Consider the following 57,123-nt stretch of genomic DNA (forward strand, 5'->3'; position numbering starts at 1 on the left):
GATGGTCAGCCACAGCCCGGCCGGGCTACGTCCGATTCGCCCGATCGGGCGGGGTCGCCCTAGGCTGTCGAGCAGGACCGCGCCGACCAGCAATGCCACGAACGTCAGCCCGTTTCCCGTCACCGTCACCTGCGTCAAACCAGTCCCCAGCGCCGCGGCTGATAGCGGGGCGCGGGCGGACTGTCACCCGATGCGGCCGATCGTGCTGCAAGTGCGTACACGCGGGGTTGCTGGGCGGCATCGGGCGAGCTACCGCTTTGCGCGGCTGACGAGGCGGATCGGGAGCCAATCGCCGGAGCAAGTTTTCCCGAATGCAGGTATCACCTTCTGTCGCCCCGGATTTTTCCGACACTAATACCGGGGCGGGACGACGCACCATTCTGCTGCTCCAGGGGCTGATGGGGCCCCTTTTTCGCCGGCTTGGGCAGGAGCTGATTCGCGCCGGGCACCAGGTCCATAAGGTCAATTTCAACGGCGGCGACCGGCTGTTCTGGCGCTTGCCGAACGGGATCGACTATCGCGGGTCGCTGGGGGCATGGCCCGAGGCGCTCGGCCGCCTGATCGAGACGCATGGCATCACCGATGTCGTCTTGTTCGGGGATTGCCGCGATCATCATATCGCCGCGATCCGCGTCTGCCGCCAGCTCGACGTGCCGGTCCATGTCTTCGAGGAAGGCTATATCCGGCCCGATTGGGTGACGCTGGAGCTGGGGGGCGTCAACGGCCATTCCTCGCTGCCGCGCGATCCGGCGTGGTATCGCGAGACCGCTGCCGCCTTGCCGCCGGTTCCGCCGCACGATCAGGTCCCGTCCTCGTTCCGGCGCCGCGCCGCGGAGGGGTTGCTCTACAATATCGGCGACGTCTTCACCCGCTGGTATTATCCGCATTGGACCAACCACCGGCCGTGGCATCCGCTGGTCGAAGGCATGGGCTGGATGCGCAAGCTGCGCCGACGCAAGGAGCGCGAGGCTTCCGCCGCGCAGCTCATGGCGCGGCTGGAAGCGTCGGCCGAGCCCTATTTCCTGTTCCCGCTTCAGCTCGATTCCGATGCGCAGATCCGGCTGCATTCGCCGTTCGCGGGGATCGCGCACGCCTTGCGGCGGGTGATCGGGTCGTTCGCCGAGCATGCCCCGAAGGACGTGCGGCTGGTGGTCAAGGAACACCCGCTCGATAATGGCGTCCGCGACTGGCGGCAGGAAACCGCCGATATGGCGGCGTTGTTCGGCGTGGCGGATCGGGTCGATTATCTTGCCTGGGGCGATATCGTCCCGGTCACGCGGCGCGCACGCGGCGTGGTGACGATCAACAGCACCAGCGGCACCTTCGCGCTGGCCGAAGGACTGCCCGTCGTCGCGCTGGGGCAGGCGGTCTACGATATCCCCGACATCACCTTCCAGGGCGGGCTCGATGCCTTTTGGCAGAATCCGGTCGCGCCCGATGCCGCGACTTTCGCCGCCTTCCGGCGCGTGCTGATCGAGCGTTGCCTGATTCCCGGCGGCTTTTTCTCGGAACAGGCACTCGACAAGGTGGTGCGCCACGCGATCGCGCGGTTCGAGGGCAAGTCGATCGCGCCGGAATAGGCTACAGACGATCCATTCTCAGCCAGCGCCGGTCGCCCAGCCACGCGCGTTGCAGCGCGCGCCCCGCCGCCGTCGCTTCGAGCCCGTGTCCGCGCGCGCTTTCGCTTTCGGCGAGGCCGTAGAGCGCCCAGCCGTTGCCGGGGGTCTGCGCCAGCGCGGCGCGAAACGCCTGCGCCGCCTCGTCATAGCGCCGCGCCTGATAGAGCGCCGCGCCGAGCGACTGATTGACCGGATAATACCAATAGGCCGGCTCCTGATACGGAATCCGCGCCTCGATCGCGATCGCCTGCCGGTAAAAGCCGGCTGCGGCATCATAATGTTTCTGCGCATAAGCCAGCCGCCCGCGCGCCACGGCCTCGGCGAGCGCCAGCAGATCGGGGGCGGGGACGCCCTGCGCGATCATCCCGGCGAACGCATCCGATCCTCTCAGCTTCGCCAGAGCCGCAAGTTCGGTCTCGGTCCCTCGTGCGTCGCGCTGCCGCGCCCGCGCCACGGCGCGCGCATAGCGCCGCATCGCGGCGGCATAGGGCAGCCGCGCGTCAGGGGCGGGCATGGCGAGGATCGCGCGCGGCTCAGCGAATTGCGCCATTGCGAGATAGGGCGCCGCGTCGATCGCCTGGATCCACGCGATGCGCGCGGAGGTCGCCGGATCGAGGATCGTCCGCAGCCGCCGCGCCTCGGCCAGCGCGGTCGGCATATCCCCCGCGAGCTGCGCCGAGGTGACGATGAAATGCACATTGTGCGGGTAATAGCCGTAGCGGACGAGGCTGCGATCGCCGGTGTCGCGGATGAACGCCTCGTCCGATCGCGCGGCGGCGATGTTGACGCGGATCGCATCGCGATAGCGGCCGACGAGCTGATAGATATGCCCCGGCATATGGACGAGATGCCCCGCGCTCGGCGCCTGCGCGCGTGCGAGCCGGTCGGCCGCGGCCTCGGCGCGGTGCGGATCGGCGCTGTTTTCCATCAGGTGGATGTAAAGGTGCGCGGCCTGGAGGTGATCGGGGTTGCGCGCGATCACCGTTTCAAGCAGCCGCGCCGCCTCGCCGCTGCGCCCCACCGGGGTGCGCTTGTCGGCCTGCCAATAGTTCCACGGCGTCGTGTCCATCACCGCCTCGGCGGCGAGCACCGCGATATCGTCGTCGGCGGGGAAGCGGCGTGCCGCGTCGAGCATCGCATCGGCATAGGCCGCGTCGAGCGCCGCGCGATCGGCCCGCGCATCGCGCGCATAGCGGCGCGACATCGCCTCGATCAGCGCTTGTTCGAGCGGGGTGGCGCGCGCGCGCAACGCCAGCGCGCGATCGATTGCGGCAAGCGCCGCGTCGCGATCGCGATCGTCCATCGGCGCGTTGATGTTCGGGCCGAGCGCGAGCGCCTCGCCCCACCAGCACATCGCGCAATCGGGGTCGAGCCGCTGCGCGACGCGGAACGAGCGCACCGCGCCGGCGTGGTTGAAGCCATAGGCCAGCACCAGCCCCTGCCCGAAATAGCGTCGCGCGTCCGCGCTGACCGTCGTGATCGGCAGCCGCGTGGTGAGATCGGGGTAGAGCGGGATCGGGCGCGACGCGCTGCCGGCCGGCCCGGCGACCGCGGCCGCCAGCGTCAGCGTGCGGGTCAGCGCCGCCGCGCCGCCCTTTCCGCCGCAGAGCGAGGCCGCCAGTCGCGTCGGATCGAGCATGTCGAGCGCGGCGGGTGAAACGGGCTGGCCGGGCGCGAAGCTCGACGCGGCGATGCCGAGGCCGGCGAGCGCGATGCAGTGCACTATCTTGTACATCAGGGCGCCCTTCGAGAGAGACAAACGCTGACGAACGAGGACGCTACAATACCATCGAAGCGCGAGCCTAGGCCAAAGTGATCCTGTTGTTAAACGCGCGTTACGACGCCATTCCCGCCGCGCGGCGCAACGCCGTCGGGGTTGCGTTGGTCAGCCCGCGGACCGCGCGGCTCATATGCGCCTGGTCGGCGAAGCCGCAATCATAAGCGATCGCGCTCAGCGGGGCGGCGGATATCTGCAACGCGCCGAGCGCCTGCCGCGTGCGCTGGACCAGCCGGAAGGCGACCGGGGTTACCCCGAACACCTGGCGGAAGCCGCGGCTGATGCTCCCGGGGTGCAGCCCGAGGCGATCCGCCCATAAAGCGAGCGACAGATCGGGATCGTCGCGCAACGCCCGCGCCAGCATGTCAGGCCAGTCGGCGGGGGGCGCCGGTCGCGGGGCCAGTTCGGCGAGCAGTCGCCGGGCGGCCTCGGTGCGGTCGCGTTCGGCGAGCCGCGCGATCGCATCGGGATCGGCGACGCGCCCGATCAGCGGCGCGGTATCGCGATCGGCGATCGGCAGGACGAGCACCTCCGCGCCGCGCGCGTCGAAACGGTCGAGATGGCTTTCCCACGCGCGGTGGAGCAGGACGTCGCCCGCCTCCACCGCATGCCGGCCGGTATCGCCCGCCTCGACATAGCCGCCCGACAGCACCACCGCCGCGAAGGCATGATCGTGGGGGTGGCGGGGCAGGTCCTCGCGTGGGCCGTGGCGGGTGCGGCCGGGATCGGCGGACCGGGTGCCCCGATGTGAAGTGCATTCAAGACCGCCCATCCGGAAAGGGCTAAGCAACCCACTCGAATTTCGCAATATGAGGGTCGTGATGAGGCCGTTTGCCGCCGCCGTGCTTACCTTTTCGCTCGCCGCGAGCGCCCATGCCGAGCCGGCGACGACGGTCGATGCGGTGCTCGCCGCCAATCGTGCCGCGGTGAAGATGCCCGCGGCGGGGACGGTGGAGTTGCGCTACACCAACACCGCTTCCGGGCTGACCGGGCCGCTCACCCTCCGCTACGACATCGCCACCGGCGCTTATGCCGAGGAACAGGAGGCGCAGGGCATCCGCAGCAGCGACGGCTTCGACGGAAAGACGCCGTGGCAGCAGGATATCTCGCTCGCCTATACGCCGCAGCTCGGCGGTGACCGCCCGCTCACCGCGGCCAGCGCCGCCTATCGCAACGCCAATCTGTGGTGGCGCGCCGATCGCGGCGGCGCGAAAATCACCTTGGCCGGACGCGACACGATCGACGGACGCGCGCAGGATCATCTCGTCGTCACGCTCAAACAGGGGCATCGCTTCGATGCGTGGTTCGACGCCGAGACGCATTTCCTGACGCGCATCGCGGAGATGCGGCAATTCTTCCACGTCACCGAAAATTATTCGGACTATCGCCCCGAAAGCGGCGCGATGCTGGCGCACAAAATGGTGACCGATCAGGGGCTGGGGCCGGAATCGCTGTCGACCTCGCTGCTGCAGGCTGCGACCTTCGGCGCGAGGCGCCCGCTCGGCGCCTATGCGATGCCCAAGGTGGCGCTGACCGGGGCGGAGATCGTCGGCGGCACGTCGCATGCCAGCGTGCCGTTCCGCTTCCTCAACAACCACATCTACGTCGAGGCGATGGTCAACGGCAAAGGGCCGTATACGTTCATCGTCGATACCGGCGGGCATACCTTGCTCTCGCCCAAATTGGTCAGGGAAGTGGGGCTGCAGGCGGTCGGCGCGGCGGTGACCAGCGGCGCGGGCGAGGGCCATGAGACGACCGGCTTCGTCCATTTCGACGAGATCGCGATCGGCGACGTGCGGCTGAAGGACCAGACCGGCTTCGCGACCAATATCTACGATCCGTCGATCGAGGGGATCGCGGTCGACGGGATGGTCGGGTTCGAGCTGTTCCGCCGGCTGGTGACGACGATCGATTACGGCGGCAAGACGCTGAGCTTCACCCGGCCGGCGGATTTCAGGGCGAGCGCGGCGCTGGGCAGCGCGGTGCCGTTCGTGTTCTACGATCATCTGCCCTTCGTCACCGGATCGGTGATGGGGATGCCCGCGCGGTTCGATATCGATACCGGTTCACGCTCGGAGATCGATTTCACCAGCCCGTTCGTGAAAGCCAACGATCTGCGCGCCAAATTCGCCAAGGGCACCAGCGCGGTGACCGGCTGGGGCGTCGGCGGGCCAGCGCGCAGCTATGTCGTGCGGCTGCCGGCGCTCAAATTGGGCGAGGTGCCGGTGAGCAATATCGCCGCCGGGCTGTCGGAGGCGAAGGGCGGGTCGATCAGCGACCCGGCCTATGACGGCAATATCGGCAGCGGGCTGCTCAAGCGCTTCGTGGTGACCTTCGATTATGCCAATCAGATCATGTATCTGAAGCGGATCGTGCCCGAGCCCGAGGATGTCGGCACGTTCGATCGCTCGGGGCTGTGGATCAACGCCAAGAACGGCGGCTATGAAGTGACCGATGTGGCGAAGGACAGTGCGGGCGCCGCGGCGGGCCTCGCGGTGGGCGATGTGATCGTTGCGATCGACGGCACGCCGGTCGTGGCGGAGCAGCTTGCCGATGCGCGCCGCCTGTTCCGCTCGCGGCCGGCGGGGTCGACGATCGCGCTGCAGGTGCGCCGCGGCGGGGAGACGCGCGCGGTGGCGCTGACGCTCAGGGATCAGATTTAGAAGGCAGAGCGCGATCTCTCTCCGTTCGGGCGAACGGGGCGAGGTGATCCCGAATCAGCAACGAACGGAGGTTACCGCCGCTTCGCCTTCGCCCCCGCCAGCGCCGAGAGCACCCCGCGCAACGTGCGCACCTCCTGGCTCGACCAGCCGGGCTTGGTCAGCAAGGTGCGCAGGGTGCGTTTGGTCGCGGGGGTGCGATCGGGCGGGAAGAAGAAATTGGCCTGTTCGAGCATCTGGTCGAGCTGGCCGATCATCCCTTCCAGCTCGGCCTGCGGCGCGGGCGGGGCGAGATCGGTTTCGGGCGGGCTCGCCAGCGTCTCGCCCTTCGACCATTCGTAAGCGACGAGGATCACCGCCTGCGCCAGGTTGAGGCTGCCGAATTCGGGGTTGATCGGCACGGTGAGGATCGTGCGCGCCAGCGCGACATCGTCGGTTTCGAGCCCCGACCGCTCGGGGCCGAACAGGATCGCCGAGCGCTCGGCCGCGCCGCGCATCTCGCGCGCGGCGGCCTCGGGGGTCACCACCGGCTTGGTCACCCCGCGCTTGCGCACCGTCGTCGCATAGACATGCGCGCAATCGGCCACCGCCTCGGCGACGCTCTCGAACACCCGCGCGCCCTCGAGCACCAGATCGGCGCCCGACGCCGCCGGGCCGGCGAGCGGATTGGGCCAGCCGTCGCGCGGGGTGACGAGCCGCATCTCGGTCAGCCCGAAATTGAGCATCGCGCGCGCCGCCTTGCCGATATTTTCGGCGAGTTGCGGGCGGACGAGGACGATGACGGGGGGCGGCGCAGCGCTCATCCGCGGCCGGCTTCCTCGACCGTGCCGGCGAATTCCTCGAAATCCTTCGCCTCGTTGAAATCGCGATAGACCGAGGCGAAGCGGATATAGGCGACCGAATCGAGCCCCTTGAGCCCGTCCATCACCATCTCGCCGATCCGCTTCGAGGTCACTTCGCCCTCGCCCGAGGTTTCGAGCTGGCGCTGGATGCCCGAGACGAGCCGCTCGATCGCGATCCCGTCGAGCTGGCGCTTGCGCGCGGCGATGCCGATCGAGCGGATCAGCTTCTCGCGGTCGAAGGGCTCGCGGCGGTCGTTGCTCTTGACCACCACCAATTCGCGCAGCTGGATCCGCTCGAAGGTGGTGAAACGCGCCGCGCACCCCTCGCACTGGCGACGCCGACGGATCGCCGCGCCGTCGTCGGTCGGGCGGCTATCCTTTACCTGGCTCGCATCATGGCCGCAGAACGGGCAGCGCATTCAGTTCGCGCCCTCGAAGGAAGAAGCAGCACCCTCTCCCGTTCGCCCTGAGCCTGTCGAAGGGCTGCCCTTCCTCATCGGAAGAAAGTGCAGGGCTTCGACAAGCTCAGCCCGAACGGAGGATGGGAGAGGCATAGCTCAGTTCTTATCGCGGCGCGCGTAGGCGACGCCGGCGCCGACCACCGCGCCGATGACCGGGCCGACGAAGGGCAAGGGGATCGCCAATACCGCGCCGATCGCGCCGTATTTCGCCATTTTCCGGCCGAGGCCGGGGGTGTTGCGGACGGTTTCCTGCACTTCGTCGATCTTCGACATCTTTACGCCCTCACTGATAGATCGGGAAACGAGCGCACAAGGCGCGTACTCGTTCCCGAACATGCGCCTCGACCTGCGCATCGCCAGCTTCGCCGTTCTTGGCGAGGCCGTCCAGTACGTCCGCAACCATATTGCCGATCTCGCGGAATTCGGCGGCGCCGAAGCCGCGCGTGGTGCCCGCGGGGGAGCCGACCCGGATCCCGCTGGTCTTCATCGGGGGGAGCGGATCGTTGGGGATGCCGTTCTTGTTGCAGGTGATCCCGGCGCGCTCGAGCGCCTCGTCGGCGTCCTTGCCGGTCACCCCGAGCGGGGTCAGGTCGACCAGCGCGAGATGCGTGTCGGTGCCGCCCGAGACGAGGTTGCAGCCGCGCTCCTTGAGCGTCGCGGCCAGCACCTTGGCGTTTTCCACCACCGCGGCGATATAGCTCTTATAGTCGGGGCGCAGCGCCTCGCCGAACGCCACCGCCTTGGCAGCGATGACGTGCATCAGCGGGCCGCCCTGCAGCCCCGGGAACACCGCCGAGTTGATCTTCTTGGCGATCGCCTCGTCATTGGTCATCACCATCCCGCCGCGCGGGCCGCGCAGCGTCTTGTGCGTGGTGGTGGTGACGACATCGGCATGCTCGAACGGCGAGGGATGCAGCCCGCCCGCGACGATCCCCGCGAAATGCGCCATATCGACCATGAACTTGGCGCCGACCTTGTCGGCGATCGCGCGGAAGCGGGCGAAATCGATCACGCGCGGATAGGCCGAGCCGCCGGTGATGATCAGCGTCGGCTTATGTTCGAGCGCGAGCGCCTCGACCTGATCGTAATCGATCAGATGCGTGTCCGGCGTCACGCCATATTGCACCGCGTTGAACCATTTGCCCGACATCGCCGCCTTGGCGCCGTGGGTCAAATGGCCGCCGGCATCGAGGCTCAGCCCCATGATCGTGTCGCCGGGCTTGGTCAGCGCCAGCATCACCGCGCCATTGGCCTGCGCGCCCGAATGCGGCTGGACGTTGGCGAAGTTGCAGCCGAACAATTGCTTGGCGCGGTCGATCGCGAGCTGCTCGACCTCGTCCGACGGGTGGCAGCCCTGATAGTAGCGCTTGCCGGGATAACCCTCGGCATATTTGTTGGTGAAGACGCTGCCCTGCGCTTCGAGCACCGCCTTGGAAACGATATTCTCGGAGGCGATCAGCTCGATCTGGGTCTGCTCGCGCTCCAGCTCGTGGGCGACGCCCTTGAACACCGCCGGATCGGCGTCGGCAAGGCCGCGGGTGAAGAAGCCGTCCGGCTGCACATCATTGAGATTGGCGGGGTTCGTGCTCATCGCGAGACTCCTTGGTTATGCAGCCGTGAGGCGGACGGAAAGCTTATCGATGCGGTGCTGGTGGCGCCCGCCCTCGAAATCGGTCGAGAGGAACGCCTCGAGGCAGGCCTTGGCCATTTCCGGGCCGATCAGCCGCGCGCCCATCGCGATCGCATTGGCGTCGTTATGCTGGCGCGCGAGACGCGCGGAGAGCGGCTCGCTGACCAGCGCGCAGCGGCATGCCGGGTTGCGGTTCGCCGCGATCGAGATGCCGACCCCGGAGCCGCACAATACCACGCCGCGCTCGACGCGGCCGTCGGCCAGCGCCGCGCCCACCGCATGGCCGAAATCGGGATAGTCGACGCTCGCGCTGCCGTTGGTGCCGAGATCGAGCACGTCATGCCCGGCCTCGCGCAGCCAGTCGGCGAGCATGGACTTGAGCTCGACGGCGGCGTGATCGGACGCGATAGCGATGCGCATCGGGGGCGCTTTCCATAAAGGCGTGGACGGATGCCCGCGCCTTTAGACGCGTGATGCGGCGAATGCCACCGCTGATAACGTGGCGCGGCATGGGATTAGGAAATTTGAAGCGACGGTCACGCTGCATATGGCTCACTGCGACCCGGCGCAGGCCGGGGTCCAGCATCGGAGCGGTCGTAACTGGACCCCGGCCTGCGCCGGGGTGGTGGATAGGACCGCGCTTGATCGCGATCGCACGGATCGGCTAGGGGCCGCTCATCGACCGAATGGCAACTAGGGTTCCGGGCGCTTTGCCGCCGCTGGACCGAGCGTTGCAGAAACCGCGGGTGCTCCGCGGCTGCACCCGAGGGATAAAAACCCAGAGGCGGAGACGTCGAGATCGACCAATCAGGAGGTCTCGATGACATTTGCCTCATTGCTGCTCGTCGTGCTCGCGTCGCTCGTCCATGCGACGTGGAACCTGCTCGCCAAGCGCGCCGCGGCGGTCGGCCCGGTGTTCGTCTTCGCCTATAATCTGGTCGCCTGCGTCGCTTATGCGCCGTGGGTGGCCTATCTGGTGATCGCGGGCCGCGGGACGGCGTGGACCGGCGTGGGCGCCGCCTTCGTCCTGCTCAGCGCGCTGATCCACCTCGGCTACAGCCTGTGCCTGCAGCGCGGCTATCAGGTCGCCGATCTCTCGGTGGTCTATCCCGTCGCGCGGGGGACGGGGCCGATGCTGTCGACGATCGGCGCGTTCCTGATCCTCGGCGAGCGGCCGTCGGGGTTGGGGGTGCTCGGGTTGATCCTCGTCGTGGCGGGGATCGGGCTGATCGCCACCCAAGGCGATCTCTCCGCCTTTCGCCGGCCCGGCGGGCAGGCGGGGGTGCGCTGGGGCAGCGCGACCGGCGGGCTGATCGCAACCTATACGGTGGTCGATGCTTATGCGGTCAAGACGCTCGGCATCGTCCCGGTGATGCTCGACTGGTTCTCGAACCTGCTGCGCTTCTTTCTGCTCTCGCCGCTGGTGATCGCCGATCCGCGCCGCGCGCTGGCGGCGATGCGCGGCTATTGGCGGTTCGCGATCGGGGTCGGGCTGCTGTCGCCCTTGTCCTATATCCTCGTGCTCGCCGCGCTCGGCTCGGGCGCGCCGCTCAGCCTCGTTGCGCCGATGCGCGAGATGTCGATGATGGTCGGCGCGCTGATGGGGATGGTGATCCTGCACGAGAGGGTCGGGCCGTGGCGGCTGGTGGGATGCAGCGTGCTGATCGGCGGGGTGGTCTTCCTGTCGGCGGGGTAGGCCGGGGCGTCATACGCACAGCGCGAGCGGTGGAGAGGCGATCTTAGCTTCGCCGCCAGACCATCATCTCGCCGCCCGCCACCACCTCGCCCTTCGTGCCGACCGGTTCGGCGGTACCGTCGGTGAGAAAGGCGATCGTCGCCGCATCCCCGCCGGGCACATGCGCCAGGGTGCGATTGCCGTCGGGGAGCCGCGCGACGATCACTCCCGATCGGGGCTGCCCGTCGCGTGCATAGAAGACGGTATAGGTTTCGATCTCGGCCGGGCCGGCATAGTCCTTGATCAGCTCGGGAACGCGGCCGCGCGCGGCATCGGCTTCCGCCTGACAATCGAAATCATGCGCTTCGCCGGCACCGGGGAGCGGCGTGGTGGCGAGCACGATCGCGTGATTGTGGGTGGCATAGCCGCCGTTGGCGAACAGCAGGCCCTTCTCCCCCTCGCCGCCACGCAGCGCGTCGACCATCTCGGCGACCGCGTGGCTCATATAATTGCCGATCGGGCCGCCGCCGAAGGTGAGCCCGCCGAACACCGTCGCGGGCCTGTCGAGCGGCCAGCCGATCACGCGGCGCGCCATTTTCGGGACGCAGGGGAAGCAGGAATAGAGTTCGGCGAGATCGAGGTCGTCGGCGCCCACTTGGTTCCATTCGAGGACGCGGTTGAGGCATATTTCCATGCTCGGCGATTTGTCATAGCGGTCGCGCGCCAGAAAATCGTCCGCCTCATGCGCCGCGGCGCCGCGCCCGACATAGATGATCCGCGCCTCGGGCACCCCGCGCCGCCGCGCTTCGGCGAGGCTGGTGACGATGAACCCGGCGCCCTGGTTGACGCTCGAATTGGCGACCATCAGCTTGGTGTAAGGGAAAGCGATCGGGCGATTGTCGGCGGTCGGGGTGACGATCTCGGCGGCGGTCTTCGGAGCGTGGATCCACGCCGCCGGGGTCGCCGCGGCGATCGCGCTGAACCGCGACCAGATTTCGCCCGATTCGGCCTGCCCCTCGGCGAGCGTCTGTCCATAGGCGGCACGCCCGGCGTTTTCGTAGAGCGGATAGACGTCGACGGGCGCGGTGAGCCCGTGGATCTGGCGGTATCCCGGCGCGCGGCCCTTGGCGAGATTGCGGATCGGATTCTGGTCCGACACGTCGGTCCTGGCGGCGAGCGCGGCGCGCTGGCTGGCGGTGCGCAGTGCCTCGCCCCCGGCCACCGCGGCAATCCCGATCTCGCCGCGCGCGATGCGGTTGGCCGCCTCGTTGAGCAACAGGATCGGGCTGTCGCCATTGGGGCCGACGGTGTCGTGGACGATCGTCGCGCGCGATCCGATCCGCTCGGCGACCTTTTGCGCCAGCGGATTATCCTGGCGGAAGCTGATTTGCTGCACCACCGCGACCGACTCGACGTCGCCGAGCCAACCGCCCCCGGCATCGCGATCCGCTGCCTGCAGCGCGGCGACCATCAGCCCGAGCGAATCGAGCCCCTGCAGCGGATCGGCCGGGCGGTCGTTGACCTGCCCGACCCCGACGATCACCGCGATGCGCTCGGCGTCGGCGGCCACGGTCAGCGCGCCTTCCACACCGGCGCGCGCTTTTCGGCGAATGCCTTGGGCCCCTCGCGCGAATCCTCGCTGGTGAAGACGATCTTCGCCTCGGCGCGGTTCTGTGCCCAGGCGGCGTCGTCGCGCGCGACATGGCCGTCGACGATGCCCTGCGCCATCCTCTTCGATGCCTGCACCGACAGCGGCGCGTTGACCGCGATCCGTTCGGCGAGCGCGAAGGCGGTGTCGAGAAGCTGTTCGCGCGGCGCGATCGCGTTGACCAGCCCGAGCGCGAGCGCGCGCTCGGCGGTGATCGGATCGCCGGTGAGGATCATCTCCATCGCGATCTTCTTCGGCAATTGCTCGGGCAGCCGGAACACCCCGCCCGCCGCCGCGAACAGCCCGCGCTTGGGCTCGGGCAGCCCGAACAAGGCGCTGTCGACCGCCACCGCCAGATCGCACGCCAATGTGATCTCGAGCCCGCCGCCCAGCGCCGTGCCGTTGACGCAGGCGATCACCGGCTTGGAGATCGGGTGGCTGGCGATGCCGGCGAAGCCCCACGCCTGTTTGGCCTTGTCGTCGGGGGTCAGGCTTTCGCCGCGCGAGAGCGCGACCAGATCGGCCCCCGCGCAGAAGGACTTGTCGCCCGCGCCGGTGATGATGACGCAGCGGATCTCGGGGTCCTTGTCGGCCGCTTCGAGCGCATCGCCGACGCCTTCGTGGACCTGCGCGTTGACCGCGTTGCGCGCCGCCGGGCGGTTGATCGTGATCAGCATCACATTGCCGCGCGTCTCCACCGCCACCGCGTCATTGCCCAAAGCGCTCATGCCCTCATCCTCTCGCTATCGAGGGTGAGATAACATAAGTTATGGCGAGCGGAACAGGGTATTTGATGGAGCGAACGGCTGCGCCACGCAGGCCGTCGCCCCGGCTCAACGGCGGGGTGACGGGCGGGGATTCCGCTTCACGCTTTCGCTTCCGCCCCCGTCACGCTAAATGCCAGCGCATGGCCGGCCCTTGCGGCGACTGTCTTATTGAAGTAATACGCTGATGGCCGACCATCCGAACGATCCTATGCACCTCGATCCGCACGAAAATGGCCGTCTGCGCTACAATCACGCGCCGGCGGAATCGCGTCAGCCGCTGCCCGCCTTCGATGCGTGGCACGATCCGGTGCCCGATCCCGCGCCGCTGCCGCCGCGCATGCGCCCGGCGGATCGCGCCAAGCGTATCTGGCGCTGGGTGGTGCGCGGCGCGGCGGCGTTGGTCGTATTGCTGGTGATCGCGATCGGCTGGCTCGCCTTTACCGCGCCGCTGTCGCAATCACTGAAGCCGCCGACCCCGCCGTCGATCACGCTCACCGCGGCGGACGGCACCCCGATCGCGCGGCGCGGGGCGATCATCGGCGCGCCGGTCGATGCCGCCAAGCTGCCGCCGCACGTGCGCGAGGCGTTCATCGCGATCGAGGACCGGCGCTTCTATTCGCATTGGGGGGTCGATCCGCGCGGCATCCTGCGCGCCGCCTGGGCCAATATGGGATCGCGCGGGGTGCGTCAGGGCGGCAGCACGATCACCCAGCAGCTCGCCAAGAACGCCTTCCTCGACGCGGATCGCACGATGGGGCGCAAGCTGCGCGAGGTGATGATCGCCTTCTGGCTCGAAGCGTGGCTGACCAAGGACGAGATCCTCTCGCGCTACCTCTCCAACGTCTATTTCGGCGATAACGTCTACGGGCTCACCGCCGCCTCGAAACATTATTTCGGGCGCGCGCCGGACAAGCTCAACATCGGGCAGGCGGCGATGCTCGCCGGGCTGGTCAAGGCGCCGTCGCGGCTCGCGCCGACCGGCAATCTCGAAGGCGCGCAGGCGCGCGAGATGGTGGTCGTCGGCGCGATGGCCGAGGCGGGTTTCATCACCAAGGCGCAGGCCGCCGAGGTGCAGCCGCAGCGCGTGCTCGCCAAACAGCCCGAAGCGCTGCCCACCGGCACCTATTTCGCCGATTGGGTGCTCCCCGAGGCGCGCGATCAGGCGGGCGAGATCCGCAACGAGGCGACGATCCGCACCACGCTCGACCGCAATCTCCAGCGCACCGCCGAACGCGTCATCCGTCAGGCCGGGCTGCGGCAGGCGCAGGGCGCGCTGGTGGCGATGAAGCGCAACGGCGAGGTCGTCGCGATGGTCGGCGGGCGCGATTATGCCAAAAGCCCGTTCAACCGCGCGACCCAGGCGCGGCGCCAGCCGGGGTCGACCTTCAAATTGTTCGTCTATCTCGCCGCGATGCGCGCCGGGCTGACGCCCGAGACGATCGCCGACGATTCGCCGGTCGAGATCGCGGGGTGGAAGCCCAAGAACGACGACAATCGCTATCTCGGCAAGATTCCGCTGCGCCGCGCCTTCCAGCGGTCGTCGAACGTCGTCGCGGCACGGCTGACGCAGGAAGTGGGGGTGAAGAACGTGATCCGCGCCGCGCGCGATCTCGGCATCTCCACCCCGATCGCCAATGAGGCGACGATCTCGCTTGGCACCTCCGAAGTATCGCTGCTCGAAATGACCGCGGCCTTCGCCGGGGTCGCCGACGGGCGCTATCCGGTCGAGGCGCGCGGGCTGCCCGCGACGGGCGACAAGCCGTGGTATACCGCGCTGACCAGCGGCCCCAAGACGATGCCGTCGGACATCCACGACGAGATGCTCGAACTGCTCGGCGCGTCGATCCGCGGCACCGGCCGCGCGGCGGCGCTGTCGGTCCCGGCTTATGGCAAGACCGGGACGTCGCAGAGCGGGCGCGACGCGTGGTTCATCGGCTTCGCGGGCGATCTGGTGGTCGGGGTGTGGGTCGGCAATGACGACAATACCCCCAATCCGGGGCTCCACGGCGGCGGGGTGCCGGCGCAGATCTGGCGCAACTTCATGGTTTCCGCGCTTCACCTCGCCCCGGTGGTCAAGGTGCCCGAGCCCGAGGAGATCGATCCCGAGGCGCTGTTCGGCGACGTGGCGGGGAATGTGATCGGCCCGATCGCCGAACAGATCCACAGCCAGCTGCAGGGCGCGGGGATCGATCTCAAGGTCGGGCCCGACGGCGCGGTATCGGTCAACCGAGCGCCGTCCCCCGACGCGCCGCCCCCGCCGCCGCGCCGCGACGAGCGCGGGCCGCCCCCCGGCGACGGGCCGCCGCGCGACTGGTTCTGATCAATCAGCCCAGCTTGTGATTTGAGCGCCAGATTCGGATCGACAGCGGCGCGCGGGCCGTTACAGCGTGCCCGTATAGGAAGGGGGATCGCTTCTCCACCGTTCGTCCCGAGCGTGTCGACGGGCTGCACTTCTTCGGGAGGAAGGGCAGGGCTTCGACGAGCTCGGCCCGAACGGGAACGAGCGACTTACCCGCCGGCGCAATGAAAGCAACCAGATGAGCGACGCGACCCGCCCCAATTCGACCCGCGCCGCCGTCCTGATCCCGTTCGCGATCGTCACCTTGATCTGGGGATCGACCTGGCTGGTGATCCGCGATCAGCTGAGCGTCGTCCCGGCGAGCTGGTCGGTCAGCTATCGCTTCCTCGTCGCGGGCGTCGCGATGCTCGTCTGGGGGCTGGCGACGCGCGAGCGTTTCACCTTCGACGCGCGCGGCTGGGCCTTCGCGGCGGCGCTGGGGCTCGCGCAATTCGTGCTCAACTTCAATTTCGTCTATCGCGCCGAGCAGCATATCACATCGGGGCTGGTGGCGGTGGTGTTCGCGCTGCTGCTTGTGCCCAATGCCGTGTTCGCGCGCATCTTCCTCGGGCAGAAGCTCGGGCGGCAGCTCGTGATCGGCTCGGGGATCGCGATGGCGGGGGTGGTGCTCCTGTTCATCAACGAGGCGCGCAGCGATCCGCACGGGCCGGGTGCGGCGCTGATCGGAATCGCGCTTACCTGCTGCGCGATCCTCTCCGCCTCGACCGCCAATGTGATGCAGGCGACCTCGGTCGCGACGCGCTATCCGATGGTGCCGACCTTGGCGGTGGCGATGCTGATCGGCTCCGGGCTCGACGCAGCCTGGGCGTGGATCACCACGGGGCCGCCGGTGTTCGAATGGCGGCTGGGCTATGTCGCGGGGACGCTTTATCTCGGGCTCGCGGCCTCGGCCTTGTGCTTCCCGCTCTATTTCCGCGTGATCCGCGCGATCGGCCCGGCCAAGGCGGCCTATTCGAGCGTGATCGTGCCCGTCATCGCGATGCTGCTGTCGACGGTGTTCGAGGGCTATCGCTGGTCGACACTGGCGATCGGCGGCGGGGTGCTCGCCGGGATCGGGCTGGTCATCGCGCTCACCGCGCGCAGGCCGACGCGGTAATCCGGGTAGAGCGGCGCCCAGCCGAGCACGCGCTTCGCCTTGCCGTTGGCGACGCGGCGGTTCTCGCCATAGAAACCGCGCGCGGCGGGGCCGAGCGTGTCGAGCGGCACGACCGGCGGTGGCGCCAGGCCGATCAGCGCCGCGGCATAGGCCAGCACCTCGTCCTGCCCGGCCGGCAGATCGTCGGCGAGATTATACGCCCCCGCCGGTGCCGCGAATCCCGCGATCACCCCGCGCGCGATATCGGCGACATGCACGCGGCTGAACACCTGCCCCGGCAGGTCGACGCGATGCGCCGTGCCGGCACGCAGCCGGTCGAGCGGTGATCGTCCCGGCCCGTAAATGCCGGGGAGGCGGAACACCCGCGCGCCGATCGCCAGCCACGCGGCATCCGCCACCGCGCGCGCCGCGCGCCGCCCGCCGCCGACCGGCGCGGTCTCGTCGACCCATGCGCCGCGGGTGTCGCCATAGACCCCGGTCGAGGAGAGATAGCCGAGCCAGCGCCCGCCGAGCAGCTCGCGATATCGCGCCAGCACCGGGTCGGCACCGCTCTCGTGGGGCGGGACCGAGGACAGCACATGCGTCGCCGCCGTCACCCCGACGCGCACCGCATCCGCATCGTCGAAACGGATCGTCCCGTCGCGCCCGTCGCGTGTCGTCCCCAGCACCGGCCAGCCGCTCGCCATGACGATCGCGCGCGCGGCATAGCCGAGACCGAAGACGAACAGCCGCGTCATCTCATGGCGCCATCGGCCCGTCGAACAGCCCGGCGAAATAATCGCCCCGGTTCCACAGCGGGCGCGTGTCGGCGTCGGCGATCTCGCGCGCGATGCGGTAATTGGCGTCGACGAAGCGCACCGCCTGATCCCACAGGATCGGCTGGGTCAGATCGTCCGACGGGCGGTGATAATGCTTGTTCATGAAGTCGTCGGTCGCCGCCTTGCCCGGCCCCTTCGGCCCCGGCCACAGGAACACCGCCGGAATGCCGCGGCGGACGAAATTGAAATGGTCCGACCGCACGAAGATCGCCTCGCCCGGCATCGGATCGGGCGACAGCGTCACCCCGATCCCGGCCAGCGCACGCCCGATCACCGGGCCGAGCGTCGAACGATCGCCGCCGAACGCGACCATATCCTCGAAGCGATAGGTGAGGATCGGCATATCGAGATTGACGTCGGCGACGATTGTGCCCGTCGCGGGCAGATGCGCGGTGAAATAGTCGCTGCCGATCAGTCCCTTCTCCTCGGCGGTAAAGGCGACGAACATCACGGTGCGGCGTGGCGCGCGTTCGTGGAAACGCTTCGCCTCCTCGATCAGGCTGGCGATGCCGATCGCATCGTCGAGCGCGCCATTGTTGATCGTATCGCCGCGCGCGTCGGGCGCGGTGACCCCGATATGGTCAAGATGCGCGGAGAGCACGACGACCTCTTTCGCCAGCGCCGCGTCGCTGCCGGGCAGCACGCCGATGACATTGGACGAACGCGCCGCCTCGAAGGCGCTCGCGGTGTCGATCGTCAGCCGTGCGGGGAGCGGCTGCGCGGCGTAGCGCGGCACCGGACGCTTGGCTTCCTTGACCAGCGCCGCCCAGGAAATGCGCGTGCCCGCGAACAATTTCGCGGCGCCGGCCTCGCTGAACGTCGCGACGACCGGGATCGGCGCATCGGCGTGGCCGCTGCCGTCCGCCTCGGCCCAGGTCATCCGCGGGCGGGCGCTGCGCTCGGCGACCCGGGCGAAGGGGGTGGTGCGCTCACTCCCCGGCGTGACGAGCTGGATCACGGCGACCGCGCCGCGCGCCGCCGCCGCTTCGGCCTTGGTATCGATGCTGCCGAGATAGGCGCGCTGCTCGGCATTGAGATCGTGCGGCGCGCCCGGCAGCAACGCGACGATCTTGCCCTTGACGTCGAGCCGCGCAAGATCGTCGGGCACGCCATAGCCGGCGAACACCAAAGGCGCGTCGAGCGACACCTTGGCGCGGCGCGGATCGGCCAACGGGACATAATCGGTCCCGGCGACGAGCGTGCGGCCGCCAAGCGCGGCGCGGCTCTCCCCGCTGGTGCGGTAGCGCACCAAAGGCACCGCCTGCAGATAGCCCCCGGCGCCTCCCCCCGGGCGTAACCCGGCGGCGTAGAAGCGCGACGCGACATATTGCGCGGCAATGTCATATTCGCCGCTGCCCGCCTCGCGCCCCTTCATCGCGTCCGAGGCGAGGAACATGACATGCGCCTTGATCGCCGCCTGATCGGCCGGCAGCGGCGCATTGATCGCGGCGTTGACCGTCGCCGGATCGGGGACGGTGTCTTGGGCGGCGAGCGGGGCGGAGAGGGCGAGGAGCGCGATCAGGCTCGCGCGGGCCGGCGGGAGAAGCGTCTTCATGAGTGCCGTCGGCGTAACACACGTTGCCACGGGCGCAAGGTTTCGATGGAACCCGCGCGGGCGCCGGCTATATTTCCCTTATGATCGACGCCCAGACCGCCCTCGCCCAGCCTCACGTCACCCGACGCGAGGATTATAGCCCGCCCGAGTGGCTGGTGCCCGAGGTCGCGCTCGATTTCGATCTCGACCCCGAGCGGACCCGCGTGAAAGCGCGGCTCGAGGTGACGCGGCGCGGCGCGCACGATGCGCCGCTGCTGCTCAACGGCGCGGGGCAGGCGCCGCTGGCGGTGCTGGTCGACGGCGTCGCGGTCAACGACTGGCGGCTCGACGGCGAGGACCTGATCGTCCCGCTCGCCGGCGGCAGGCATGTCGTCGAGACCGAGGTGGAGATCGCGCCCGAGCGCAACACCCAGCTGATGGGGCTCTATGCCTCGGGGGGGAACCTCTGCACGCAATGCGAGGCCGAAGGCTTCCGCCGCATCACTTACTTCCCCGATCGCCCCGATGTGCTCGCGCGCTATCGCGTGCGGATGACCGCGGACAAGGCACGCTTCCCGGTGCTGCTGGCGAACGGCGATCCGGTCGCGTCGGGCGACCTGCCCGGCGGACGGCATTGGTCCGAGTGGCACGATCCGTTCCCGAAACCGACTTACCTGTTCGCGCTGGTCGCGGGCGATCTGGCGGTCAACCGCGGCACCTTCGTCACGCAATCGGGGCGCGAGGTGGCGCTGGGCATCTGGGTGCGACGCGCCGATCTGCCGCGCACCGATCACGCGCTCGATGCCTTGAAGGCGGCGATGGCGTGGGACGAGCGCGTCTATGGCCGCGAATATGATCTCGACGTGTTCAACATCGTCGCGGTCGACGATTTCAATTTCGGCGCGATGGAGAACAAGGGGCTGAACATCTTCAACAGCCGCTACATCCTCGCCGACCCCGATACTGCGACCGATTACGATTATGACGCGATCGCCGCGGTGGTGGCGCACGAATATTTCCACAATTGGTCGGGCAATCGCGTCACCTGCCGCGACTGGTTCCAGCTCTCGTTGAAGGAGGGCTTCACCGTCTATCGCGACCAGAGCTTCTCGGCCGACCAGGGATCGGCGGCGGTGAAAAGGATCGAGGATGTGCGCGGGCTTCGCGCGAGCCAGTTCCCCGAGGATTCGGGGCCGCTGGCGCATCCGGTGCGCCCTGAAAGCTATATCGAAATCTCCAATTTCTACACCGCGACGATCTACAACAAGGGCGCCGAGCTGATCCGCATGATGGCGACGATCCTCGGCCCGGCGAAATTCCGCGCCGCGACCGATCTCTATTTTTCGCGCTTCGACGGCACCGCCGCGACCTGCGAGGATTTCGTCGCGTGCATGGAGGAGGCGGGCGAGGTCGATCTGTCGCGTTTCCGCTTATGGTATTCGCAGGCCGGCACCCCGCGCGTCTCGGCGAGCATCAGCGACAATGGCGGCCGCGCGACCCTGCGGCTCGCGCAGCATGTCCCGCCGACCCCCGGCCAGCCCGACAAGCAGCCGATGGTGCTGCCGCTCAAGGTCAAATTGTTCGGCGCGGAGACCGGGCGGCCGCTGACCCCCGAACGGCTCGTGCTGTTCGACACATTGTCGGAATCGATCACCTTCGAAGGGCTGGCCGAGCGCCCGGTGCTGTCGATCAACCGCGGTTTCTCAGCGCCGGTGATCATCGAGAGCGATCGCCCGGCGACCGATCTTGCCTTCCTTTCGGCGCACGACGACGATCCCTTCGCGCGCTATGAGGCGATGCAGCAATTGATGCTCGACACGCTCGTCGCCGCGACGGTGGAGGGGCGCGCGGATCATCGCGCGGTGATCGATGCGGTGGCCAATACGCTCGGCGACGCAACGCTCGACCGCGCCTTCGTCGCGGAGGCGGTGCTGCTGCCGTCGGAAAGCTTCATCGGCGATCAGCTCGTCACGGTCGATCCCGACGCGATCTTCGCCGCGCGCGAGGCGCTGCGCCGCGATCTCGGCACCGCGCTCGCCGCGCAATGGCGCGCCGCCTATGACGAGGGCGACGGGCGGCCCTATGCCTATAATCCGGCGGCGAAGGGATTGCGCCGGCTGCGCAATGTCGCGCTCGGCTATATCGCCGCGAGCGGCGCGGCGGATATCGCGCCGCTCGCGTTCCGCCAGTTCGAGCGCGCCGACAATATGACCGACCGGCAAGCCGCGCTGACCACCCTGGTCAACGGCGACTGGGACGAGCGCGCCGCGGCGCTCGACATCTTCTACAATCGCTATGCCGACAATCCGCTGGTGCTCGACAAATGGTTCCAGACCCAAGCGCTGTCGACCCGCGACGATACCCCGAGTGCGGTGGCGGCGCTCGCCGCGCATCCCGATTTCACGCTCGCCAACCCCAATCGCGCGCGCAGCCTGATCGGGGCGTTCGGCGCCAACCAGCGCGCGTTCAACGCGATCGACGGGCGCGGCTATCGCTTCCTTGCCGATCAGCTGATCGCGCTCGACCGGATCAACCCGCAGACCGCGGCGAAACTGCTCCCGCCGCTCGGCCGCTGGCGGCGGTTTGATACGCGGCGCGCGGGGCTGATGCGCGCCGAGCTGGAGCGGATCGTCGCGGTGCCGGAATTGTCGAAGGATCTGTTCGAACAGGCGTCGAAGAGTCTGGAGGGGTAGCGCTCCCTCCGTCACCCCGGCCTTGAGCCGGGGTCCATTGTGCCGCAAGCACAGCGATCAGAACCTCTTGCTCCGCGCCTGCCTCCCGATGGACCCCGGCTCAAGGCCGGGGTGACGGTGTGGATCAGAACAACCGCCCGCCATTCGGCACCGCTTCGCTTGGCGCGAGCAGCACCACCTTGCCGTCCGCATCGGGCAGCCCGAGCGTCAGCACCTCGCTCATCATCTTGCCGATCTGGCGCGGCGGGAAGTTGACCACCGCCACCACCTGCCGCCCGACCAGCGTCTCCAGCGCATAATGTTCGGTGATCTGCGCCGAGGATTTCTTCACCCCGATCGTCGGACCGAAATCGATCGTCAGCTTGAACGCGGGTTTGCGCGCCTCGGGGAAGGGCTCGGCGGCGATGATCGTGCCGACGCGGATATCGACCTTGAGGAAATCGTCGAAGGAGATCGTCGCGGCGGCCTCGGCCGCCGGGTCATGCGTGACGTGCATCAGAAATCCGGGTTCTCGTAATAAGACGGCGGCTCGATCCCGCGCATCCGCTCGGCGAGCAGGGGACGGAAGCTGCGGCGGCTCTTGAAGGCGGAATACCAGGCCTTGGCGTGGGTATGCCCGCTCCAGTCGATCCCGCCGAGATAATCGGCGACCGAAATCTGCGCCGCGGCGGCGAGATCGGCGAGGCTGATCGTCGCGCCCGCCATCCATTTGCGGTGATCGAGCAGGAAATCGATATAATCGAGATGCCCGATCGCCGATTTCATCGCCTCGCGCAGCCGCGACGCATCGGGCGACGCGCGGTGGACGAGGCGCTTGATCATCCGCTCCTGGAGCAAGGGGCCGGTGACGTCGCGGTAGAAATGCGCGTCGAACCAGGTGACCAGCCGGCGGATCTCGGCGCGGTTCGCCGCGGTGCCGTTGATCATCTGCGCCTTGTCGACCGTCTCCTCGAAATATTCTGCGATCGCCATCGAATCGATCAGCAGGATATTGCGCGTCGGATCGGCCATCACCGGGGTCTGCCCGGCGGGGTTCATGTCGAAGAATTCGTCGCGCCGCGCCCAGGGCTCCTCGGGCACCAGCTCATAGCCGACGTCCTTCTCGTTGAGCAGCGCGCGGACCTTCCGCGTGAACGGGCACAAGGTGAAGTGATAGAGCTGCCACATGCCGCCACCCATAAGCCGGGTGGCGGCGATGCGGCAACGGCGGTTGCGCCGGAAAGCTCAATAAGCGCCGATCGCATCTGGAATATCATGTGTTTCCGCGAAAGCGGGAACCCAGCGGACGAGAACACCAACCCCGCCGCTCTTGGCCTCTGGGTCCCCGCCTTCGCGGGGACACAAGCAATGTCCACCCCGGCGAAGGCCGGGGTCCAGCAACGAGCGGCCCGATACTGGACCCCGGCCTGCGCCGGGGTGGACGCTATTTCCTACTCCGCCGCCTCCAGCGCCTCGCTGTCGTCGAGCGGGTGGGAGAGGCGGGTGAGCATCTCCTTCGGCACGACCTGCCAGAAATGCCCGGCCTCGCGCTCCCAATCCTCGAGGATCGCGCGCGACCATTTGCTGTCGGTCACCTCGGCATGTTCGCGGATCAGATTCTGCAGCACGCTTTCCCAATGCAGCGCCGAGAGCCGCTGCCAGGTGATGCTTTCCGGGTTGGCGCGGCGCGCGAAGCTGCCGTTGGGATCGTAGACGAACGCCATCCCGCCGGTCATGCCCGCGCCGAAATTGGCGCCGACCTCGCCCAGCACCACCGCGGTGCCGCCGGTCATATATTCGCAGCCGTTGGCGCCGCAGCCTTCGACCACCACGGTCGCGCCCGAATTGCGCACCGCGAAACGCTCCCCGGCCTGCCCCGCGGCATAGAGCCGCCCGGCGGTCGCGCCGTAGAGCACGGTATTGCCGATGATCGTGTTGTTCTGGCTGGCGAGCGGCGACGACACCGCTGGACGCACCACGATCACCCCGCCGGACAGGCCCTTGCCGACATAATCATTGGCATCGCCGAACACCTCGAGCTTGACGCCCTTGACGAGGAACGCGCCGAGGCTCTGCCCGGCCGAGCCGCGCAGCCGGATCGTGACGTGGCCGTCGGCGAGCGTGTCCATCCCGAAGCGCGCGGTGATCTCGCTCGACAGGCGGGTGCCCACCGCGCGATGCGTGTTGCGCACCGAATAGGTCAGCTGCATCTTCTCGCCGCGCGAGAAGACCGCCGCCGCATCCTTGATGATCTGCGCATCGAGGCTGTCGGGCACTTCGTTGCGGAAGGTCTTGAGGCTGAAACGACGCTGGTCGTCGTCGGCGTCGACCTTGGCGAGGATCGGATTGAGATCGAGATCGTCGAGATGCTCGGCGCCACGGCTCACCTGGCGGAGCAATTCGGTGCGCCCGATCACCTCGTCGAGGCTGCGCACGCCGAGCCGGGCGAGGATGTCGCGCACCTCCTCGGCGATGAAGGTCATCAGGTTGATGACCTTTTCCGGCGTGCCCACGAACTTCTGCCGCAGCTTGTCGTCCTGCGTGCAGACGCCGACGGGGCAGGTGTTCGAATGGCATTGCCGCACCATGATGCAGCCCATCGCGACCAGCGAGAGCGTGCCGATGCCGAATTCCTCCGCACCGAGGATCGCGGCGATCACGATGTCGCGCCCGGTCTTGAGCCCGCCGTCGGTGCGCAGCTTGACGCGGCCGCGCAGCCCGTTGAGCGTCAGCACCTGATTGACCTCGCTCAGCCCCATTTCCCACGGGGTGCCGGCATATTTGATGCTGGTCTGCGGGGAGGCGCCGGTGCCGCCGACATGCCCCGAGACGAGGATCACGTCGGCGTGGGCCTTGGCGACGCCCGCCGCCACCGTGCCGATCCCGGCCGACGAGACGAGCTTGACGCAGACCCGCGCGCGCGGGTTGATCTGCTTCAGATCGTAGATCAGCTGCGCCAGATCCTCGATCGAATAGATGTCGTGATGCGGCGGCGGCGAGATCAGCGTGACGCCGGGCGTTGCGTGGCGCAACTTGGCGATGAATTCGGTGACCTTGAAGCCGGGGAGCTGGCCGCCCTCGCCGGGCTTGGCGCCCTGCGCGACCTTGATCTCGATCTCTTCGCAGGCGTTGAGATATTCTGCCGTGACGCCGAACCGCCCGCTGGCGATCTGCTTGATTACCGAATTGGCGTTGTCGCCGTTGGCATAAGGCGTGTAGCGCGCCTTGTCCTCGCCGCCCTCGCCCGACACCGCCTTGGCGCCGATGCGGTTCATCGCGATCGCCAGCGTCTCGTGCGCCTCGGGGCTGAGCGCGCCCAGCGACATCCCCGGGGTGACGAAGCGCTTGCGAATCTCGGTGATCGGCTCGACCTGATCGACCGGGATGCCCTCGCCGGGGAAGTTGAACTGTAGCAGATCGCGCAGATAGATCGGCGGCAGATCGGCCACCCCGCGCGCGAATTGCAGATAGGTGGTGTAGCTGTCGGTCGCGACCGAGGTCTGCAGCAGATGCATCAGCTGCGCCGAATAGGCATGCGCCTCGCCGGTGTGGCGCTGGCGATAGAAGCCGCCGATCGGCAGGTTGACCACCGCGGGGTCGAACGCCGCCTCGTGCCGCTCGGTCGCGTTGATATGGAGCGAGGCATAACCCTCGCCCGAGATCTTCGCCGGCATGCCGGGGAACAGATCGTTGACCAGCGCGCGGCTGAGGCCCACCGCCTCGAAATTATAGCCGCCGCGATAGCTGGAGATCACCGCGATCCCCATCTTCGACATGATCTTGAGCAGCCCTTCCTCGATCGCGGTGCGATGCCGCTCGAGGCATTGCTCGATCGTGAGGTCGCCGAACAGCCCGCGCGCGTGGCGATCGGCGATCGCCGCCTCCGCCAGATAGGCGTTCACCGTCGTCGCGCCGACCCCGATCAGCACCGCATAATAATGCGTGTCGAGGCATTCCGCCGCGCGGACGTTGATCGAGGCATAGGAACGAAGCCCGCGCCGCACGAGATGCGTATGCACCGCCGCCGCCGCGAGCACGCCGGGGATCGCGACGCGATCGGGGCCGATATGCTCGTCGGTGAGGAACAATTCGCTCTTGCCCTCGCGCACCGCCTGCTCGGCCTGGTTGCGGATGCGCTGGATCGCGGCGCGCAGCCGCTCGGCATCGCCCGCCGCCTCGAAGGTGCAGTCGATCTCCGCCGCCGAATTGCCGAAATGTGCCTTGAGCCCGCCCCACATCGCCGAGGTGAGCACCGGCGAATCCATCACCAGCACGCGCTCGCGCCGATCCTCGGTATCGAGGATGTTGGCGAGATTGCCGAAGCGCGTCTTGAGCGACATCACATAACGTTCGCGCAAGCTGTCGATCGGCGGGTTGGTGACCTGCGAGAAATTCTGCCGGAAGAAATGGCTGAGCAATCGCGGCTTGTCCGAGATCACCGCAAGCGGCGTATCGTCGCCCATCGAGCCGATCGCTTCCTTGCCGGTCTCGACCATCGGCGCGAGGATCAGTTCCATATCCTCGAGCGTCTGCCCTGCCGCGACCTGCCGCCGCGCCAGCTCGGCGCGATCGTAGCGCGGCACGGTCCCCGCCGGCGCCGGCGGAAGATCGTCGAGCGTCGCGAAATTGCCGATCATCGCGGCATAATCCTGCTCGCCGGCGATGCGGTCCTTGATCTCGCGATCGTGGAACACGCGCCCCTCGGCGAGATCGACCGCGATCATCTGCCCCGGCCCGAGCCGGCCCTTGGCGATGATCGTCGATTCGGGCACGACGACCATCCCGCTTTCCGATCCGACGATCAGCAGCCCGTCGGCGGTCTCGGTATAACGCAGCGGACGCAGCGCGTTGCGGTCCATCCCGGCGACCGCCCAGCGGCCGTCGGTCATCGCCAGCGCCGCCGGGCCGTCCCACGGCTCCATCACGCTGGCGAGATATTGGTACATCGCGGCATGTGCAGGCGGCACATCCTCGTCGCCGCTGTTGCGCCACGCCTCGGGTACCAGCATCAGCTTCGCGGTTGGCGCATCGCGGCCCGAGCGGCAGATCGCCTCGAAGGTCGCATCGAGCGCGGCGGTGTCGCTCGCGCCCGCCGGGATCACCGGCTTGATATCCTCCGAATGTTCGCCGAACGCGATCGAGGCCATGCGGATCTCGTGGCTCAGCATCCAGTTCTTGTTGCCGCGGATCGTGTTGATCTCGCCGTTATGCGCGAGGCAGCGGAACGGCTGCGCCAGCCACCATTGCGGGAAGGTGTTGGTCGAATAACGCTGGTGGAAGATCGCGACGCGGCTCTCGAAGCGCTTGTCGGTCAGATCGGGGTAGAACACCGACAGGCTCTCGGCGAGGAACAGCCCCTTGTAGACGATCGAGCGGCACGAGAGCGAGCAGATGTAGAAGCCCTGGATCTGCGCCGCGATCACCCGCTTCTCGATCCGCCGGCGGACGAGATAGAGGTTCTTCTCGAATTCGGCTGCGTCGACCTCTTCGGGCAGCGGCCCGGCGATCATGATCTGTTCGATCTCGGGGCGGGTTTCCTGCGCCTTGCGCCCGATCACGCTGACGTCGACCGGCACCTGGCGCCAGCCGTAGATCGTATAGCCCGCCTCGATGATCGCGCTCTCGACGATCGTGCGGCAGGTTTCCTGCGCGCCGAGATCGGTGCGCGGCAGGAATATCATGCCGACCGCCAGCCGGTTGTGGAGCACCTTATGCCCGCTCGCCGCGATCGCATCGTCGAAGAAGCGGATCGGCAGATCGACGTGGATGCCCGCGCCGTCGCCGGTCTTGCCGTCGGCATCGACCGCGCCGCGATGCCACACCGCCTTCAATGCATCGATCGCCGACTGGACGACGCGGCGCGACGGCCGCCCATCGGTCGCGGCGACGAGGCCGACGCCGCAGGCATCGGATTCGAGCTCGGGGCGGTACATGCCGTGCGTGGTAAGGTGGGTGCGCTGTTCTTCGAGCGTGCGGGCCATGACGGGGGCCTCCGTGCGATCCTGGGTCACTTCGCGTCCTTTCCGGTCGCGGCGTCGGTTGACGTCTTTTTCGGCGGTGGCGGGAGATGTTTGGTCGCATCGGCGACATGCGCCATGATCTTCGGCATCGCCTGCATCATCTTCGGTACGAATGCCTGCATCGCGTTGACCATATCCGGCCCCATCATCAGCAGCATCGAATCCGAGGCATAAGCCTTGCCGGTGGGCGTCGCGAAGAAACGCTGGAGGTCACCGAGTTCAGCCACCGAGAAGCGCCGGGCATAGGACGCGGTGAGGGCATCGCGTACGCCTGGCTCGATCTCGGTCATCAACGTGGCCATCTCGTCGCCCATCACCTTCATCGTGATGCGCATCCGCTCGCGGAAATAGGGATCGGCGCGATCCGCCGCCTGCCCAAGCGTTTCGTCCGGGTGGACGTCCTTCGCCTTGGTCGCGTCGGCCGGAAGCCCCATGTTCTTGGCGAATTCGTGCGGCTTCATGTCGAACATCCGCATCATCGTGCCCTGCACGACCTGATCCATCGTGGCATGCATGACGCGGGCATAGGTGCCGAGCGGCCACAGCGCGTCGATAACCGGCCGGGCCGCGACAAGGCGCGCGGGATCGGGTGCCGGAAGCGCGGCCGGTGCCTCGGTCACCGGCTCGGCGAGCAACGGCGTGGGGGCGGCGAGCAGCGCGGCTGCGCACAGCGCATGACGCAGCATCATGCCGCCACCCGTTCGCTCGCGGCCTTGGCCTTGAGCCACTTATGCATCTGCTCGGCGACATCGCGCCCGTCGCGGATCGCCCACACCACGAGGCTCGCGCCGCGCACGATATCGCCCGCGGCGAACACGCCGTCGAGGCTGGTCATCAGCGTCTTGCCGTCGACGAGCAAGGTGCCCCAGCGCGTCACCCCCAGTTCGGGCGCATCCCACAGCCGCGGCAGTTCCTCGGCGTCGAAGCCCAGCGCCTTGATCACCAGATCGGCGGGGAAGGACAGTTCATTGCCCGGATCGATCTCCGGCGCGCGGCGGCCGCTGGAATCGGCGGCACCGAGGCGCATCCGGCTGGCGCGGACGCTCGATACCTTCTCGCCGTCGAACGCGAGCGGGGCGGAGAGCCAGACGAATTCGACGCCCTCTTCCTCGGCATTGGCCACCTCGCGCTGGCTCCCCGGCATATTGGCGCGGTCGCGGCGGTAGAGGCATTTGACGCTCTTCGCGCCCTGGCGGATCGCGGTGCGCACGCAGTCCATCGCGGTATCGCCCCCGCCGACCACCACGACATGCTTGCCCGCGGCATCGAGGCTGCCGTCGTCGAATGCCGGGACGGCATCGCCGAAGCCCTTGCGGTTCGACGCGGTAAGATAATCGAGCGCCTCGACCACGCCGTCGGCGGCGTTGCCCGGCACGTCGATCGCGCGGGCGCGATAGACGCCGGTGGCGATGACGAGCGCGTCGTGGCGCTGGCGCAGCTCATCGAGCGTCGCGTCGCGGCCGACCTCGAACCCTTCGTGGAACACGATCCCGCCTTCGCGCAGCCGCTCGACGCGGCGCATCACCACCGGTTTCTCGAGCTTGAACCCGGGGATGCCATAGGTCAGCAGCCCGCCGGCGCGGTCGTGCCGGTCATAGACATGCACCTCATAGCCGCGGACGCGGAGATATTCCGCCGCCGACAGCCCCGCCGGCCCCGCGCCGATCACCCCGACCGACTGGCCGCGCGGCGCGCCGGGCTTGAGCGGCTCGACCCAGCCTTCTTCCCAGGCGGTATCGGTGATGAATTTCTCGACCGAGCCGATCGTCACCGCGCCGTGGCCGGAGAATTCGATCACGCAATTGCCCTCGCACAATCGGTCCTGCGGGCAGATCCGGCCGCAGATCTCGGGCATGGTCGAGGTGCTGTTGCTCAGCTCATAGGCTTCGCGCAGTCGCCCTTCGGCGGTCAGCCGCAGCCAATCGGGGATATGGTTGTGGAGCGGGCAATGCACCGAGCAATAAGGCACCCCGCATTGCGAGCAGCGCGACGCCTGATCCTCGGCCGCCGTCTCCGCATAGCGATCGGCGATCTCGCGAAAGTCCGCCGCACGCGCCGCCGCCCCGCGCTTGTCCGGATAGGACTGCGCCTTCGCGACGAATCGAAGCATCTTTTCAACAGCCATAAGCCCTCCGCCGGCTGCGTTCTCACAGCCGGGTCGGGACAACAAGTCAGCATTGCTGACCTATATGGCGGTTTGGCCCTTTTATCGGGTCGAAAAGAGCGAATAACGCTCCAATAAAGCGTCCGTATCGGTCTTAATGGAGGAAAATTGCGATGAGCGCAACGGCGCCGGCAACGATTCGATACCAGGCGAAGGGCTGGAAGCCATGTTTCGCCACGATCGACATGAACCAGCGGATCACCACCATCGCGACGAGGAACGACACGACGAACCCGATCGCGATCGACCCGACATGTGCGCCGCTCAATTCGTGACGGCTCTTCCACAAGGTGAGCGCGGTCGCGCCGAGCATCGTCGGGATGGCGAGGAAGAAGCTGTATTCGGCCGCGGTCTCACGCGAGACCCCCATTGCGCGCGCGCCCATGATCGTTGCGCCCGAGCGGCTGACCCCGGGGATCATCGCCAGGCATTGCAGCACCCCGACGCCGAGCGCGGTGCGCCACGACATATCCTCGACCATCCCGCCCTTCGACGGCGGGGCGAAGCGTTCGATGACGAGGATCGCGATGCCGCCGACGATCAATGCGATCGCCACCACGGTCGGGGCGATCACCGGCGCCTCGAGCACCGCCTTGATCGCCTTATAGGCGACCGCGCCGACCAAAGCCGCGGGAAGGAAGCCGAGCAGCACGTTGCGGGTGAAGGCGATCGCTTGCGGCTCGCGGCGCAGCAGCCCGCGCGCGACGATCATGAAGCGCCCCCAGAACAGCACCACCACGGCGAGGATCGCGCCGAGCTGGATGACGATATCGAAGGTCGCATCGGCCTCGGGCAGCCCGAGCAACGCGCCGGCGAGGATCAGATGCCCGGTGGAGGAGACGGGCAGGAATTCGGTCACGCCCTCGACGATCCCGAGCAGGATCACGATCAGCAGGTCGGTCATGTGGGGATGGTCCTCGCGTCGGCGCCCCGCGCGAGCGAGGCGCGCGGGATGAAATCAGGCCTTGGCGGTGACCGCGAAACGACCGGCGCGGCGATAACGCACCAGCCAGTCGGGCGCGACCGCGGCGAGCGGGGTCGGGGTGACGCCGAGTGCGGCGAGCCCCGCCGCGTCGGGCGCGACGACGGTGTCGCGCTGGAGCAACTTCCACTGGTCGGCGGTGAGCGGCGCGCCGGGCAGGAAGCCGAACATCGCGATCGCCTGCCCGGCGATATCGGGCAGCGCAGGGAAAGCGGGATCGCGGTCGATCGTCCGTGCGATCCATTGGTGGAGCCCGAGCATCGTCAGCACATCGGGGCCGCCGAGCTCGTAGACCTGCCCACCGAACCGCGCCGGATCGGCAAGCGCGGTCGCTGCCGCCGCCGCGACGTCACCCACGAACACCGGCTGGAAGCGCGTTTCGGCGCGCAGCACCGGCACCACGGGGAGCCGCGCGATCATCGCGGCGAAACGATTGGTGAACTGGTCCTCGCGGCCGAATACGGTGGCGGGGCGCAGGATCGTCGCCTTGGGGAACGCGGCACGGACCGCGGCCTCGCCCTCGGCCTTGGTGCGCGCATAGGAAGAGGGCGATTCGGCATCGGCGCCGATCGCGGAGAAATGGACGAGCGATTCGGCACCGCTATGCGCGGCGGCCTCCGCCACCGCGCGCGCGCCGTCGACATGGACGCGCCCGAGATCGCCGGCGAAGCTGCCGACGAGGTTGACGACATGATCGGCGCCCGAGATGGCGCGCGCGATCGTATCGGGGCGGGTGACGTCGGCGGCGACGAATTGCGTCTGGCCGAGCCCGCCGAGCGGCTTGAGGAACCACGCGTCGCGCGGATCGCGCTGCGCGACGCGGACCCGCGCCCCCGCCGCGAGCAGCGCCTGGGCGACATAGCGGCCGATAAAGCCTCCGCCACCGACGAGCGTGACCAACCTGTCCTTCATGCGCGAGCCGTCCAAAAAAGATTTTCGATGCTTGAGCGCCTAGCCCTGAGCGAGCCCGGTTGACAAGGCCGGGCTGCCTCCCCTAGAGGCGCCGGCCTACCCCGTGCCCAGATGGCGGAATTGGTAGACGCACCAGCTTCAGGTGCTGGCGCTCGCAAGGGCGTGGAGGTTCGAGTCCTCTTCTGGGCACCAATACTGGCTCTGGATACGTCCAGCAGCGTCCAGTAAGCGGCTGGTTTCACAGCATTTTTAGACCGAGAATCGCCAGACACCGTCCGGCGAAATCCGGCTGCGACCACCAAAAAACACCCCGCTTTGGTGCTTCATTTGGTGGCCACGGATCGACCCGGCTTTGCTGGGAAAACGACCATGCTGACCTACATCCAGATCAACACCGCCAAGCCAAGGGCGAAAGAGTACGCCCTCTCCGATTCCCAAGGGCTCTATCTCACCATCCGGCCCAACGGCTCGAAGCTATGGCGCTTCAAGTACCGATTCCTCGACAAGCAGAAGACGCTTCACCTCGGCGGATGGCCGACGATTAGCCTCGCCGATGCCCGCGTGCGGCGTGACGAGGCCAAGAAGCTGGTCGTCAACGGAATCGACCCCGCACTCGAGAAGAAGCGCTCGCGGATCGCCGCCAAATATGCCGCGGCCAACACCTTCGAAGCCGTGGCCAAGGAATGGCTTGTCAAATGCGAGCGGGACGGCCTCGCGCCGGTGACGATCGAGAAGATCGGCTGGCTGCTCGCCAAGGCTTATCCCGTTATCGGCAGCATTCCGATCGCGCAGATCACCCCGCACGAGGCGCTGGCGGTCCTGCGCAAGGTCGAGGCCACGGGCGCGTACGAAAGCGCCCGGCGCATGCGCAGCGTGCTTAGCCGCGTGTTCCGCTACGGTGTCGCGACCGTGCGATGCGACAAGGATGTGGCCGCCGACCTTCGCGGCGCCATCGCAGCGCCCAAGGTCAAGCATTTCGCAGCCATCACGCGGCCGTCGGAGGTCGGCGCCCTGCTTCGGGCCATTGACGGCTACAGCGGCCACAAGGTCACCGTCATGGCGATGCGGCTCTCCCCGCATGTACTGCTCCGGCCAGGCGAGCTGAGGCAGGCCGAATGGGCCGACATCGATTTCGACGAGGAGATCTGGTACGTCCCGGCGGAGCGCATGAAGATGCGACGGCCGCACCGGGTGCCGCTGTCACGGCAGGTGATCGCGATGCTCAAGGAGCTTCACGAGCACACGCACTGGTGGAAATACCTGTTCCCGTGCCTCGGCAAGCCTCGCAAGGCGATGTCGGAGAACGCCGTGAACCAGGGCCTGCGCAAGCTCGGCTACACGACCGACCAGATGACCGCGCATGGGTTCCGGGCGATGGCGGCGACGCTGCTCAACGAGCTGGGCGAGTGGAATCCCGATGCGATCGAACGCCAGCTTGCGCACGTCGATACCAATCAGGTCCGTCGTGCCTATGCGCGCGGCGAATATTGGGACGAACGCGTCGCGATGATGCAGCGCTGGTCTGACTACCTCGACGAGTTGCGGGACGGAGGGAAAATTCTCCGCCCGGATTTTGGGGCCAAGCGATCGAGGGGCTGACGCCCATACCCCGCGGGGGATGGCGGCGGATCATCCCCTGCGGGGTATATCATGAGGCTCATCGCTCGGACGAGCGAATGGGTTGAGGGTCGGCCACGGAGCGACTGGCCGTGAGCGCCTTGAGACTCGCGTATTGCACCAGAGTCGCCCTCCCGACCTTCACCGTGTCGAGATCGCCCGACTGGATCAGCTCATAGATGCGCGACCGGCTCAGGCCCGTGATCCGCACCGCCGTCGAAATGCGAACCGTCAGCGGCTCAATCTTCTTTTCCCATGCCCGCTCGATCATTTTTGCCCTCGCAACGCAGCCTCGCGTGCTTTGACAAATCCGCGGTCGCTTTCGAGGAACGCCGTGAGCATCGCCGGAACGAGATCGGCGACCGGTTCCTCGACACCATAGGTCGCGGCATAGATGGCTGCGTAGCTCTGGAGGGCGGCTTGGAGGTCGGGCGTGATCGTGATCGCCAGCTTGACCGGCGTGCGGTCGGGCAACTTGCCCAGCTTCAGCTCTGCCATGTCAGCCGGCCTTTCCGCGCCACGGCGCGAGGATCAGATCGCGGGTCACCAGCACGCGGACCGGCGCGCCGGGGCGGATGGTGATCGTCGGCTGGATATCGAGGTTGCGCTGGGTGATCTGGTCGCCCGCGCGCGCCGTGTTCGACTGCGCGGACTCGCGGATTGCCTGCACGAGATCGCTTTCGCCAGAGATCGACAGCTCCGAACCGACCCCGAGCAATGTCGCGATCCCGACGCCCTTGAGCAGCGTCCAGGTGTGAAAGTCGACCTTGTCGGCGAGCCCGGCATAGCCCGACGGATCGGCCGCCGGCATATTGTCGAGGCGGACCGAACTGCCGTCAGGCAGGATCAGCCGCTGCCATATGACGAGCGCCCGCCGCTGACCGAAAGCGACCACGGAGTCATATTTGCCGATGAGCCGCGCGCCCTGTGGCACGAGCAGAATGCGGCCGGTGACCGTGTCGAACACATTTTGCGTCACCTGCGCCGTGACCATGCCGGGGAGATCGGAACTGAGACCGGTGATGAGGCTGGCGGCAATGACGCTTCCGGCGAGCACGCTGTTGGGCGAGACCGGGGGCACCAGTCCTCCCGAATTGAGATCGCCGCCTGTATCGCGCGCGGCGGCGAATTGCTCCTTGCGCGTGCCCGGCGTGGCGGGCGTCGAAACCGCGCCAGCGGCTGTCGCCGACGCCGACGCATCCAGTGCCGGCGGAGGGGCGGCATTTCTCGCGGTCGTCACCTGCGCCATAAGCCCGGACTCTCGCGCCGCCTTGAGATCGGCGAGGCGCTGCTGCCGGGCGGCTTCCGCCGTGTCGACGCCGGACGGCGCAACCGTGGCGTCTGCTCGTTCCTGGGCGCGGAGGATCGGTCGGCCGAGATCGCCCGGTAGCGGCGGCCCGAGCTTGGGCGCGTCGCCATAGCTCGCCGGCAGCCCCGACAGCGGGTCGGATGCAGGCTTCGCCATCGGCTGCGACAGTTCGCTCTCCTGTGCGACCTGCCGAAACACCTGCGGCTTGAGCGCCGTCCAGGCGATGCCCATCAGGCTGACCGATCCGAGCGCAGCGATCCTGATGATCGCACCGCGGCGAAAGCGGATGGCACGGGCCGGCCGTGAGCGGATGCTGAGCGTCTCCGGATCGAGCTTCGGTTGAGGCGCGGCCGGCGCCGGTGCAGCGGCCTCGGTCATGCGCCCCTCCGCTTCGCCCCGGACGACACTCGGTCGATGCGCACGACCTGCTGCCTCTTGAGACCGAGCCGCAGCTCGGCGGCGTCGAAGATCCGGTCGACGACATAGAAGCGGCCGCTCACCCGATAGTTGACCAGCTCGGCCTTGCCATCGGACCCGACGAGGAACAGCGGCGGCGCCTCGCCGCTCGCCAGCGTGGCCGGGAACTCGACATAGGTCTTCTGCCCATCGTCGAACGCGCGCAACGGCCGCCAGGCGGGCTTGTCGCCGCTGATCGCATAGTTGAAATGAAGCGTCTCGACCGACAGGCCGGCGGCGACCGGCGCGGCCCCGCGCTCGGTTTCGGCCTTGCGGCGGAGCGCGAGCAGCTCGTCCTGCGGATAGGTCCAGCGCATTGAGGACAGCGCCGTGGCCGTCGTGCTGACTAGCCGGACATGGTAGGCGCGGCGGTCGGTAGTGATGACGAGATTGGTGACCAGTCCGGCCGAGAAGGGCTTCACCAGGACATGCGTCTGCCTGGTCTCTCCCGATCCGCTGGTCGTGTCGCCGATGACCCAGCGCGCGGTATCGCCACTGGCGACGGCGATCAGTGCTTCGCCGGGCTGGAGGACGATGTCCGTGACGAGGCCCGGCGCGGCATAGGCGAGGAAGATCGTGCCTTCGCTGAAAGGATAGACCTGGGCGCCGCTGACGAACCCGGCCGGCGCCGGCTCGATCGTCGCCGCCCGGTTGGCGGTCGCGACATGCTGGACCGCCTGCCGCGCAGGTCGCGTCTGGGCGCCCGCTGAAGAGGCGATGAGGATGCCGGCAAGCGCCGGCAGGAGGGCGAGTTTCATCACTGGGTCTCCTGGGAATTGGCGGTCGGTGCGCCGAGGGTCGGATCGAGCGGGGAGCCGAGCGGCAGGTTGGGTGTCGCGGGCGATGCCTGTGCGGCAGGTTGGGCGGACCCAGCGGGCGCGGTATCGAGCTCGCGGCTCCAGTCGATCGCGTCGACGTAGATGCCGAGCGGATTCCTGCGCAGCACGTCGGCCGAAGCGGGTGGCCGCGATACGATGGTGAGAATGGCGGTCCAGCGCGAGACGCCGGCCTGGCTGCCACGCTCGAACGCGGTCTCGGTCCACTTCACTTGAAACGACTTGTCCGAGGCGCGCACGACGCTGGTCACTTCGACCGACACGGTGCGCTCGCCGACATTGGCGAACGGCGATGCCGCGCGCGCATATTCGCCGAGGAACTGCGCGCCGCGCTTCGTCGCAAAGTCATAGGCTTCGAGCCAGTCGCGCCGCATCAGCACCGGATCGAGCGAGACCGACCGCACGCTGCGGATGAACCGGGCAAGGTGCCATGCGATTTGCCGGTCGGTCGGCTGATATTCGACATCGGCCGGCTGCACGGCGCGCGCCTCGCCGAGCCGGTCGACCTCGACGACATAGGGCGTGATCCGGCTCTGCAGCGACTGCCAGGCAAGCCCGGCGGACGTGCCCGCTGTCAGGAACAGACAGCCGAACGCCATCAGTCGCCAGTTTCGCGCCTGAACCCGTGCCGAACCGATCCGCTCGTCCCACAGCTGTCCGGCACGCTGATAGGGCGTTTCGGGCGGCGGTGTGCGGCCGTAGCGCTGCATGCTTCGCTTGAAGAACATGGCTCAGTCGTTCCTTTCCTTGATGTCTGGCGTGGCGGACCCGCCGCCGCGGTCGCCTTGCTGGAGCGTGTGGACCGCGAGCTGGCGGTGATGGCGGGCGGTCTGCTGCGCGCGCATCGATCGCGCCCAGGCCGGCGCGCCCTCGGACCCTTCACCACCGCCGGCGGCGGTCGACGAGCGCGGTGTGCGGTTGAGGGCGGCCCAGGCGGCGGTGCGCCCGCGCTCGGCGGCGGCGCCGAGGCCGAACGTGCTTTCCATCTTCCGCGCGGCGGCGCCCCTGGCGGCAGCGGCCATGCCGCCGATGCTCGAGCCGCCGGTCTCGCGGCCGAGCTGCGCAGCGGTCGAGGCAGCCGTGCCCATCGTGGTTCCGGCGCGGATCGCCCCCAGCGCGGTTCCGCCGATCGCGCGCGCCGCGCCCAACGTGGCGCCGCCGGCAATCATCGGCACCGCGGCCGCGCCAACCGTCGTTCCGAGCGCGGCACCGGCACCCAGCTGCGGCGCGCCGGAAACCAGGCCCGACGCGATGCCGGGACCGAAGATGCCGAGGCCGAACAGCGACAGCGCACCCAGCGTCAGGCTGAGCGCGGCGCCGAGATCGGGTTCCTGCCCCTGCATCGAGCTGGTGAACTCGGCGAAGAAGTTGGAGCCGATGCCGACGATAACCGCGAGCACCATCACCTTGATGCCCGATGAGACGACATTGCCGAGCACGCGTTCGGCGAGAAAGCTGGTGCGATTCCACAGCGCGAACGGCACGAGGATGAAGCCGGCCAGGCTGGTCAGCTTGAACTCGATGATCGTCACGAACATCTGCACGGCGAGAATGAAGAAGGCGAGGATGACGATCGCCCAAGAGAACAGCAGCACGGCGATCGTCAGGAAGTTCTCGAAGAAGCTGACGAATCCCATCATGCTCGACGCCTGGTCGAGCAGCGGCCACGCGGCTGAAAAGCCCGTCGAGGCGACCTGTCCCGGCCGCAGGAGATCGTCGGCGGTCAGCGCCCCGCCGCCTGCGGTGAGCCCGGCCTGCGCGAACGACCTGAAGATGATGTCGGCGAGGGTCGAGAAGCTGTTCAGGATGAACGCAAACGCGCCGATATAGAGGATCTTCCTGAGGAAGCGGCCGATGATGTTGTCCTCGCCGCCCATCGCCCAGAACAGGCCGGCGAGCGTGATGTCGATCCCGATCAGCGTCGTCGTCAGAAAGCCGACGTCGCCTCCGAGCAGCCCGAACCCGCTGTCGATGTAGCGGATGAACGCCTGCATGAAGCGGTCGATGACGGAGAGGTCGTTCACGTGCGCGGCGGCTTTCTTCTAAGGGTCGACGGTGTCGCGGGGCCCGGCGGCCATTGGGGGCGATAGCCCAACGGACCCCGCGACGAGGCAGCGCGCTCGGGGAGCGGGTGCGCGCCGCCTCAGCTCATTCAGGCGGCTATTGCGGCGTGTAGGCCCGGCCGGTGCCGAGGAACTTCCTGGTCGCCGCACGACCTTCGATCTCGGCCTGCGCACGACGCGACTGCTCGAGCGCTTCTGTGCGGAACTGCGCCGCCATGATCTGCTGAAGCTGGAACTGCTGCTTGGCGGTCAGCGCCAAGAGCTGGTTGGTCGCTTGTTGCGCCTGCAGGCTGCCTTCCGCACCTTGGCTCCGGGCGACGATCGCGTTCAGCGCTTCGGCATCGTCGCGGACGTTTTCGACGACCTGCGCCTGCACGGTCATGGTCTGGCGGAAGCCATCCATGCTCGCATCGAGCCGCGCGCGGGCATCGCGCACGCGCGCATCCATGCGCAGCGCCTGGTCGAGATCGCGCGGAAACAGCTGACGGATGCGCGCGTCGAGCTGGTCGACCCGGAAGTCGACACCCTGCGCCTGGCCCATCAGCCGGTCGATCTGCTGGAGCTTCTGCCGCAGCTGGTCGAGCTGCGGGAAGTCGATCTTCGACAGGTTCTTCGCCTGGTTGATCAGCATGGTCGCTTCGTTCTGCAGCGACTGGACCTGGTTGTTGATCTGCGTGAGCGCGCGCGCCGCGGTCAGGATGTTCTGGCTGTAATTGCTGGGGTCGAACACGACCCCGCCGAACTGCGCGTGCGCCGGCGTGCTCGCGGTAATCAGGCCCATCGCCAGCGAGCCGGCAGAGCCGATGCCGAGCGCGGTCGCGATCAGGACTTTGCGGGTAAGGATATGCATCACTTTTCTCCTTCTTGGGGGGCCTTGGAAGATTGGGGGATTTGAACGGAAAAATCGGCGGCAAGGTCGGCCGCCCAGTCGAGGCCGGCGACGCGCAGGAAGGCTTCGGCGAAACGCTCGCGGCCATGTTCAGCGAGCACGGCATCGATCCGGGCCTGCGCCGCAGGGTCCGACGCGCCGCACAGCGCCAGCGCGACGGGGCCGAGGCCGAGCTCGAACAGCCGGTTGCCGCGGGCGGATTGCAGGTAATAGTGCCGCTTGGGGGTGGCCCGCGCGATCAGCTCGATCTGCCGGTCGTTGAGGCCGAAGCGCGCATAGATGTCATGGCCCTGCGGCTCGATCGCGCGATCGTTGGGCAACAGGATGCGTTGCGGGCAGCTTTCGATGATCGCAGGAGCGATCGATGAGCCGGCGATATCGGCGAGGCTCTGCGTCGCGAACAGCACCGCGACGTTCTTCTTGCGCAGCACCTTCAGCCATTCGCGGATACGCGCGGCGAACAGGGGATGATCGAGGAAGATCCAGGCCTCATCGAGGATCAGCAGCGTCGGCCGGCCATCGAACCGTTCCTCCAGCCGGTGAAAGAGATAGGTGAGCACCGGCGCGACGGCGCCGGTCTGGCCCATCAGCGCCTCAGTCTCGAAGCACTGAACATCGGCGAGGGCCAGCTGCTGTTCGGCTGCGTCGAGCAGCCGGCCATGCGGTCCTTCGAGCGTATAAGGCTGGAGCGCGATGCGCAGCGCATTCGACTGGAGCAGCAGCGCGAGGCCGGTCATGGTCCGCTCCTCGCGCGGGGCGGAGGCGAGGCTGCCGAGCGCGGTCCAGATCGAATCCTTCACCTCCGGGGTCACGGGCACATTCTCATGCGCGAGCAGCGCCGCGATCCATTCGGCGGCCCAACCGCGCTCCTCGGCGACGTCGATTCCCGCGAGCGGCTGAAAAGCGAGCGTCTCGCCGTCCGCCTCGGCCGATCCCAGCGCATGGTGCGCGCCGCCCATCGCGAGCACCGCGGCCCGCGCGCTGTTGCCCTTGTCGAAGATATAGACCTGCGCTCCAGGGTAGCGCCGGAACTGGAGCGCGATGAGGCTCAGCAGCACCGACTTGCCGGCGCCCGTCGGCCCGACGACCATCATGTGGCCGACGTCGCCGACATGGGTGGAGAGCCGGAACGGCGTCGATCCGGCGGTCTTCGCGAGCAGCAGCGGCGGGCCGTCGAGATGGGCGTTGCGCACCGGGCCCGCCCACACCGACGACAGCGGCATCAGGTGCGCGAGGTTCAGCGTGTGTACCAGCGGCTGGCGGACATTGGCATAGACGTGGCCGGGCAAGGACGAGAGCCATGCCTCGACCGCGTTGACGCTCTCGCGCTTGGCGGTGAAGCCCAGCCCATTGACGATCCGCTCTACGGCGCGAACCTTGTCCTCGATCGCGGCGCGGTAGGTGTCGGTGACGGTGATCGTCGTGGTCAGATAGCCGAACGCGACATGGTCGCCGCCGAGCGCCTGCAACGCCTGGTCGGCATCGACCACCTTGTTGTCGGCGTCGCTGTCGAGCAGCTGCGCCGGCTGGTTGTAGAGCACCTCGCGCAGCATCGCGGTGACCGACTTGCGCTTGTTGAACCACTGCCGGCGCAGCGACGTCAGCGTCTTGGTGGCAAGCGTCTTGTCGAGCGCGATGAACCGCGTGACCCAGCGATAGCCGAAGTCCTGATGATTGAGCGCGTCGAGGATGCCGGGCCGGCTCAGGCTCGGAAAGCCCAGGATAGTGAGAGTGCGGACATGCAGCTCGCCCAGCATCGGTTCGAGCCCGCCGACCAACGGCGTGTCGGCAAGCACGCCGTCGAGGTACATCGGCGTTTCGGGCGCGACGACCGGGTGGCGCCGATCCGAGATCGTGCCGTGGAGGAAGGTCAGCGTCTCGTCGTCGTCGAGTGCGCGCGCCTCGGCCATGAAGCCGGAGAGGAGGTCGAGCACCCGGTCGGTCTCGGCGACAAATAATATGAGCGTCCCGCGCCAATCCCTGCCCTTGTCGGCATCGGGCCGCTCGACCAGCGAGCGGCCGGCGCGATCGCTTGCGTCGGCGGGCGGCAACCAGGTCAGGGTCAGATGGTAGCGGCTCTCGAAGTGCGTGCCCTCGGCCTCGAATGCCGCGCGCCGTTCGCCGTCGACCAACCAGCTCGCCGCGTCGGGAAAGTCGCTGTCCGGATAGCTGTGCGCCTCGCGCCGCTCGGCGTCGAAGAACAGCGCCCAGCCACTGCCGAAGCGCTTGAGCGCATTGTTGGCGCGTGCGCAGGCCCCGAGCAGCTCGGCCTCGGTCGCGGATTCGAGATCGGGACCGCGGAAGCGCAGCACGCGCAGGAAGCTGCCATCCTTGTTGAGGACCACGCCCGGCGCGACCAGCGCCGCCCAGGGCAGATGGTCGGCCAGCCGGTCGGCGGTCGGCCGGTATTCCCGCAAGCTCAGCACGCGAAATATCCCTTCTGGCGGATATGGCGGAGCAGCACCGGCGCGAAGCTCGGGTCGCGGCGGGCGGCCATGACGGCGATGCTGTGGCCCACCGCCCAGACGATCACGCCGGCTAGCCATTGCTGCAGGCCGAGGCTGATGGCGGCGGCCAGCGTCCCGTTGACGATCGCTAGGCCGCGCGGCGCACCGCCGAGCAGCAGCGGCGATCCGAGCGATCCGTGGATCGGCACTTCGAAGCCGTCGATATGCTGGCCGCTACCGATCATGCGATCAGCGCTCCGCCGCCGAAGCTGAAGAACGACAGGAAGAAGCTCGACGCCGCGAACGCGATCGACAGGCCGAACACGATCTGGATCAGCCGCCGGAACCCGCCCGCGGTCTCGCCGAACGCGAGCGTCAGGCCGGTGACGATGATGATGATCACCGCGACGATCTTGGCGACCGGACCCTGCACGGATTCGAGCACCTGCTGCAGAGGTTCTTCCCACGGCATGCCGGAGCCGGCTGCCTGGACCTGGGTGGCGAGAGTCAGCGCGAGGCCGACGCTCATGCCGACGAGCAGATGCCGGTTGGCGAATAGGCGCGGATCGAGGGCACGGATCATGGGTCAGGTCTCCTTGGGGTTGGGCTCGGGAAGGTCGGCGAGCGCGTAGGCGCCGGTGTCGGGGTCGAGCCCGGCAACGCGCGCGATGGTCGATACGCGGCGATCGACGCCGCGCCCGGAAATGAAGACGACGATGTCGATGGCCTCGGCGATCAGCTGGCGCGGCACGGTGACCACTGCCTCCTGCACGAGCTGCTCGATCCGATAGAGCGCGGCGAGCGCGCTGTTGGCGTGGACCGTCGCGATTCCGCCGGGATGGCCGGTGTTCCACGCCTTCAGCATGTCGAGCGCTTCCGGGCCGCGGACCTCGCCGACCACGATGCGATCTGGGCGCAGGCGCATGGTCGAGCGCACCAGCTCGGTCATCGACACATGCGGCGGCCGGGTGCGAAGCGCCACGGTGTCGGGCAGCGGGCATTGCAGCTCGCGCGTGTCCTCGATGAGGATGACACGGCTATCGACCCAGGCCATTTCGGCGAGCAGGGCGTTGGCGAGAGTCGTCTTGCCCGAACTGGTGCCGCCGGCGACCAGGATATTGTAGCGCTGGGTGACCGCGGCGCGCAGCGCGTCGGCTTGCACCTCCGACATCAGCCCGTCGGCGACATAGTCGTCGAGCGTGTGCAGCTTCTGCGCGGGCTTGCGGATCGAGAAGCAGGGCGCGGACGAGACAGGCGGCAGCACGCCTTCGAAGCGCTCGCCGGCACGCCCCTCGATATGCGGCGGCAGTTCGGCCGAGATGATCGGATGCTCGGCATGGACTTCGGCACGGGCATGGCTCGCCACCAGCCGGATGATCCGCTCGACCTGCTCGGGCTCGACGCGGATCTCGGTATCGATGCGACCCTCGCCGAGGCGGTCGAGCCGTAGCGCGCCGTCGGGGTTGACCATGACCTCGGTGACCAGCGGGTCGCGCATGGCCGCGGCGATGTCGATGCCGAGTGCGGTGATCAGCATGCGCCGGCGACGCTCGGCGGACAGACCGGCGCTCATTCGCCGTCCTCCGCCGCGGCGCCGAGCGTGCGGCGCCCCGTCGAGACCTGACGACCCACCTGCGTCACGAAGGCTTCGAACCGCTTGGCGCCGAGCGCGCGGCCAGCATGGTCGTTCTCTGCGAGCGGTGTCTGGATCGAGAGTTCGAACCGGATGAACAGCGCCAGCGTTTCGAGGATCACATAGGCGTCGCGGTCGACCCGGCCGATCGCCTGCGTCAGCCGGTCGAGCCGGATCGCGAACCGATCCTCCAGCTCCGATGCGCCACGGCGGTTGAGCCAGGCGGTAATCGCATCTTCGAGGATCGCAGACTTGCTGGCGCCGGGCTTCGCGGCGAGCGCTTCGAGCCGGTCGGAGAGCGGCCTGGGCAGAAACAGCTGATGGCGGACCTTTTCCATCGGTCAGAACCCCAGCTGCAGGTCGTCGGGCCGAGCAGAGGCGGCATCGAGGCCATATGCCGTTCGCGTGACGCCGAGTGCCTGCACGCGGTCCATCGCCCGGCGCTCCGCCGCCTGGTCGCCATCGTCCTCGCCGAGACCGAGCGGATCGGCGATCTCAGGTTCTGCCGGAACCTGCACTTCGACCTCGTGCGCCGGATGCCGCGCCTGCTCGAGCCCGCCGGTGCCGGTCCCGTCCTCATCATCGGCGTCGCCGGCGAGCCGCATGTCGATTGTCCGGACCTGTCCGGTCCAGTCGTCGGGACGCGCTGCGGGACGGTCGGCATAGCCGCCCGTGTCGAGCGACGGTGCCGGCAGGATGCGTGCGGCGAACCGGCGATCCTCGTAGTAGCGCAGCTTCTTCGCCCGGATCGGCGGATGGCCGGAGACCAGCACCAGCTCGTCGCTGGGCTTGAGCTGCATGACTTCGCCCGGCGTCAGCAGCGCACGGGCGGTCTCCTGACGGCTGACCATGACGTGTGCGAGCCACGGCGCGAGCCGATGCCCAGCATAGTTGCGCATCGCCCGCTGCTCGGTCGCGGTGCCGAGCGCGTCCGAGATCCGCTTCGCGGTGCGCTCGTCATTCGTCGCGAAGGCGATGCGGACGTGGCAATTGTCGAGGATGGCGTTGTACTCGCCATAGGCCTTCTCGATCTGGTTGAGGCTCTGCGCGATCAGGAAAGCGCGGACGCCATAGCCCGCCAGGAATGCGAGGCTGGTCTCGAAGAAGTCGAGGCGGCCGAGCGCGGGAAACTCGTCGAGCATCAGCAGCAGGCGATGATGGCTCGCGCCTGATGCTAGGCTGGGTCCCGCAGCGTGCAGCTTCTCGGTCAGGCGGCGGCCGATCTGGTTCAGGACCAGGCGGATCAGCGGCTTGGTCCGGCTGATGTCGGACGGCGGCACGACGAGGTACAGCGAGACCGGGTGCCGCGCTCCGACGAGATCGGCGATCCGCCAGTCGCAGCGCGACGTGACCGCCGCCACGGTCGGGTCGCGGTACAGCCCGAGGAAGGACATGGCGGTCGACAGGACGCCCGAGCGTTCGTTCTCGCTCTTGTTGAGGAGCTCGCGCGCGGCCGAGGCGACGACCGGATGCACAATAGGCGCATCGTCGCTGCCCAGATGGTTGGTGGTCATCATGCGGCGCAGGGTGGCCACGAACGAACGCTGCGGATCGGACAGGAAGGTCGCTACGCGGGCGAGCGTCTTCTCTTCCTCTGCATGGAGGACGTGGAGAATCGTGCCGACCAGAAGCGAATGGCTGGTCTTCTCCCAATGGTTGCGACGCTCGAGCGCGCCTTCGGGATCGACCAGGATGTCGGCGATGTTCTGGACGTCGCGGACTTCCTCCACGCCGCGCCGGACCTCGATCAGCGGATTATAGTGTGCCGAGTTCGCGTCGGTCGGGTTGAACAGCAGACAATGCGAGAAGCGCGAGCGCCAGCCGGCGGTCAGCTGCCAGTTCTCGCCTTTGATGTCGTGAATGACGGCCGAGCCGGTCCAGCTGAGCAACGTGGGCACGACGAGGCCAACGCCCTTGCCCGAGCGGGTCGGCGCGAAGGCCATGACATGCTCGGGACCGTCGTGGCGGAGATCGCGGCTGCCGATCCGCCCGAGTGCGACACCGCTCTCGCCGAGCAGACCGGCGGCGGCGAGCTCCTTGTTCGTGGCCCAGCGGGCCGAGCCGTAGGTCGTGACGTTCCGCGACTGCCGCGCCCGCCAGACCGACCCGAAGATCGCCGCGCCGCAGCCGACGAAACCGCCCGCTGCAGCGATGGCCCCGGCCTTGTCGAAGATGACCGGCGCGTAGGCGTCGAAAGCGAACCACCAGGGAAAGATCGACCATGGGTGATAGACCGGCGTGCCGAACAATGTGAACCAGGGCGGCCCGAGCTCGGGCTGATACGCGAGGCTTGCCGCAGCCCATTGCGTGGCCGTCCAGATGCTCGCGACGATGATCGCGAGCACCACAAGGATCTGGCCGATGAGCAGTTTTGTCGGGGTCATGCGAGCCTCCGCCCGCATCCGAGTCACTCACTCGCGGGCTGGCTCGAAAGTCGCCGAATTCAGATCATCGCGTCAGTTACCGGCGGGGGTCTGACAGGACCAGCTTAGGGTCAGTCGCACGTCTTCCTCATCGGTAGCTGTCGAGATGTCATTGGGTCGTTTCCCATCCCATTGAACACTCAGCGAGCATCTTCATGCCGCGCCAGGTTGCTACGCATCAGTCGCCATCTGGCGTAAATCTCCCGCTTCGCTGGCGAAGTGTCTTCAATTCCCTGGAGCCAGAACCGTAGCCAATCGAGCGCGGCTTCGGACATCGCCGCCCGCTCCCGGGGGCGAATAGGCTCGTGCGAGGCATAGGGGAGATGACCAAATTCGATCGGCGCCCCGATCGATACTGCTGCGGCGCGTGCCTCCAAGACATTGAGAATGTAGCCGGGCCCACCTCTGTCGAACTGCAATATGGGCGTCCGCAGCCTGTCCGCATTCATGCCGGGGCTGGTCCGCAGCCAGTCATCCCGTCCGAGCCAGAAGGGCCTGCCGCCTAGGTTGCCGGTATAGAATTTCAGCCGGCTGGTGTCGGGATCGGTGAGGTGGGCCATTCCAGTCACGTAGCCGGCGTCGAAGCTGTCATCGATGATCGCGGCCGCTAGCTTGGTGTGACCGGGGAATGTTGCGGCATAGCGAGCGACAAACCCGCCGTGGGAGAACCCGAATAGCGCGACTTTCTCGCGGTCGATGATTCCCGCATTCGCTAGTGCGTCGACAATCGCATCAATCCGACGCACGAAATAAATGCCTTCCTCTGGCGTCTCCGTGACCTCGGGATAGTCCCTTTGAACCATCCCGATTTGCAGAACTGCCATGCCGGCACCCACCAAGGCTTGGGCATTGAAGCTCGGAAAAATCCCGTCCGGCCGGAAATGATCCGTTTCATAACCGTTGGTCAGGATGACCAGTGGCACGCTGACGCTTGCATCTCTTGGACGCATCAGCAACCCCGAGAACGAGCGTCCTCCTGGCTCGGTCCAGTTAATTGGCTCGCTGCGTGCGATAGAAGCTGTGGCAGGATTGATATCGCGATCGATCAGGACCAGTTCACGCCCATCTGCGCGAGCTATGAGCCTAGGCGGCTCGTTCGGTCCCTCCTCGACCGACACCGCTATGCTGCGCATGGGCTCGTGAAGCTGAGGACAGCTTCGCGCCGGCCGCCAACGGCCGGCGACCAGCGACATGCTCGTCTCGGACGTGTTGGCGTCAATCAGCCGCTCGATCACTAGACATTTCGGGCCTAAAAGCCTCACTGATCGCACGTCGCCTTGCGGCCCGCGAAGCGGCGTGAGAACCTGAATACGCCGGGTAGCGCTCGAATAGCTGAGCACATAGGCCATCGTGCTGCGTTCCGGTTGCGTGTCGCTTAGCGGCAAGGCAGCATTGACCAGCACCGAAGTCGCGGCATCCACGGTGAGGATTTGGGGTGACAGAGTGATCCATCGTCCCCGGCTGTTTGAAAATCCGAATGCGAATTGGCTGCCGAGCCGCGTGGCTGTGCCCAACGGCGCATCGAACAAAGGTTCGGCCGTTCCGTCGCGCAGCCAAACGCGCTGGAAACGGCCGTTCGAATGATAGTTTGCAATGCCGTCATAGGTGGCCCAGCCCGCATCTGGGTCTGTTCCCGTGGCAAGGCCGACTATCGCAGTATCCGCGCCTGGCACGATTGCGCTTGGCAGAACCTGCGAACGAAGAGCGCCAGCGTTGGTGTTGACGCGTCCAATCAGGAGCGATTGTTCTCCCGGCCGCGCCAGAAATATCTCATTGAACAGCATCCCTCGCTGACTCGGACCGGAGAGCTCGTTCCAGTTCAATCGATCGACGAAATGGAACGGATAAGGCGCCGCTGCGAGGGGTCCAACGGAGAACGTGAGGGCAAGCGCCGCCGAGGGAGCCTCGACGGCTGAAATCACAAGGGGACCGCGTTCGTTCTCGGACGCCGGCAAAGATGTCCAATTCTCCAGGCGCAGATCCCGGACGTCGAATGTGTACAAATCCCGCGATGCGTCCGGTGTCGTGCTAGCCGGCTTGCTGCCGAAAAAGCTCACATGGTTATCGTCCATCCAATAGGGGTTTCGGATGGGAGCAAAATATTCCGACGTGCTGCGTACCTCGATTGAAGCGACTGGGGCGGGCCGCGATGCATCCGCCCGAGCCAACGCCGCGGCGACATCGGCCGAAGAGAATATGTCCAACGTGCTGATATTGCAGTCGCATGCCAATTCGGGCCGCTGGCGAATCACGAAGAAGCGATTTCCGGAGGGCGAGAAGAACACTCTTCGATCGCCCGTCCCCGTCCAGCCCGGTCTCTCATCGAAATAGGTCTGATAGGAAACGAAGAGACGGTTCGACGCGCGGTTCGCGCTGACGGGGCCGCTCGCCGTTATGATCTCGGCCAACACCGCGACTAGGGGCCACAGTTTCATCGGTTGACGCACCTTTAGCGAAGCTCTCGTGACCCTTGCCGTCACCATGTTTTCCGTAGCGAGAACGAAACGAAGCGTCCGACCGCGGAAGCGTTTGCTGGATCGTAGTTCGTCTGCGTTGCGAAGGGCGAAGCAACATAGGGTGGACGCTCGTTAGTGAGGTTCTGTACCGTGAACGCGAAATGTGTTCCGCTCAGCAGTCCGTGGCCTTCCGCGAACGCATAGCTCAGATAGAGGTCGGCGGTCGCCCAGGACGAGATCGGGCGAAAAGGCGTGTAGCGATCGTTGGAATATGGGCCGATATAGCTCACCGTCAGACCCGAGGAGAATCCACCGTTTGCCCAATTGAGCGAGCCGGTTGCGCGAAAATCCACCGGGAGCGCAAAGCGGTTGCGAAGATCGATGGGTGCCGCGCCATCGATCAGGATATATCGGTTCCTGAAGATGTAGGTTGCAGCGATCGTGGAAGACAGCGAGCCGCCGAACAGGGGGGCGTTCCAGGAGAGCGATGCGTCCAGCGCTTCCTGTCTGGTCTCGCTGAGGTTCCGAACCCGATTATCGAGGATCGCCCGGACGCTATTGGCCGGCTTGCCGGCCGTGCCAAGCAGTCTACAGTCCGTGCAGTTGTAATAGCTTTCTACCAGGGCAAGTGAAGGATCACGCGAGATTAGGAATTGCACGTTCGACGCCGCCGGTTGGAACGCGTTGAAGGTATTGTTGCCCGGAAAAGGTGGGGTCGAAATCCGATTGTCGTAGTCGATCTTGTAGTAGTTCACGCGCATACGCAGCCGGGAGAGCGAGGGTGGCGCCAGTTCGGCTCCCAAGAGAAAGGTGCGCGCTGTTTCTGGCCGCAAATCAGACGTTCCAGCGGAATTGTCGATCAGCGTGCGAGTCGTACCAGTCGGTGATGTCGGATCGGGAATGTCGGAGACGATGTAGATACGATTTGGGATGCGGTACGCGAGCGATGGCGCATGAAAGGCTGTCGACCATGAACCGCGTAACCGGAGCCCCCTCAGGGGCTCCCAGAGAATGCCGAAGCGCGGATTGGTCGTGCTGCCAACGTCGCTGTAGTGATCATAGCGTCCAGCGACGGAGATTTCGAGGCGACGTATCCCCGGACCGCCATTGCTTTCCCCGATGACGGGTATCGCAAGCTCGCCAGCCAAACCTGTGATACCTCTGGAGACTGATCGGTCTGGCGCGAATCTCACACCATTCGCGAGCTGGTCGAAAATCGAATAGTCTTGGCGACGATATTCGACGAAGATAGCTGCCCGAAGTTCACCGCCGGGTAGCGCCATGATCGGTCCATCGAGCTTGCCGTCAATCGACGTGAGTTCGTTAGTGTATTCGACATGCTGTTGGGATGGTGCGCCGACATCGAATTCCGTTAGGCTGTCGGTCGTCTCGTTCACCCGCGTGAATCCGCCGCCAACGTTGAGGCGCCAGTTTGCGCCGAGCCGGACTTCGGCGCTCAAATCGCCCCCGTATTGACGCGCGTGACCGTTGCTTGTGTTCACATTGCTGCCAACCGTATCTGCGACCGAAAGCGTCTGGCGGTCGCCGAACATGCCTGTGCCCGCAATGACGAACATCGAGCCGATGTCCTGATGGAATGACAGGACGGCTTTGTCCGAATTTTCCCGCGGGGTCAGGAAAAAGTTTCGAGCCTGAGTGAGATACGGCCGGTCGCGCTGCTGAATTTCATGTGTGTCCCGGTGCTCATACGCCGCCATTACGTTTCCGGACCCCCAGCTTGTGCCGAGAAGTTGGGAGCCGATAAGTTCGCGCCCACCGCCTTCGGTGGAGTCACCGATCCGAAAGGAACTCTCAGCCCCGTTGAAGTCGTGGCGTAGCGCAATGTTGACCACACCGCCGATCGCGTCCGAACCGTAAAGAGCGGAGGCGCCATCGGTGAGGACATCGATGCGATCCACCGCGCTCAGCGCGATCAGGGAAACGTCAACAAAGCCGCCACCCTGCCCGGCGCCAGAGGTACGCCGGCCATCGACCAAGGTGAGCGTGCCGCCCGCGCCCAATCCGCGCAGATTGAAGGCGGAGCCGCGCGTGTCGCTCGTGCCGCCAAGCGAACGCAATCCGGCGCCGTTCAAGCCGCCGCCACCGCCAATCGATTCAGCAGTGGCATCTCCAAGATTCTGCGGGATTCGCCTCGCAAACTGCTCGATTGTCGAAGCACCGGTACGCTCGATTTGCTGACGCGTATAAGTGTCAACTGGCGCTATTGGTGAAACCCCTCTTATCAGCGTGCCAACGACGACAATCTCATTGTTCTTCTCGCCGCTCGAAGCGCCATAGGGTGTTTCTTCCCCTGGTGCCGCCGCTGGTTCAGTGGCGGCGGTGGACTCGTTTCCCAGTTTGGCCACGGCGAAGGCCCCCGAGGAATCCTTCCGTGCCCCAAAGCCGGTTCCGGCCAGGATCGCATTTAGCGCGTCCTCGGCAGTGCGCGCACCGCGCACGCCCGGCGATTGCGCTGACCGGACCTCGTCACCGCGATAAATGACCTGCCGGCCCGACTGGCGGGCGAACGCATCGAGCGCGGATCTCAGCGAGCCCGCAGGTATGTTGAATTCGCGCGTTTGCGCCACTGCGGGCGTGGCGAGCGCCACGATGCAGGTGGTGGTTGCGAGTGCTGCTGCGAGTGTCCGGATCATCATACCCCCCCGGGGGCGCGCTCCTTGCCCCTCTGGATGCGCGACAATCCGCCGACACAAAAGGGTAACATCGTCAGTCGGAAATTCTGACGCGCTCGCCATCCTGCTCGATCTTGAGGCCATAGGCGTCATGCAGCAGCCGCGCGAACGCATCGACATTCGACGCCTGGAAGGTGCCCCCGATCGGGATGGCGGCGGCCGATGGATCCACCTCGAGTTGCGTACGGTTGTAGCGGTTGAACTCGGCGGCGACCTCCGACAGAGGGATGAGATTGAAGGTCAGCATTCCGTCGCGCCAGGCGAGCGCGCTCTCGACCCGCTCCTCCGACTTCGCGGCGATCAGCGTCGAGCCGCCGCGCGTTATCGCGGTATCGCCCGCGGTTATGATCGCCGCGCTGGTGTCTCGCTGCTGATTGTCGTCGACACGGACCCGACCCTCGACGACGTTGACCGTCACCCGGTCTCCGTCGCGCCGCACCGAGAACTTCGTGCCGAGGACGGTGATGGTGCGGCTGCCGGCATGCACGACGAATGGCTCGCCATCGCGATGCCTGACCTCGAAATAGGCTTCGCCCGAATCCAGCCAGATGTCGCGCCTGTTCTCGTCGATGGCGGTGCGCACGACCGACTGCGTGTTGAGCTCGATCCTGCTGCCGTCCGCGAGCGAGATGATCTTGTGGCCGCCGACCGGCGTGTCGAACCGCGCCTGCTGCGCTTCAGGCTGGTGGACGAACTCGGGCGCGAGCGAATAGCCGCCGATCCCGATCGCCAGCAGGAGACTCGCCGCGATCGCCGGCGGCCACCAGCTGCGGCGGTATCCATGGGCCTGTCCGTGGCCCCAGTCGCCGAGCGACCGCACCCGGTCGGCCTGCGCCCAGCCATGCTCGGCGCGCAGCCAGGCCGCCCGGTTGGCCATCGATTCCTGAAGCCATCCATCCAGCTCGGCCTGATCATCGTCCGACCAGCCGGGCTCGTCGCGCCGGATCAGCCAGTCGAGCGCCTTGTCCTCGATCGCGCCATGGCGGCTCATGGCTGCGCCTCCCCGGATGCGCGCCTGCCGAACTTCGGTCGCACAATCCTGCCGCTGCCGCCGATCATGTGATCGATCAGCGCCTTCATCCCATATTTGAGCTGCTGGCGGACGGTTTCCGTCGAGACCCCCAGGGCCTCCGCCGCCTCCTGAGTCGAAAGACCGTCGAGCTTCCTGAGCCGCATCACCTCCCGGCAGCGCGGCGGCAGCTTGTCGATGCCGGCCTTGGCGTGGCGCAGCTCGTCGCGTGCCGTCAGCGCGCGCTCGGCCTCGAACAGGTCGAAGTCGAGGCTTTCGCCGTCGAGGTCGGCGACGATCTCGAAAGACACGATCCGGGCACGCTTCGCCTGGTTGATGAGGTGGTTGCGAGCGAGCGTGTACATGTAGGCACGCGTGTTGGCCGGCAGTTCACGCCGCGCTCCGATCAGCGCATGCTCGTATATGTCCTGCCGCAGTTCGAACACGTCTTCCGCTACCCGCCAGTTGCGACGCACATAGGCCGTCAATGCCCGTTCGAGAGGGAGCACCTCCCGGACGAACCACGCATTGATCACATCGTCATCGACCATCTTGTTCGTCGGAGCAGCCCTCGCGTGACGCCTGTCCGTTGAGGGAAGACAAGACCCTCGCTCGAATGGGTAACGCGATTTTTCTGTCCGACGCAGATTTTTCTCCGGCGAACGCCTGCCGCCCGTCGCGGCGTCCGCTCCGGGATGCTAGACCGGCGATGGCCGCCTTCGGGTAACATGTTGAACGCAGGCGAAATTGATCGATCGGTCTGTTACCCCTGCCACCGCCTCGCTTGTCACAGTCGCGAGTGGGGTGGGAATGCAACCACACCGGCAAAGGGGGGCCCGGTCCGCGGCATGCCGCGGCAGGAGGTCAGCGAATGGCTGGAAGGGACCAGTCATCGAACGCATTCGGTTTCGGCCTGGCCGACGATATCCTGCGAGCGGTGCGGGGCGCGGGCGACTGGAAGCAGCTCCGGGCGATCACCCGCGATTTCAGTGACGAAATCCGCTGCCGGCATTTCGCGCTCGTCACCCATGAGGACCTGCGAAGGCCCGGGCCAGGGGCCGTCGACCTGCGCGACTATGCCGCAGGCGCCGAGCGGCGGATCATCGACGAATGCCGCTACCGCCGCGATCCCGTCATGCGGGGATGCCTGTTCGCCGACAGCGCATTTCTGTGGTCGGAGCTGCGCGACATCATCACACTCGATCATCACGACCGCATCGCGCTCGAGCTTGGCCGCCGCGAGGGCCTGAACGAAGGTATCACCGTGCCCTGCGGAAAGCTCGGTCACCGCCTCGGCTCCTGCACCTTCGCCGGCTTCCGGTCCTCGCGCATGGCGCAGCTCGCACTTGCGCCCGCGCAGATGTTCGGCGTCTTCGCGTTTCAGCGTGCCCGCCGACTGACGGGATTGCATTCACCGGGTCCCCTTCCACGGCTGGCGCCGCGCTACCGCGACTGCGTCGTGCTTGCGGGGCGCGGACTCCGAAACAAGCTCATCGCCCACCGGCTCGGCCTCAGCGAGGACACGGTCGAGAGCTATCTGCGCGATGCGCGCAAGATGTTCGATGCACGCGACCGCACCGAGCTGATCGCGGCGGTGCTCCTCGCCGGCGAGATCACCCTCGACGAGCTGCGACACGGCTGACCCGCCCGGAATTCCGGGCGCTGATCCTGACGATCCGAAGCTGCTTCCTTCCCGGCAGCACCACCGGGAGCAAGCCATGATCCTCACCATCGAAAACCACCGCGAGAGCGCGCACGAAGGGGCGCTCGAGACCATGTTCGCCGATCGCAAGGCGCAGTTCGTCGACTTCTTCGACTGGGACGTGCCCGTCGTCGACGGTCGCTTCGAGATCGACCAGTTCGACACCGCGGATGCTGTGTACCTTGTCGCCGTTGATGAGTACGGCCGGCACGAGGCGTCGCTGCGAATGCTGCCGAGCTGGCAACCGCATCTCCTCGGGCAGATCTTCCCGCATCTCTGCGTCGGCGGCGTGCCCACCGGGCCGACGACCTGGGAGAGCACGCGGCTTTGCCTTCCAAGCCGGCACGGAGCGGGACGGCGGCGGATTCTGCGCAATGCGCTGATCTCGGCAATGGCGGACTTCGCGCTGGCGCGCGGCATCGAGCATATCACCGGCGTCATTCCCGACGGCTTCCGGCGGGAGGTTCTGGCGATGGGCTGGCGCGCCGAGCCGCTCGGTCCGGCGCTGCGCATCAAGGGCGGCCCGATTGGCGCGTTCCGGATCGAGGTGACGCCCGACGTGCGCGAGCGTCTCTCCTGGACCGGCACCTATGCCGGCGCACTGGAGCTCGCCGCATGACCGCGCGGGACGATATCGCCATCGGCGAGCTCGCGCGGGACGGCTATTGCGTGCTGCGCGGCGTTCTCGAGCGAGCCGTCATCGGCGCGCTCGCGGATGATCTGGCGCCAAGTTTCGCCGCGACGCCGATGTGCCGGGGAGTCTTCTACGGCCATCGCACCCGCCGGTTCGGCGCGCTGCTGCGCCGGTCGGCCCACGCCGAGGCGCTGGTGCGCCATCCCGCGGTGCTGGCGATCGCCGAGCGCATGCTGCTGCCCTGGTGCGAGCGGATTGCGCTCAACCTGACCCAGGCGGTCGAGATCCATCCCGGCGCGCCGCCGCAGTTTCCGCATCGCGACCAGGACATGTGGGCCGGTCCCAAGGGCACTCTCGAATATCTGGTGAATGTCATGTGGCCGATCGATCCGTTCACGGAGGCGAACGGCGGCACGCGGCTGTGGCCCGGCAGCCATGACGATCAGGATGGGGCCGATTTCGCCGAGGATCTCGCGATCGTGCCGGACATCGCGCCGGGCGACGCCTTGCTCTTCCTCGGCTCGACGCTCCATGGCGGAGGGGGCAACCGCTCGGCTGGGCTGCGCCGCGGCGTGATCGTCAGCTACTGTCTCGGCTGGCTCAAGCCCTTCGAGCTGCAGTGGCTAGTCTACCCGCCGGCGATCGCCAGGCATTTCTCGCCGGAGCTCGCCGCGCTCGTCGGCTATGCCCAGCATCGTCCCAATCTCGGCAATGTCGAAGGGCAGTGTCCGTCGGTGCTGCTTCGCGATGATGTGCCCGAGCATCTCGGCGCGGTCGATGCGCTGCGTCCGGACCAGGAGACGCTCGCAGCCGCATTCCTCGCCGGGCGGGATTGATCGTGGCGCGCTGGGAGCCGCCCGACTGGCGGGACGATGGTGCCTATGCGGCGGTGCTGGCGGGAGGACGGCCGGCGCTCGCATGGGAATTGCTGCGTCGCGATCCGGAGTATCGCGCATTCGTCTGCAGGGCCGATCCGAGCAACGACGTTTCGGCAGGCTGGGGGCTCCACTTTCGCGGCTGATCCGGCGCTGGACTGCGCGCGCGCCGGCTATATGTGGACAGCGTCGGCCGACCCGTATGTCTTGCGCGCCCGGGCCTCTCCGTTGGAGGGGCCGGCCGGCGATGCGATCGATCTTTCGCGCCATGTCCGTTGCACCTGGCCGCACGATGGATGCGGTCATGTTCGGCTCGCCCTGCCGGACGGCGACATGCGTATCGATCTCGTCGACGGCGCGATTATTCCGGGGTGCATGACAATAGAGCCGGCGGTCGACTTCCGTCGCCCGCTCCATCCGCAACTGGAGTCGATCCGCCGGCTTGAAGCGCTCGTCCGCGGCGACCGACGGTCAATTTGCGATCAGCGCTTCGTCCGTCTGGTCGAGGCGCTTCGCGCCGCCGATGCGCTTGCGGCCGGTGCGAGCCTGCGCGAGATCGGGCTCGGCATGCTGGGCGACGACTGGCCTGGAGACGGCGAGCACTTGAAGTCACGCGCGCGGCGCAGGGTAGCGCTGGCCGGCGAGCTTACGCGCGCGGGACCAGGAGCCGTGCTCGCGCGGCGTATCTAGTTCGCTTCCGGCGCTGTCCGGATCAGTGACAGCGCGTCGACATCGAGTGCCGCCGCGACGTCAATGAATTCGAAGATGTCGAGCCGTCGTTCACCCGTCTCGTACCGGGAGACATATTGCTGCGGCTTGCCGATCTTGTCGGCCACGGCCTGCTGCGTCAGCGCCTGTTGCTTGCGGGCCTCGACCAGTTGTTCGATCACCCAGCGATAGCGACTATCGTGGATGCCGCGCGCCACCAGTTCCTCACACCAAATTGATGTGGCGAACCTGACTGCGATTGGTTCTTACACAAACTTGATGTAAACATGTTCGAAGTGCCCCGATCGGCAGCACTGTTTTGGCGCGAGGACGATGTCAGCAGACCCCCTTCAACCGATAGCGCCGTCTGGTGAAGCCGTGCTCGACTATGATCGCCGTAACCTCCTGACCTATGCCGAGCTGCTCGACGCTGCCGACGCCGGAATTGGCTGGGAAGAGGGTTCGCTCGATATCCTCGGGATCGATTCTGTTGCCGACGCCGATCGTGCACGGCGTTGCTGGGACAGCCATCTCGAGCGTGCGCGCTGGATCGTCGGAGACGGCCTCGGCGCCGCGATCGAGGCGTTCGGCACGCTTCCGCGCAACGTGATCCGCAACACCGTCCAGTAGGTTCCTGCATCTCCGTGCGCTCGGCGTGACCCGCCTGTTGGTCCGCACATGCGCATTCGGCTGGATCAATACGCCATCACCAGGCACGCTCGCAGATCGGCCGTTCGGTGACCACCTGCGCCGGATCACGCTCGTTGTATCGCTGCGCGAATTCCTCGTCGCTGCACTCGCCGTCGCCATAGTCCGGCACGTCGTAGACTTCCCAGCCGCCGTTCTCGGCCAGCCCCATGCCGAACAGCGGGCCCACGAACGGGCAGCGCGGCAAGAAATAGCTCGCGACGAACGGATGGGTCTCGAACGCCTTGCGGATAAATACATGCCCGAGCGTGCCCGGGATGAACCAGGGCCGTACCGCGAAGCTCCCGAACTGCTGTTCGATGATCGTCCGCATGTGGAGGATCGCCGCCAGCGCGTCGTCCCGGAGCGTCGCATAGGTGCTCGGGTTGAAGTGAATCGAGCGATGGCGCAGCAGCTTCAGCGCGCGGAACTCGGTCACGGCCTCGGGAAGCAGGATATCCCAGGCCTCGAGCGTGTCGATCGGCACGTCCCAGTTGTCGAACGAGTCCTTGCGATGGACGCGGCGATATTCCGGCGTGGCGGTGAAGAAGGACCGCATGTCGAGGATCAGGTGATTGAGGATTCGCTCGCCGAGCGCGCACGCACCCACCAGTGCCGGATAATATTGCCCCATCACGAAGGCGTTGCGGACCTGCTCGAAGAATTCGTTGTGATAGGCGAGGACCGACATCGGCTTGGTGCCGATCGCGACGAAATTCTCGATCTTGGCGTCGATCGCATGCTCGCCGAACTGGACGATCAGGCCCTGTTTCGCGCGCTCCCGGTTGGCTTGGTGGCTCTCCTTTACCTCGGTCTCCCAGTGCTCCTCGACCTGGTCGAAGCTGAGCGCGCGGGAATCGAAGTCCATGCCCCAGCTGAGGTGCCGGCGCAGGCCGGCGTCGGGAATGCGGCGCTTGGCCTCGTCCACGCTGATGTCGCGCGGCACGTCGAGGATCGTCGGGCGAGTGAGGGTGAACACGGCCATCGATCGCCTGTTAACAGCCCTGCGCGCGACGCGAAATCGGCGGCCACCGTGGCGATCGGTGAGGT

General features: G+C 67.1%; 51 protein-coding genes and 1 tRNA gene (1 of these 52 only partly in view). 14 read left to right on the forward strand and 38 right to left on the reverse strand.

The window, feature by feature from the left end:
* On the reverse strand, positions 1–129 hold the beginning of the coding sequence (locus NED98_RS13485) for an LTA synthase family protein (protein ID WP_265313481.1). The gene continues 1,350 nt to the left of window position 1, outside the view; the window shows 129 of its 1,479 coding nt (coding positions 1–129); the start codon lies at positions 127–129; its stop codon lies off the left edge, out of view.
* Positions 130–311: 182 nt separating this feature from the next.
* Between NED98_RS13485 and NED98_RS13490 the strand changes: the two genes are divergently transcribed.
* Complete coding sequence (locus tag NED98_RS13490) at positions 312–1,580, forward strand: capsule polysaccharide biogenesis protein (RefSeq protein ID WP_179512860.1); 1,269 nt, start codon at positions 312–314, stop codon at positions 1,578–1,580.
* Position 1,581: 1 nt separating this feature from the next.
* Here the strand turns inward: NED98_RS13490 and NED98_RS13495 are convergent, their stop codons facing one another.
* Together NED98_RS13495 and NED98_RS13500 are read right to left on the reverse strand one after the other, a co-directional pair.
* Positions 1,582–3,354, reverse strand: coding sequence for a tetratricopeptide repeat protein (locus NED98_RS13495; RefSeq protein WP_265313365.1), 1,773 nt, complete (start codon positions 3,352–3,354; stop codon positions 1,582–1,584).
* A gap of 100 nt (positions 3,355–3,454) precedes the next feature.
* The gene (locus tag NED98_RS13500) at positions 3,455–4,168 is read right to left on the reverse strand and encodes a helix-turn-helix domain-containing protein (protein ID WP_265313366.1); all 714 of its coding nucleotides are present in this window, start codon (positions 4,166–4,168) and stop codon (positions 3,455–3,457) included.
* Between the two features lie 49 nt (positions 4,169–4,217).
* Here NED98_RS13500 and NED98_RS13505 point away from each other — a divergent pair, with 49 nt between their 5' ends.
* A complete protein-coding gene (locus tag NED98_RS13505) occupies positions 4,218–6,059 on the forward strand; it encodes an aspartyl protease family protein (RefSeq protein ID WP_265313367.1) in 1,842 nt (613 codons plus the stop codon).
* Positions 6,060–6,130: 71 nt separating this feature from the next.
* Here the strand turns inward: NED98_RS13505 and NED98_RS13510 are convergent, their stop codons facing one another.
* From NED98_RS13510 to rpiB, 5 genes are all read right to left on the reverse strand, one after another.
* Positions 6,131–6,859 carry an RNA methyltransferase gene (locus tag NED98_RS13510; RefSeq protein ID WP_265271640.1) on the reverse strand — a complete coding sequence of 243 codons (729 nt, stop codon included), beginning with the start codon at positions 6,857–6,859 and terminating at the stop codon, positions 6,131–6,133.
* Complete coding sequence (gene nrdR, locus NED98_RS13515; RefSeq protein ID WP_179512855.1) at positions 6,856–7,317, reverse strand: transcriptional regulator NrdR; 462 nt, start codon at positions 7,315–7,317, stop codon at positions 6,856–6,858. The genes NED98_RS13510 and nrdR overlap by 4 nt, the downstream gene beginning before the upstream one ends.
* 138 nt (positions 7,318–7,455) lie before the next feature.
* Positions 7,456–7,632, reverse strand: coding sequence for a hypothetical protein (locus NED98_RS13520; RefSeq protein WP_179512854.1), 177 nt, complete (start codon positions 7,630–7,632; stop codon positions 7,456–7,458).
* Between the two features lie 10 nt (positions 7,633–7,642).
* Positions 7,643–8,950 carry a serine hydroxymethyltransferase gene (gene glyA, locus NED98_RS13525; RefSeq protein ID WP_265271636.1) on the reverse strand — a complete coding sequence of 436 codons (1,308 nt, stop codon included), beginning with the start codon at positions 8,948–8,950 and terminating at the stop codon, positions 7,643–7,645.
* A gap of 15 nt (positions 8,951–8,965) precedes the next feature.
* Positions 8,966–9,409 carry a ribose 5-phosphate isomerase B gene (gene rpiB / locus NED98_RS13530; RefSeq protein WP_179512852.1) on the reverse strand — a complete coding sequence of 148 codons (444 nt, stop codon included), beginning with the start codon at positions 9,407–9,409 and terminating at the stop codon, positions 8,966–8,968.
* 400 nt (positions 9,410–9,809) lie between these two features.
* Between rpiB and NED98_RS13535 the strand changes: the two genes are divergently transcribed.
* Positions 9,810–10,685 (forward strand): DMT family transporter, encoded by an 876-nt coding sequence (locus NED98_RS13535; RefSeq protein ID WP_265313368.1) that lies wholly within the window; start codon positions 9,810–9,812, stop codon positions 10,683–10,685.
* Between the two features lie 43 nt (positions 10,686–10,728).
* Here the strand turns inward: NED98_RS13535 and NED98_RS13540 are convergent, their stop codons facing one another.
* Together NED98_RS13540 and NED98_RS13545 are read right to left on the reverse strand one after the other, a co-directional pair.
* Positions 10,729–12,234: an acetyl-CoA acetyltransferase gene (locus NED98_RS13540; protein ID WP_265313369.1), complete on the reverse strand. Its 1,506-nt coding sequence runs from the start codon at positions 12,232–12,234 to the stop codon at positions 10,729–10,731.
* 2 nt (positions 12,235–12,236) lie between these two features.
* Positions 12,237–13,040, reverse strand: coding sequence for a crotonase/enoyl-CoA hydratase family protein (locus tag NED98_RS13545; protein WP_265271628.1), 804 nt, complete (start codon positions 13,038–13,040; stop codon positions 12,237–12,239).
* A 223-nt stretch (positions 13,041–13,263) separates the two neighbouring features.
* Between NED98_RS13545 and NED98_RS13550 the strand changes: the two genes are divergently transcribed.
* Positions 13,264–15,399 carry a transglycosylase domain-containing protein gene (locus NED98_RS13550; protein WP_265313370.1) on the forward strand — a complete coding sequence of 712 codons (2,136 nt, stop codon included), beginning with the start codon at positions 13,264–13,266 and terminating at the stop codon, positions 15,397–15,399.
* Between the two features lie 217 nt (positions 15,400–15,616).
* Positions 15,617–16,534: a DMT family transporter gene (locus NED98_RS13555; protein ID WP_179512848.1), complete on the forward strand. Its 918-nt coding sequence runs from the start codon at positions 15,617–15,619 to the stop codon at positions 16,532–16,534.
* Here the strand turns inward: NED98_RS13555 and NED98_RS13560 are convergent.
* Positions 16,444–17,271 (reverse strand): Rossmann-fold NAD(P)-binding domain-containing protein, encoded by an 828-nt coding sequence (locus tag NED98_RS13560; protein WP_265313371.1) that lies wholly within the window; start codon positions 17,269–17,271, stop codon positions 16,444–16,446. The genes NED98_RS13555 and NED98_RS13560 overlap by 91 nt on opposite strands.
* 1 nt (position 17,272) lies before the next feature.
* On the reverse strand, positions 17,273–18,907 hold the full coding sequence (locus NED98_RS13565; protein WP_265313372.1) for a M28 family peptidase: 1,635 nt from the start codon (positions 18,905–18,907) through the stop codon (positions 17,273–17,275).
* Between the two features lie 80 nt (positions 18,908–18,987).
* Between NED98_RS13565 and pepN the strand changes: the two genes are divergently transcribed.
* On the forward strand, positions 18,988–21,579 hold the full coding sequence (pepN, locus tag NED98_RS13570) for an aminopeptidase N (protein WP_265313373.1): 2,592 nt from the start codon (positions 18,988–18,990) through the stop codon (positions 21,577–21,579).
* Between the two features lie 124 nt (positions 21,580–21,703).
* Here the strand turns inward: pepN and NED98_RS13575 are convergent, their stop codons facing one another.
* From NED98_RS13575 to NED98_RS13605, 7 genes are all read right to left on the reverse strand, one after another.
* Positions 21,704–22,075 carry a tRNA-binding protein gene (locus NED98_RS13575; RefSeq protein WP_265313374.1) on the reverse strand — a complete coding sequence of 124 codons (372 nt, stop codon included), beginning with the start codon at positions 22,073–22,075 and terminating at the stop codon, positions 21,704–21,706.
* Positions 22,075–22,746 carry a glutathione S-transferase family protein gene (locus NED98_RS13580; RefSeq protein WP_179513769.1) on the reverse strand — a complete coding sequence of 224 codons (672 nt, stop codon included), beginning with the start codon at positions 22,744–22,746 and terminating at the stop codon, positions 22,075–22,077. The genes NED98_RS13575 and NED98_RS13580 overlap by 1 nt, the downstream gene beginning before the upstream one ends.
* 263 nt (positions 22,747–23,009) lie before the next feature.
* Positions 23,010–27,539 carry a glutamate synthase large subunit gene (gene gltB / locus NED98_RS13585; RefSeq protein ID WP_265313375.1) on the reverse strand — a complete coding sequence of 1,510 codons (4,530 nt, stop codon included), beginning with the start codon at positions 27,537–27,539 and terminating at the stop codon, positions 23,010–23,012.
* 26 nt (positions 27,540–27,565) lie between these two features.
* On the reverse strand, positions 27,566–28,267 hold the full coding sequence (locus tag NED98_RS13590; protein WP_265313376.1) for a DUF2059 domain-containing protein: 702 nt from the start codon (positions 28,265–28,267) through the stop codon (positions 27,566–27,568).
* Positions 28,264–29,703, reverse strand: coding sequence for an NAD(P)-dependent oxidoreductase (locus tag NED98_RS13595; protein ID WP_265313377.1), 1,440 nt, complete (start codon positions 29,701–29,703; stop codon positions 28,264–28,266). The genes NED98_RS13590 and NED98_RS13595 overlap by 4 nt, the downstream gene beginning before the upstream one ends.
* A 133-nt stretch (positions 29,704–29,836) precedes the next feature.
* The gene (locus NED98_RS13600; RefSeq protein ID WP_265313378.1) at positions 29,837–30,646 is read right to left on the reverse strand and encodes an undecaprenyl-diphosphate phosphatase; all 810 of its coding nucleotides are present in this window, start codon (positions 30,644–30,646) and stop codon (positions 29,837–29,839) included.
* 54 nt (positions 30,647–30,700) lie between these two features.
* A complete protein-coding gene (locus NED98_RS13605) occupies positions 30,701–31,636 on the reverse strand; it encodes a complex I NDUFA9 subunit family protein (RefSeq protein WP_265313379.1) in 936 nt (311 codons plus the stop codon).
* 105 nt (positions 31,637–31,741) lie between these two features.
* On the opposite strand from NED98_RS13605, the gene NED98_RS13610 reads away from it, so the two are divergent.
* Positions 31,742–31,828, forward strand: a tRNA-Leu gene (locus NED98_RS13610).
* Positions 31,829–32,005: 177 nt separating this feature from the next.
* The gene (locus NED98_RS13615; protein WP_265313380.1) at positions 32,006–33,235 is read left to right on the forward strand and encodes a tyrosine-type recombinase/integrase; all 1,230 of its coding nucleotides are present in this window, start codon (positions 32,006–32,008) and stop codon (positions 33,233–33,235) included.
* Positions 33,236–33,293: 58 nt separating this feature from the next.
* Here NED98_RS13615 and NED98_RS13620 read toward each other — a convergent pair whose 3' ends face one another.
* The 17 genes from NED98_RS13620 to NED98_RS13700 all read right to left on the reverse strand — a co-directional run bounded on the left by NED98_RS13620 (position 33,294) and on the right by NED98_RS13700 (position 52,018).
* Positions 33,294–33,524, reverse strand: coding sequence for a helix-turn-helix domain-containing protein (locus NED98_RS13620; protein WP_265313381.1), 231 nt, complete (start codon positions 33,522–33,524; stop codon positions 33,294–33,296).
* On the reverse strand, positions 33,521–33,751 hold the full coding sequence (locus tag NED98_RS13625; RefSeq protein WP_265313382.1) for a DUF2274 domain-containing protein: 231 nt from the start codon (positions 33,749–33,751) through the stop codon (positions 33,521–33,523). Before NED98_RS13625 ends, NED98_RS13620 begins: the two co-directional genes overlap by 4 nt.
* Before the next feature lies 1 nt (position 33,752).
* Positions 33,753–34,940 (reverse strand): TraB/TrbI/VirB10 family type IV secretion system protein, encoded by a 1,188-nt coding sequence (locus NED98_RS13630; protein ID WP_265313383.1) that lies wholly within the window; start codon positions 34,938–34,940, stop codon positions 33,753–33,755.
* Positions 34,937–35,776, reverse strand: a complete 840-nt coding sequence (gene trbG, locus NED98_RS13635) for a P-type conjugative transfer protein TrbG (RefSeq protein WP_265313384.1) — start codon at positions 35,774–35,776, stop codon at positions 34,937–34,939. The genes NED98_RS13630 and trbG overlap by 4 nt, the downstream gene beginning before the upstream one ends.
* Entirely contained in the window at positions 35,776–36,582 is an 807-nt protein-coding gene (gene trbF, locus NED98_RS13640; RefSeq protein WP_265313385.1) for a conjugal transfer protein TrbF, read from the reverse strand. The genes trbG and trbF overlap by 1 nt, the downstream gene beginning before the upstream one ends.
* Before the next feature lie 3 nt (positions 36,583–36,585).
* Positions 36,586–37,878: a P-type conjugative transfer protein TrbL gene (gene trbL / locus NED98_RS13645; protein WP_265313386.1), complete on the reverse strand. Its 1,293-nt coding sequence runs from the start codon at positions 37,876–37,878 to the stop codon at positions 36,586–36,588.
* A gap of 136 nt (positions 37,879–38,014) precedes the next feature.
* Entirely contained in the window at positions 38,015–38,767 is a 753-nt protein-coding gene (trbJ, locus tag NED98_RS13650) for a P-type conjugative transfer protein TrbJ (protein WP_265313387.1), read from the reverse strand.
* Positions 38,767–41,232: a conjugal transfer protein TrbE gene (gene trbE, locus NED98_RS13655; protein ID WP_265313388.1), complete on the reverse strand. Its 2,466-nt coding sequence runs from the start codon at positions 41,230–41,232 to the stop codon at positions 38,767–38,769. The genes trbJ and trbE overlap by 1 nt, the downstream gene beginning before the upstream one ends.
* On the reverse strand, positions 41,226–41,498 hold the full coding sequence (locus NED98_RS13660; protein ID WP_265313389.1) for a VirB3 family type IV secretion system protein: 273 nt from the start codon (positions 41,496–41,498) through the stop codon (positions 41,226–41,228). Before NED98_RS13660 ends, trbE begins: the two co-directional genes overlap by 7 nt.
* Positions 41,495–41,836: a TrbC/VirB2 family type IV secretion system protein gene (locus NED98_RS13665; RefSeq protein WP_265313390.1), complete on the reverse strand. Its 342-nt coding sequence runs from the start codon at positions 41,834–41,836 to the stop codon at positions 41,495–41,497. Before NED98_RS13665 ends, NED98_RS13660 begins: the two co-directional genes overlap by 4 nt.
* A 3-nt stretch (positions 41,837–41,839) precedes the next feature.
* Positions 41,840–42,826, reverse strand: a complete 987-nt coding sequence (gene trbB / locus NED98_RS13670; protein ID WP_265313391.1) for a P-type conjugative transfer ATPase TrbB — start codon at positions 42,824–42,826, stop codon at positions 41,840–41,842.
* Positions 42,823–43,224 carry a ribbon-helix-helix protein, CopG family gene (locus NED98_RS13675; RefSeq protein ID WP_265313392.1) on the reverse strand — a complete coding sequence of 134 codons (402 nt, stop codon included), beginning with the start codon at positions 43,222–43,224 and terminating at the stop codon, positions 42,823–42,825. The genes trbB and NED98_RS13675 overlap by 4 nt, the downstream gene beginning before the upstream one ends.
* A gap of 3 nt (positions 43,225–43,227) precedes the next feature.
* Positions 43,228–45,270, reverse strand: a complete 2,043-nt coding sequence (locus tag NED98_RS13680; RefSeq protein WP_265313393.1) for a conjugal transfer protein TraG — start codon at positions 45,268–45,270, stop codon at positions 43,228–43,230.
* Positions 45,271–45,449: 179 nt separating this feature from the next.
* Positions 45,450–47,744 (reverse strand): hypothetical protein, encoded by a 2,295-nt coding sequence (locus NED98_RS13685; protein ID WP_265313394.1) that lies wholly within the window; start codon positions 47,742–47,744, stop codon positions 45,450–45,452.
* A gap of 41 nt (positions 47,745–47,785) precedes the next feature.
* Entirely contained in the window at positions 47,786–50,419 is a 2,634-nt protein-coding gene (locus tag NED98_RS13690; protein ID WP_265313395.1) for a TonB-dependent receptor, read from the reverse strand.
* Between the two features lie 73 nt (positions 50,420–50,492).
* Positions 50,493–51,449, reverse strand: a complete 957-nt coding sequence (locus NED98_RS13695; protein WP_265313396.1) for a FecR family protein — start codon at positions 51,447–51,449, stop codon at positions 50,493–50,495.
* Positions 51,446–52,018, reverse strand: a complete 573-nt coding sequence (locus NED98_RS13700; protein WP_265313397.1) for an RNA polymerase sigma factor — start codon at positions 52,016–52,018, stop codon at positions 51,446–51,448. Before NED98_RS13700 ends, NED98_RS13695 begins: the two co-directional genes overlap by 4 nt.
* A gap of 320 nt (positions 52,019–52,338) precedes the next feature.
* Between NED98_RS13700 and NED98_RS13705 the strand changes: the two genes are divergently transcribed.
* The 5 genes from NED98_RS13705 to NED98_RS13725 all read left to right on the forward strand — a co-directional run bounded on the left by NED98_RS13705 (position 52,339) and on the right by NED98_RS13725 (position 55,368).
* Positions 52,339–53,109 carry a helix-turn-helix transcriptional regulator gene (locus NED98_RS13705; protein WP_265313398.1) on the forward strand — a complete coding sequence of 257 codons (771 nt, stop codon included), beginning with the start codon at positions 52,339–52,341 and terminating at the stop codon, positions 53,107–53,109.
* Between the two features lie 76 nt (positions 53,110–53,185).
* On the forward strand, positions 53,186–53,788 hold the full coding sequence (locus tag NED98_RS13710) for an acyl-homoserine-lactone synthase (protein ID WP_265313399.1): 603 nt from the start codon (positions 53,186–53,188) through the stop codon (positions 53,786–53,788).
* The gene (locus NED98_RS13715) at positions 53,785–54,639 is read left to right on the forward strand and encodes a phytanoyl-CoA dioxygenase family protein (protein WP_265313400.1); all 855 of its coding nucleotides are present in this window, start codon (positions 53,785–53,787) and stop codon (positions 54,637–54,639) included. Before NED98_RS13710 ends, NED98_RS13715 begins: the two co-directional genes overlap by 4 nt.
* A 2-nt stretch (positions 54,640–54,641) precedes the next feature.
* Positions 54,642–54,824: a transcriptional regulator domain-containing protein gene (locus tag NED98_RS13720; RefSeq protein WP_265313401.1), complete on the forward strand. Its 183-nt coding sequence runs from the start codon at positions 54,642–54,644 to the stop codon at positions 54,822–54,824.
* Between the two features lie 187 nt (positions 54,825–55,011).
* The gene (locus NED98_RS13725; RefSeq protein WP_265313402.1) at positions 55,012–55,368 is read left to right on the forward strand and encodes a DNA -binding domain-containing protein; all 357 of its coding nucleotides are present in this window, start codon (positions 55,012–55,014) and stop codon (positions 55,366–55,368) included.
* On the opposite strand, the gene NED98_RS13730 is transcribed toward NED98_RS13725, so the two are convergent.
* The gene (locus NED98_RS13730; RefSeq protein WP_265313403.1) at positions 55,365–55,604 is read right to left on the reverse strand and encodes a helix-turn-helix domain-containing protein; all 240 of its coding nucleotides are present in this window, start codon (positions 55,602–55,604) and stop codon (positions 55,365–55,367) included. The two genes, NED98_RS13725 and NED98_RS13730, sit on opposite strands and share 4 nt — an antisense overlap.
* 160 nt (positions 55,605–55,764) lie before the next feature.
* Here NED98_RS13730 and NED98_RS13735 point away from each other — a divergent pair, with 160 nt between their 5' ends.
* Complete coding sequence (locus NED98_RS13735; RefSeq protein ID WP_265313404.1) at positions 55,765–56,016, forward strand: hypothetical protein; 252 nt, start codon at positions 55,765–55,767, stop codon at positions 56,014–56,016.
* Between the two features lie 76 nt (positions 56,017–56,092).
* Here the strand turns inward: NED98_RS13735 and NED98_RS13740 are convergent, their stop codons facing one another.
* On the reverse strand, positions 56,093–57,058 hold the full coding sequence (locus NED98_RS13740) for a hypothetical protein (RefSeq protein ID WP_265313405.1): 966 nt from the start codon (positions 57,056–57,058) through the stop codon (positions 56,093–56,095).
* Positions 57,059–57,123 lie beyond the last annotated feature (65 nt).

This window comes from Sphingomonas lycopersici (genome assembly GCF_026130605.1).
GTDB lineage: Bacteria > Pseudomonadota > Alphaproteobacteria > Sphingomonadales > Sphingomonadaceae > Sphingomonas > Sphingomonas lycopersici.

Bases quoted from the DNA above. Each gene is read 5' to 3' on its own strand.
- NED98_RS13490 (WP_179512860.1), top strand. From the start codon at position 312: ATGCAGGTATCACCTTCTGTCGCCCCGGATTTTTCCGACACTAATACC.
- NED98_RS13495 (WP_265313365.1), bottom strand. From the start codon at position 3,354: ATGTACAAGATAGTGCACTGCATCGCGCTCGCCGGCCTCGGCATCGCC.
- NED98_RS13500 (WP_265313366.1), bottom strand. From the start codon at position 4,168: ATGGGCGGTCTTGAATGCACTTCACATCGGGGCACCCGGTCCGCCGAT.
- NED98_RS13505 (WP_265313367.1), top strand. From the start codon at position 4,218: ATGAGGCCGTTTGCCGCCGCCGTGCTTACCTTTTCGCTCGCCGCGAGC.
- NED98_RS13510 (WP_265271640.1), bottom strand. From the start codon at position 6,859: ATGAGCGCTGCGCCGCCCCCCGTCATCGTCCTCGTCCGCCCGCAACTC.
- nrdR (WP_179512855.1), bottom strand. From the start codon at position 7,317: ATGCGCTGCCCGTTCTGCGGCCATGATGCGAGCCAGGTAAAGGATAGC.
- NED98_RS13520 (WP_179512854.1), bottom strand. From the start codon at position 7,632: ATGTCGAAGATCGACGAAGTGCAGGAAACCGTCCGCAACACCCCCGGC.
- glyA (WP_265271636.1), bottom strand. From the start codon at position 8,950: ATGAGCACGAACCCCGCCAATCTCAATGATGTGCAGCCGGACGGCTTC.
- rpiB (WP_179512852.1), bottom strand. From the start codon at position 9,409: ATGCGCATCGCTATCGCGTCCGATCACGCCGCCGTCGAGCTCAAGTCC.
- NED98_RS13535 (WP_265313368.1), top strand. From the start codon at position 9,810: ATGACATTTGCCTCATTGCTGCTCGTCGTGCTCGCGTCGCTCGTCCAT.
- NED98_RS13545 (WP_265271628.1), bottom strand. From the start codon at position 13,040: ATGAGCGCTTTGGGCAATGACGCGGTGGCGGTGGAGACGCGCGGCAAT.
- NED98_RS13550 (WP_265313370.1), top strand. From the start codon at position 13,264: ATGGCCGACCATCCGAACGATCCTATGCACCTCGATCCGCACGAAAAT.
- NED98_RS13555 (WP_179512848.1), top strand. From the start codon at position 15,617: ATGAGCGACGCGACCCGCCCCAATTCGACCCGCGCCGCCGTCCTGATC.
- NED98_RS13560 (WP_265313371.1), bottom strand. From the start codon at position 17,271: ATGACGCGGCTGTTCGTCTTCGGTCTCGGCTATGCCGCGCGCGCGATC.
- NED98_RS13565 (WP_265313372.1), bottom strand. From the start codon at position 18,907: ATGAAGACGCTTCTCCCGCCGGCCCGCGCGAGCCTGATCGCGCTCCTC.
- pepN (WP_265313373.1), top strand. From the start codon at position 18,988: ATGATCGACGCCCAGACCGCCCTCGCCCAGCCTCACGTCACCCGACGC.
- NED98_RS13575 (WP_265313374.1), bottom strand. From the start codon at position 22,075: ATGCACGTCACGCATGACCCGGCGGCCGAGGCCGCCGCGACGATCTCC.
- NED98_RS13580 (WP_179513769.1), bottom strand. From the start codon at position 22,746: ATGTGGCAGCTCTATCACTTCACCTTGTGCCCGTTCACGCGGAAGGTC.
- gltB (WP_265313375.1), bottom strand. From the start codon at position 27,539: ATGGCCCGCACGCTCGAAGAACAGCGCACCCACCTTACCACGCACGGC.
- NED98_RS13590 (WP_265313376.1), bottom strand. From the start codon at position 28,267: ATGATGCTGCGTCATGCGCTGTGCGCAGCCGCGCTGCTCGCCGCCCCC.
- NED98_RS13595 (WP_265313377.1), bottom strand. From the start codon at position 29,703: ATGGCTGTTGAAAAGATGCTTCGATTCGTCGCGAAGGCGCAGTCCTAT.
- NED98_RS13600 (WP_265313378.1), bottom strand. From the start codon at position 30,646: ATGACCGACCTGCTGATCGTGATCCTGCTCGGGATCGTCGAGGGCGTG.
- NED98_RS13605 (WP_265313379.1), bottom strand. From the start codon at position 31,636: ATGAAGGACAGGTTGGTCACGCTCGTCGGTGGCGGAGGCTTTATCGGC.
- NED98_RS13615 (WP_265313380.1), top strand. From the start codon at position 32,006: ATGCTGACCTACATCCAGATCAACACCGCCAAGCCAAGGGCGAAAGAG.
- NED98_RS13620 (WP_265313381.1), bottom strand. From the start codon at position 33,524: ATGATCGAGCGGGCATGGGAAAAGAAGATTGAGCCGCTGACGGTTCGC.
- NED98_RS13625 (WP_265313382.1), bottom strand. From the start codon at position 33,751: ATGGCAGAGCTGAAGCTGGGCAAGTTGCCCGACCGCACGCCGGTCAAG.
- NED98_RS13630 (WP_265313383.1), bottom strand. From the start codon at position 34,940: ATGACCGAGGCCGCTGCACCGGCGCCGGCCGCGCCTCAACCGAAGCTC.
- trbG (WP_265313384.1), bottom strand. From the start codon at position 35,776: ATGAAACTCGCCCTCCTGCCGGCGCTTGCCGGCATCCTCATCGCCTCT.
- trbF (WP_265313385.1), bottom strand. From the start codon at position 36,582: ATGTTCTTCAAGCGAAGCATGCAGCGCTACGGCCGCACACCGCCGCCC.
- trbJ (WP_265313387.1), bottom strand. From the start codon at position 38,767: ATGCATATCCTTACCCGCAAAGTCCTGATCGCGACCGCGCTCGGCATC.
- NED98_RS13660 (WP_265313389.1), bottom strand. From the start codon at position 41,498: ATGATCGGTAGCGGCCAGCATATCGACGGCTTCGAAGTGCCGATCCAC.
- NED98_RS13665 (WP_265313390.1), bottom strand. From the start codon at position 41,836: ATGATCCGTGCCCTCGATCCGCGCCTATTCGCCAACCGGCATCTGCTC.
- trbB (WP_265313391.1), bottom strand. From the start codon at position 42,826: ATGAGCGCCGGTCTGTCCGCCGAGCGTCGCCGGCGCATGCTGATCACC.
- NED98_RS13675 (WP_265313392.1), bottom strand. From the start codon at position 43,224: ATGGAAAAGGTCCGCCATCAGCTGTTTCTGCCCAGGCCGCTCTCCGAC.
- NED98_RS13680 (WP_265313393.1), bottom strand. From the start codon at position 45,270: ATGACCCCGACAAAACTGCTCATCGGCCAGATCCTTGTGGTGCTCGCG.
- NED98_RS13685 (WP_265313394.1), bottom strand. From the start codon at position 47,744: ATGAAACTGTGGCCCCTAGTCGCGGTGTTGGCCGAGATCATAACGGCG.
- NED98_RS13690 (WP_265313395.1), bottom strand. From the start codon at position 50,419: ATGATCCGGACACTCGCAGCAGCACTCGCAACCACCACCTGCATCGTG.
- NED98_RS13695 (WP_265313396.1), bottom strand. From the start codon at position 51,449: ATGAGCCGCCATGGCGCGATCGAGGACAAGGCGCTCGACTGGCTGATC.
- NED98_RS13700 (WP_265313397.1), bottom strand. From the start codon at position 52,018: ATGGTCGATGACGATGTGATCAATGCGTGGTTCGTCCGGGAGGTGCTC.
- NED98_RS13705 (WP_265313398.1), top strand. From the start codon at position 52,339: ATGGCTGGAAGGGACCAGTCATCGAACGCATTCGGTTTCGGCCTGGCC.
- NED98_RS13710 (WP_265313399.1), top strand. From the start codon at position 53,186: ATGATCCTCACCATCGAAAACCACCGCGAGAGCGCGCACGAAGGGGCG.
- NED98_RS13715 (WP_265313400.1), top strand. From the start codon at position 53,785: ATGACCGCGCGGGACGATATCGCCATCGGCGAGCTCGCGCGGGACGGC.
- NED98_RS13725 (WP_265313402.1), top strand. From the start codon at position 55,012: ATGCGTATCGATCTCGTCGACGGCGCGATTATTCCGGGGTGCATGACA.
- NED98_RS13740 (WP_265313405.1), bottom strand. From the start codon at position 57,058: ATGGCCGTGTTCACCCTCACTCGCCCGACGATCCTCGACGTGCCGCGC.